The 56,271-nt window shown below is 68.7% G+C and carries 52 protein-coding genes, 3 tRNA genes, 2 rRNA genes and 1 pseudogene (2 of these 58 only partly in view); 35 read left to right on the forward strand and 23 right to left on the reverse strand.

Annotated elements, in window-relative coordinates; all coding sequences use genetic code 11:
- The 7 genes from ABE487_RS01830 to hemC form a co-directional block, all read left to right on the forward strand.
- Positions 1–2,823, forward strand: a 23S ribosomal RNA gene (locus ABE487_RS01830) (it extends 56 nt beyond the left edge of the window).
- A gap of 167 nt (positions 2,824–2,990) precedes the next feature.
- A 5S ribosomal RNA gene (gene rrf / locus ABE487_RS01835) occupies positions 2,991–3,104 on the forward strand.
- 382 nt (positions 3,105–3,486) lie between these two features.
- Positions 3,487–3,562: transfer RNA gene (locus ABE487_RS01840), tRNA-Ile, on the forward strand.
- 155 nt (positions 3,563–3,717) lie between these two features.
- On the forward strand, positions 3,718–5,616 hold the full coding sequence (mdoH, locus tag ABE487_RS01845; RefSeq protein ID WP_346447342.1) for a glucans biosynthesis glucosyltransferase MdoH: 1,899 nt from the start codon (positions 3,718–3,720) through the stop codon (positions 5,614–5,616).
- A 60-nt stretch (positions 5,617–5,676) separates the two neighbouring features.
- Complete coding sequence (locus tag ABE487_RS01850; RefSeq protein ID WP_346441784.1) at positions 5,677–6,357, forward strand: alpha/beta hydrolase; 681 nt, start codon at positions 5,677–5,679, stop codon at positions 6,355–6,357.
- Between the two features lie 190 nt (positions 6,358–6,547).
- Positions 6,548–7,273 (forward strand): LytTR family DNA-binding domain-containing protein, encoded by a 726-nt coding sequence (locus tag ABE487_RS01855; protein ID WP_346450728.1) that lies wholly within the window; start codon positions 6,548–6,550, stop codon positions 7,271–7,273.
- 51 nt (positions 7,274–7,324) lie between these two features.
- The gene (hemC, locus tag ABE487_RS01860) at positions 7,325–8,236 is read left to right on the forward strand and encodes a hydroxymethylbilane synthase (RefSeq protein ID WP_346441782.1); all 912 of its coding nucleotides are present in this window, start codon (positions 7,325–7,327) and stop codon (positions 8,234–8,236) included.
- 27 nt (positions 8,237–8,263) lie between these two features.
- Here hemC and ABE487_RS01865 read toward each other — a convergent pair whose 3' ends face one another.
- On the reverse strand, positions 8,264–8,956 hold the full coding sequence (locus ABE487_RS01865; RefSeq protein WP_346441781.1) for a DUF481 domain-containing protein: 693 nt from the start codon (positions 8,954–8,956) through the stop codon (positions 8,264–8,266).
- A gap of 164 nt (positions 8,957–9,120) precedes the next feature.
- Between ABE487_RS01865 and ABE487_RS01870 the strand changes: the two genes are divergently transcribed.
- On the forward strand, positions 9,121–10,518 hold the full coding sequence (locus ABE487_RS01870; RefSeq protein ID WP_346447343.1) for an FAD-dependent oxidoreductase: 1,398 nt from the start codon (positions 9,121–9,123) through the stop codon (positions 10,516–10,518).
- Between the two features lie 15 nt (positions 10,519–10,533).
- Here the strand turns inward: ABE487_RS01870 and ABE487_RS01875 are convergent, their stop codons facing one another.
- Positions 10,534–10,968: a hypothetical protein gene (locus tag ABE487_RS01875; protein ID WP_346447344.1), complete on the reverse strand. Its 435-nt coding sequence runs from the start codon at positions 10,966–10,968 to the stop codon at positions 10,534–10,536.
- Positions 10,969–11,244: 276 nt separating this feature from the next.
- On the opposite strand from ABE487_RS01875, the gene ABE487_RS01880 reads away from it, so the two are divergent.
- From ABE487_RS01880 to bfr, 8 genes and pseudogenes are all read left to right on the forward strand, one after another.
- Positions 11,245–12,213: a YafY family protein gene (locus tag ABE487_RS01880; RefSeq protein ID WP_346450729.1), complete on the forward strand. Its 969-nt coding sequence runs from the start codon at positions 11,245–11,247 to the stop codon at positions 12,211–12,213.
- Between the two features lie 214 nt (positions 12,214–12,427).
- Complete coding sequence (locus tag ABE487_RS01885; RefSeq protein ID WP_346441777.1) at positions 12,428–12,781, forward strand: hypothetical protein; 354 nt, start codon at positions 12,428–12,430, stop codon at positions 12,779–12,781.
- Between the two features lie 98 nt (positions 12,782–12,879).
- The gene (locus tag ABE487_RS01890; RefSeq protein WP_346447346.1) at positions 12,880–15,039 is read left to right on the forward strand and encodes a prolyl oligopeptidase family serine peptidase; all 2,160 of its coding nucleotides are present in this window, start codon (positions 12,880–12,882) and stop codon (positions 15,037–15,039) included.
- Positions 15,040–15,112: 73 nt separating this feature from the next.
- Complete coding sequence (locus ABE487_RS01895; protein ID WP_346450730.1) at positions 15,113–17,326, forward strand: S9 family peptidase; 2,214 nt, start codon at positions 15,113–15,115, stop codon at positions 17,324–17,326.
- 79 nt (positions 17,327–17,405) lie between these two features.
- Positions 17,406–17,482: transfer RNA gene (locus ABE487_RS01900), tRNA-Met, on the forward strand.
- Between the two features lie 357 nt (positions 17,483–17,839).
- A pseudogene (locus tag ABE487_RS01905) lies at positions 17,840–18,349 on the forward strand (RNA pyrophosphohydrolase); the annotation flags it as partial.
- A 151-nt stretch (positions 18,350–18,500) separates the two neighbouring features.
- Positions 18,501–18,710 carry a (2Fe-2S)-binding protein gene (locus ABE487_RS01910; protein WP_346441774.1) on the forward strand — a complete coding sequence of 70 codons (210 nt, stop codon included), beginning with the start codon at positions 18,501–18,503 and terminating at the stop codon, positions 18,708–18,710.
- 110 nt (positions 18,711–18,820) lie between these two features.
- Positions 18,821–19,294 carry a bacterioferritin gene (bfr, locus tag ABE487_RS01915; RefSeq protein ID WP_346441773.1) on the forward strand — a complete coding sequence of 158 codons (474 nt, stop codon included), beginning with the start codon at positions 18,821–18,823 and terminating at the stop codon, positions 19,292–19,294.
- A 35-nt stretch (positions 19,295–19,329) separates the two neighbouring features.
- On the opposite strand, the gene ABE487_RS01920 is transcribed toward bfr, so the two are convergent.
- From ABE487_RS01920 to ABE487_RS01930, 3 genes are read right to left on the reverse strand one after another with little or no spacing between them, the layout of a single operon-like run.
- On the reverse strand, positions 19,330–21,696 hold the full coding sequence (locus ABE487_RS01920) for an ATP-binding protein (protein WP_346450731.1): 2,367 nt from the start codon (positions 21,694–21,696) through the stop codon (positions 19,330–19,332).
- Positions 21,697–21,701: 5 nt separating this feature from the next.
- On the reverse strand, positions 21,702–23,510 hold the full coding sequence (locus ABE487_RS01925) for an EAL domain-containing protein (RefSeq protein ID WP_346450733.1): 1,809 nt from the start codon (positions 23,508–23,510) through the stop codon (positions 21,702–21,704).
- Positions 23,511–23,561: 51 nt separating this feature from the next.
- The gene (locus tag ABE487_RS01930; protein WP_346441770.1) at positions 23,562–24,155 is read right to left on the reverse strand and encodes a DUF4126 domain-containing protein; all 594 of its coding nucleotides are present in this window, start codon (positions 24,153–24,155) and stop codon (positions 23,562–23,564) included.
- A gap of 107 nt (positions 24,156–24,262) precedes the next feature.
- Between ABE487_RS01930 and ABE487_RS01935 the strand changes: the two genes are divergently transcribed.
- From ABE487_RS01935 to nudC, 3 genes are all read left to right on the forward strand, one after another.
- A complete protein-coding gene (locus ABE487_RS01935; RefSeq protein ID WP_346447350.1) occupies positions 24,263–25,003 on the forward strand; it encodes a DUF6776 family protein in 741 nt (246 codons plus the stop codon).
- A gap of 32 nt (positions 25,004–25,035) precedes the next feature.
- Positions 25,036–25,410, forward strand: a complete 375-nt coding sequence (gene erpA / locus ABE487_RS01940; RefSeq protein ID WP_047137413.1) for an iron-sulfur cluster insertion protein ErpA — start codon at positions 25,036–25,038, stop codon at positions 25,408–25,410.
- Between the two features lie 96 nt (positions 25,411–25,506).
- A complete protein-coding gene (gene nudC, locus ABE487_RS01945) occupies positions 25,507–26,394 on the forward strand; it encodes an NAD(+) diphosphatase (protein ID WP_346447351.1) in 888 nt (295 codons plus the stop codon).
- Positions 26,395–26,400: 6 nt separating this feature from the next.
- Here nudC and ABE487_RS01950 read toward each other — a convergent pair whose 3' ends face one another.
- From ABE487_RS01950 to purD, 8 genes are all read right to left on the reverse strand, one after another.
- Positions 26,401–26,850, reverse strand: a complete 450-nt coding sequence (locus tag ABE487_RS01950; protein ID WP_346447352.1) for a DUF2752 domain-containing protein — start codon at positions 26,848–26,850, stop codon at positions 26,401–26,403.
- Entirely contained in the window at positions 26,850–27,239 is a 390-nt protein-coding gene (locus ABE487_RS01955; RefSeq protein WP_346450735.1) for a CD225/dispanin family protein, read from the reverse strand. Before ABE487_RS01955 ends, ABE487_RS01950 begins: the two co-directional genes overlap by 1 nt.
- A 265-nt stretch (positions 27,240–27,504) precedes the next feature.
- Entirely contained in the window at positions 27,505–29,466 is a 1,962-nt protein-coding gene (locus ABE487_RS01960; RefSeq protein WP_346447353.1) for an MFS transporter, read from the reverse strand.
- A gap of 89 nt (positions 29,467–29,555) precedes the next feature.
- The gene (locus tag ABE487_RS01965; RefSeq protein ID WP_346447354.1) at positions 29,556–30,050 is read right to left on the reverse strand and encodes an acyl-CoA thioesterase; all 495 of its coding nucleotides are present in this window, start codon (positions 30,048–30,050) and stop codon (positions 29,556–29,558) included.
- 83 nt (positions 30,051–30,133) lie between these two features.
- Complete coding sequence (gene yccS / locus ABE487_RS01970; protein WP_346450737.1) at positions 30,134–32,338, reverse strand: YccS family putative transporter; 2,205 nt, start codon at positions 32,336–32,338, stop codon at positions 30,134–30,136.
- A 32-nt stretch (positions 32,339–32,370) separates the two neighbouring features.
- The gene (locus tag ABE487_RS01975) at positions 32,371–32,952 is read right to left on the reverse strand and encodes a DUF4276 family protein (protein WP_346450739.1); all 582 of its coding nucleotides are present in this window, start codon (positions 32,950–32,952) and stop codon (positions 32,371–32,373) included.
- Entirely contained in the window at positions 32,952–34,142 is a 1,191-nt protein-coding gene (locus ABE487_RS01980; RefSeq protein ID WP_346450740.1) for an AAA family ATPase, read from the reverse strand. Before ABE487_RS01980 ends, ABE487_RS01975 begins: the two co-directional genes overlap by 1 nt.
- Positions 34,143–34,189: 47 nt before the next feature.
- Positions 34,190–35,482 carry a phosphoribosylamine--glycine ligase gene (gene purD, locus ABE487_RS01985; protein ID WP_346450741.1) on the reverse strand — a complete coding sequence of 431 codons (1,293 nt, stop codon included), beginning with the start codon at positions 35,480–35,482 and terminating at the stop codon, positions 34,190–34,192.
- A gap of 152 nt (positions 35,483–35,634) precedes the next feature.
- Between purD and ABE487_RS01990 the strand changes: the two genes are divergently transcribed.
- Entirely contained in the window at positions 35,635–37,107 is a 1,473-nt protein-coding gene (locus ABE487_RS01990) for an alanine/glycine:cation symporter family protein (protein ID WP_346441762.1), read from the forward strand.
- 13 nt (positions 37,108–37,120) lie between these two features.
- Here the strand turns inward: ABE487_RS01990 and ABE487_RS01995 are convergent, their stop codons facing one another.
- The 5 genes from ABE487_RS01995 to prmA form a co-directional block, all read right to left on the reverse strand.
- A complete protein-coding gene (locus tag ABE487_RS01995; protein ID WP_346450743.1) occupies positions 37,121–37,999 on the reverse strand; it encodes a hypothetical protein in 879 nt (292 codons plus the stop codon).
- Between the two features lie 233 nt (positions 38,000–38,232).
- Complete coding sequence (gene purH / locus ABE487_RS02000; RefSeq protein WP_346450745.1) at positions 38,233–39,834, reverse strand: bifunctional phosphoribosylaminoimidazolecarboxamide formyltransferase/IMP cyclohydrolase; 1,602 nt, start codon at positions 39,832–39,834, stop codon at positions 38,233–38,235.
- 65 nt (positions 39,835–39,899) lie between these two features.
- Positions 39,900–40,172 carry a DNA-binding transcriptional regulator Fis gene (fis, locus tag ABE487_RS02005; RefSeq protein WP_183427738.1) on the reverse strand — a complete coding sequence of 91 codons (273 nt, stop codon included), beginning with the start codon at positions 40,170–40,172 and terminating at the stop codon, positions 39,900–39,902.
- A 121-nt stretch (positions 40,173–40,293) separates the two neighbouring features.
- Positions 40,294–41,067 (reverse strand): DUF3426 domain-containing protein, encoded by a 774-nt coding sequence (locus ABE487_RS02010; RefSeq protein WP_346450747.1) that lies wholly within the window; start codon positions 41,065–41,067, stop codon positions 40,294–40,296.
- A 36-nt stretch (positions 41,068–41,103) separates the two neighbouring features.
- Positions 41,104–42,018, reverse strand: a complete 915-nt coding sequence (gene prmA, locus ABE487_RS02015; protein ID WP_346450748.1) for a 50S ribosomal protein L11 methyltransferase — start codon at positions 42,016–42,018, stop codon at positions 41,104–41,106.
- Between the two features lie 439 nt (positions 42,019–42,457).
- Here prmA and ABE487_RS02020 point away from each other — a divergent pair, with 439 nt between their 5' ends.
- Together ABE487_RS02020 and ABE487_RS02025 are read left to right on the forward strand one after the other, a co-directional pair.
- Positions 42,458–43,423 (forward strand): hypothetical protein, encoded by a 966-nt coding sequence (locus tag ABE487_RS02020; RefSeq protein WP_346450749.1) that lies wholly within the window; start codon positions 42,458–42,460, stop codon positions 43,421–43,423.
- Entirely contained in the window at positions 43,420–43,869 is a 450-nt protein-coding gene (locus ABE487_RS02025) for a hypothetical protein (protein WP_346450751.1), read from the forward strand. The genes ABE487_RS02020 and ABE487_RS02025 overlap by 4 nt, the downstream gene beginning before the upstream one ends.
- A 173-nt stretch (positions 43,870–44,042) precedes the next feature.
- On the opposite strand, the gene ABE487_RS02030 is transcribed toward ABE487_RS02025, so the two are convergent.
- Positions 44,043–44,450, reverse strand: a complete 408-nt coding sequence (locus ABE487_RS02030) for a hypothetical protein (protein WP_346450753.1) — start codon at positions 44,448–44,450, stop codon at positions 44,043–44,045.
- 241 nt (positions 44,451–44,691) lie between these two features.
- Here ABE487_RS02030 and dusA point away from each other — a divergent pair, with 241 nt between their 5' ends.
- The 4 genes from dusA to ABE487_RS02050 all read left to right on the forward strand — a co-directional run bounded on the left by dusA (position 44,692) and on the right by ABE487_RS02050 (position 48,488).
- A complete protein-coding gene (dusA, locus tag ABE487_RS02035) occupies positions 44,692–45,672 on the forward strand; it encodes a tRNA dihydrouridine(20/20a) synthase DusA (RefSeq protein ID WP_346450755.1) in 981 nt (326 codons plus the stop codon).
- A 176-nt stretch (positions 45,673–45,848) separates the two neighbouring features.
- Positions 45,849–46,220, forward strand: a complete 372-nt coding sequence (locus ABE487_RS02040) for a hypothetical protein (protein WP_346441753.1) — start codon at positions 45,849–45,851, stop codon at positions 46,218–46,220.
- A gap of 58 nt (positions 46,221–46,278) precedes the next feature.
- A complete protein-coding gene (locus ABE487_RS02045; protein ID WP_232115533.1) occupies positions 46,279–46,965 on the forward strand; it encodes a response regulator transcription factor in 687 nt (228 codons plus the stop codon).
- A gap of 77 nt (positions 46,966–47,042) precedes the next feature.
- Positions 47,043–48,488: a sensor histidine kinase gene (locus tag ABE487_RS02050; protein WP_346441752.1), complete on the forward strand. Its 1,446-nt coding sequence runs from the start codon at positions 47,043–47,045 to the stop codon at positions 48,486–48,488.
- 41 nt (positions 48,489–48,529) lie between these two features.
- Here ABE487_RS02050 and ABE487_RS02055 read toward each other — a convergent pair whose 3' ends face one another.
- Positions 48,530–49,282 carry a M90 family metallopeptidase gene (locus ABE487_RS02055; RefSeq protein ID WP_346441751.1) on the reverse strand — a complete coding sequence of 251 codons (753 nt, stop codon included), beginning with the start codon at positions 49,280–49,282 and terminating at the stop codon, positions 48,530–48,532.
- Between the two features lie 16 nt (positions 49,283–49,298).
- Entirely contained in the window at positions 49,299–49,568 is a 270-nt protein-coding gene (locus ABE487_RS02060; protein WP_183427774.1) for a hypothetical protein, read from the reverse strand.
- Between the two features lie 160 nt (positions 49,569–49,728).
- Here ABE487_RS02060 and birA point away from each other — a divergent pair, with 160 nt between their 5' ends.
- The 5 genes from birA to ABE487_RS02085 all read left to right on the forward strand — a co-directional run bounded on the left by birA (position 49,729) and on the right by ABE487_RS02085 (position 52,775).
- A complete protein-coding gene (gene birA, locus ABE487_RS02065; protein WP_346450757.1) occupies positions 49,729–50,727 on the forward strand; it encodes a bifunctional biotin--[acetyl-CoA-carboxylase] ligase/biotin operon repressor BirA in 999 nt (332 codons plus the stop codon).
- Complete coding sequence (locus ABE487_RS02070) at positions 50,724–51,470, forward strand: type III pantothenate kinase (RefSeq protein WP_346450759.1); 747 nt, start codon at positions 50,724–50,726, stop codon at positions 51,468–51,470. The genes birA and ABE487_RS02070 overlap by 4 nt, the downstream gene beginning before the upstream one ends.
- Positions 51,471–51,479: 9 nt before the next feature.
- On the forward strand, positions 51,480–52,178 hold the full coding sequence (locus ABE487_RS02075; RefSeq protein WP_346441748.1) for an SPOR domain-containing protein: 699 nt from the start codon (positions 51,480–51,482) through the stop codon (positions 52,176–52,178).
- A gap of 27 nt (positions 52,179–52,205) precedes the next feature.
- A tRNA-Thr gene (locus ABE487_RS02080) sits at positions 52,206–52,281 on the forward strand.
- 95 nt (positions 52,282–52,376) lie between these two features.
- Complete coding sequence (locus ABE487_RS02085; RefSeq protein WP_346441747.1) at positions 52,377–52,775, forward strand: Rap1a/Tai family immunity protein; 399 nt, start codon at positions 52,377–52,379, stop codon at positions 52,773–52,775.
- 296 nt (positions 52,776–53,071) lie between these two features.
- Here the strand turns inward: ABE487_RS02085 and ABE487_RS02090 are convergent, their stop codons facing one another.
- Complete coding sequence (locus ABE487_RS02090; RefSeq protein ID WP_346441745.1) at positions 53,072–53,497, reverse strand: hypothetical protein; 426 nt, start codon at positions 53,495–53,497, stop codon at positions 53,072–53,074.
- A 72-nt stretch (positions 53,498–53,569) separates the two neighbouring features.
- Positions 53,570–53,917, reverse strand: coding sequence for an excalibur calcium-binding domain-containing protein (locus tag ABE487_RS02095; protein ID WP_346450761.1), 348 nt, complete (start codon positions 53,915–53,917; stop codon positions 53,570–53,572).
- 258 nt (positions 53,918–54,175) lie between these two features.
- On the opposite strand from ABE487_RS02095, the gene rocF reads away from it, so the two are divergent.
- From rocF to ABE487_RS02115, 4 genes are all read left to right on the forward strand, one after another.
- Positions 54,176–55,099, forward strand: a complete 924-nt coding sequence (gene rocF, locus ABE487_RS02100) for an arginase (RefSeq protein WP_346450762.1) — start codon at positions 54,176–54,178, stop codon at positions 55,097–55,099.
- A gap of 151 nt (positions 55,100–55,250) precedes the next feature.
- A complete protein-coding gene (locus tag ABE487_RS02105) occupies positions 55,251–55,409 on the forward strand; it encodes an entericidin A/B family lipoprotein (protein ID WP_346441742.1) in 159 nt (52 codons plus the stop codon).
- Positions 55,410–55,662: 253 nt separating this feature from the next.
- Positions 55,663–55,863: a CsbD family protein gene (locus tag ABE487_RS02110; protein ID WP_183427715.1), complete on the forward strand. Its 201-nt coding sequence runs from the start codon at positions 55,663–55,665 to the stop codon at positions 55,861–55,863.
- Between the two features lie 179 nt (positions 55,864–56,042).
- Positions 56,043–56,271 carry the start of a tryptophan--tRNA ligase gene (locus ABE487_RS02115; protein ID WP_346441741.1) on the forward strand. The gene runs 1,091 nt beyond the window's last position, so the window shows 229 of its 1,320 coding nt (coding positions 1–229); the start codon lies at positions 56,043–56,045; the stop codon falls past the right edge of the window.

A 56,271-nucleotide genomic window follows, 5' to 3' on the forward strand; every position in this document is an offset into this window, starting at 1 on the left:
CGTGGTAGCCTGCGAAAAGTGTCGGGGAGCTGGCAACAAGCTTTGATCCGGCAATGTCCGAATGGGGAAACCCACTGCTTCGGCAGTATCCTGCAGTGAATACATAGCTGCTGGAGGCGAACGCGGTGAACTGAAATATCTAAGTAACCGTAGGAAAAGAAATCAACCGAGATTCCCTGAGTAGTGACGAGCGAACGGGGAACAGCCCAAAAGTCGATTTGGTTCTAGCAAAACGGTCCTGGAAAGACCGGCCATAGAAGGTGATAGCCCTGTATGCGAAAGGGCCATTTCGATGAAATTGAGTAGGGCGGGGCACGAGAAACCCTGTCTGAACATGGGGGGACCATCCTCCAAGGCTAAATACTCCTGACCGACCGATAGTGAACCAGTACCGTGAGGGAAAGGCGAAAAGAACCCCGGAGAGGGGAGTGAAATAGACCCTGAAACCGTGTGCGTACAAGCAGTCGGAGCCCGTAAGGGTGACGGCGTACCTTTTGTATAATGGGTCAGCGACTTATTGTTCGTGGCAAGCTTAACCGTATAGGGGAGGCGAAGGGAAACCGAGTCTGATAAGGGCGCATAGTCGCGGGTAATAGACCCGAAACCGGGTGATCTAGTCATGCCCAGGGTGAAGGTTGAGTAACATCAACTGGAGGCCCGAACCCACTCCCGTTGCAAAGGTAGGGGATGAGGTGTGATTAGGAGTGAAAAGCTAATCGAACCCGGAGATAGCTGGTTCTCCTCGAAAGCTATTTAGGTAGCGCCTCATGTGAATCTTCCTGGGGGTAGAGCACTGTTATGGCTAGGGGGTCATTGCGACTTACCAAACCATTGCAAACTCCGAATACCAGGACAGAATGCATGGGAGACACACGGCGGGTGCTAACGTCCGTCGTGAAAAGGGAAACAACCCAGACCCACAGCTAAGGTCCCAAATTATCACTAAGTGGGAAACGATGTGGAAAGGCACAGACAGCCAGGAGGTTGGCTTAGAAGCAGCCATCCTTTAAAGAAAGCGTAATAGCTCACTGGTCGAGTCGGTCTGCGCGGAAGATTTAACGGGGCTAAGTGATAAACCGAAGCTTGGGGTGCACAACTTGTTGTGCGCGGTAGAGGAGCGTTCCGTAAGCCGTCGAAGGCGGATTGAGAAGTCCGTTGGAGGTATCGGAAGTGCGAATGCTGACATGAGTAACGATAATGAGGGTGAAAAGCCCTCACGCCGAAAGCCCAAGGTTTCCTTGCGCAACGTTAATCGACGCAGGGTGAGTCGGCCCCTAAGGCGAGGCAGAAATGCGTAGTCGATGGGAAGCTGGTTAATATTCCAGCACCTCGCATAAGTGCGATGGGGGGACGGAGAAGGTTAGGTCTACCAGGCGTTGGTTGTCCTGGAGAAAGGCGGTAGGAGTGGGTCTTAGGCAAATCCGGGACCCTTTAACTCCGAGCACCGAGACGAGCTCATTAGAGCGAAGTGACTGATACCACGCTTCCAGGAAAAGCCCCTAAGCTTCAGCTTATGCAGACCGTACCGTAAACCGACACAGGTGGGTAGGAAGAGAATTCTCAGGCGCTTGAGAGAACTCGGGTGAAGGAACTAGGCAACATAGCACCGTAACTTCGGGAGAAGGTGCGCCCTTGATCGTGGCTCGTGCGAGCTAGAGCGATCGAGGGCCGCAGTGACCAGGCCGCTGCGACTGTTTATCAAAAACACAGGACTCTGCAAACACGAAAGTGGACGTATAGGGTCTGACGCCTGCCCGGTGCCGGAAGGTTAATTGATGGGGTCAGCCGCAAGGCGAAGCTCTTGATCGAAGCCCCGGTAAACGGCGGCCGTAACTATAACGGTCCTAAGGTAGCGAAATTCCTTGTCGGGTAAGTTCCGACCTGCACGAATGGCGTAACGATGGCGGCGCTGTCTCCACCCGAGACTCAGTGAAATTGAAATCGCTGTGAAGATGCAGCGTTCCCGTGGCAAGACGGAAAGACCCCGTGAACCTTTACTATAGCTTTACACTGAACGTTGAGTTCGTCTGTGTAGGATAGGTGGGAGGCTATGAAACTGTGGCGCTAGCTGCAGCGGAGCCAACCTTGAAATACCACCCTGTCGTGCTTGACGTTCTAACCTAGGTCCGTTATCCGGATCGGGGACCGTGTATGGTGGGTAGTTTGACTGGGGCGGTCTCCTCCCAAAGAGTAACGGAGGAGCTCGAAGGTACGCTCAGCGCGGTCGGACATCGCGCACTGTGTGCAAAGGCATAAGCGTGCTTGACTGCAAGATCGACGGATCAAGCAGGTAGGAAACTAGGACTTAGTGATCCGGTGGTTCTGTATGGAAGGGCCATCGCTCAACGGATAAAAGGTACTCCGGGGATAACAGGCTGATACCGCCCAAGAGTTCATATCGACGGCGGTGTTTGGCACCTCGATGTCGGCTCATCACATCCTGGGGCTGTAGTCGGTCCCAAGGGTATGGCTGTTCGCCATTTAAAGTGGTACGCGAGCTGGGTTCAGAACGTCGTGAGACAGTTCGGTCCCTATCTGCCATGGGCGTTGGAGATTTGAGAGGGGCTGCTCCTAGTACGAGAGGACCGGAGTGGACGAACCTCTGGTGTTCCGGTTGTCACGCCAGTGGCACTGCCGGGTAGCTATGTTCGGAAGCGATAACCGCTGAAAGCATCTAAGCGGGAAGCGCGCCTCAAGATGAGATCTCCCGGGAGCTTGACTCCCCTGAAGGAACCATCAAGACCAGGTGGTTGATAGGCTGGGTGTGTAAGTACAGCAATGTATTGAGCTAACCAGTACTAATGATCCGTGTGGCTTGACCATATAACCTCAAGTTGCTTCGCAATCCGAAGCATCCTTGGCCCTACGACACGTACAGTCGTCCCAATGTTCGCTACTTCCCAACCTCTGAGAGCGTGAGCGCTGTCGGTCCCAATTCGAGCGGAGCATTCCCTCGAAACATCGACCGACCGGCGACCCTCCACCCTCTCCCTGGTGACAATAGCTGTATGGAACCACCCGATCCCATTCCGAACTCGGAAGTGAAACGTACATGCGCCGATGGTAGTGTGCATCTAGCATGCGAGAGTAGGTCATCGCCAGGGTCTTTACCCAAAACCCCCGCCGGTTATCCGGCGGGGGTTTTTCTTTGCGCGGCTTCGTTGTCTGCCGCGGGCACCGGCCTGACTCACTTCGGAAGGTCCGGTCGCCTGCTTGCTTCGGGCGGGCAGCAGCCCGCCGCCCGGTAGCCGCTCTTCCCTCGGCAAGGCATCCTGCCTTGACTCGGGCGCGCGCTATCCATGGCGCGCTTGACGCAGCCACCGGCCGCCAGGCCGCCACCAGCTACTCGAGAAATCGGTTCAGCGCCGCAGACGGTGCAGTTGCGCCAAGTCCTCCGCCACAGATGCGTCGCGGGGCCAGGCGAGTGCTGCTGAGTTGATATCCGTGGTGTGCACAGAGCCCGGCTTGGTACGATGCGTCCGGCACGGGCCTATAGCTCAATGGTTAGAGCAGAGGACTCATAATCCTTTGGTTCCAGGTTCGAGTCCTGGTGGGCCCACCAGCCAGCGCACCGTTTCGCGAAACCCTTACATCCGCATCGTTACATTGCGGCACTACCTGAATGCGATGCGGCGGAACGATGATGCTCGACCCTGATCGATTGGCGGCAGCTGTGGCGCGCTCCGCCAGCTCCGAGCGCGCCTTGCGGTACAGCGCATGAGCGCGCCTGCACCGCCGGGGATCCGGCCGTCGCCGGCGCCTCTGCCGCCCGAACATCCGATTCCCATGCCGGTGCAGTCGCTGCGCACCGGGCGCTTGGTGTCGCCGAGCCTGCCCAGCGCGCCGCGCGGGATGGGCTGGCGGCGCGCTGCGATCGTGGGAGTGACCGGCGGCCTGACCGTCCTGGCCACCTACCAGATCTGGTGGCTGTTGCGGATCGGCGGCATCGATGTGCTCGAGGGCTTGCTGCTGGCGGTGTTCGTGCCGTTGTTTGCCTGGATCGCGCAGTCGTTCGCCAGTTCGCTGGCGGGTTTTGCGATCGTGCTGCTGCGCCGGCCGGCGCGGCTGGGTATCGATGCCCGGGATCCGTTGCCGGTTCTGGCCTCGCGCACCGCGTTGTTGATGCCGACCTACAACGAACACCCCGAGCGGCTGTTCGCCGGGGTCCAGGCGATCTGCGAATCCCTGGCCGAGACGGGGCAGGGCGATCGGTTCGATCTGTTCGTTCTCAGCGACACCCGCGATGCCGGCATCCACGCACGTGAATTGCAGGCCTTTGCGCGGCTGCGTGCGCTGGATCTGGGCGTCACGCTCTACTACCGGCGCCGGGAAGACAACCGCGAGCGCAAGGCCGGCAACATCGCCGATTGGGTGCGGCGCTGGGGCGGGGGCTATCCGCAGTTCCTGATCCTTGATGCCGACAGCCTGATGACTGGCGACACTCTGGTACGCCTGGTCGGTGCGATGGAGCGTCACGACGATGTCGCGTTGATCCAGACGCTGCCGGTGATCGTCAACGGCACGACGATGTTCGCGCGGATGCAGCAGTTCTCCGGCCGCATGTATGGCCCGGTGATCGCCCAGGGCGTGGCCTGGTGGCACGGCGCGGAAAGCAATTACTGGGGCCACAACGCGATGATCCGCAGCGCCGCGTTCGCCGCCCATGGCGGTCTGCCCGAGCTCCATGGCACCACCCCTTTCCGCGGCACCGTGCTCAGCCACGATTTCGTCGAGGCGGCGCTGTTGCGTCGCGGCGGTTGGGCCTTGCACATGGTGCCGACGCTCGAGGGCAGCTACGAGGAAGGGCCGCCGACGCTGACCGACATGCTGATCCGCGATCGCCGCTGGTGCCAGGGCAACCTGCAGCACGGCGGCGTGCTGCCGGCGCGCGGCCTGCACTGGGTCAACCGCTGGCACATGCTGATCGGCATCGGCCACTATTTGACCGCACCGCTGTGGGCAATGCTGATCCTGGTCGGGCTTGCAGTGCCGCTGCAGCACGGCATGCCCGGCGAAGGCGGCTTCTCGGCCGCAGGCTACTGGATGGCGATCGACGACGGCCGCTTCCTGGGCGTGTTCGTGCTGACGATGGTGTTGTTGTTCGCGCCGAAGATCTTCGGCTACGTCGCCACCTTGAGCGATGCGCGCATGCGCCGTGGCTGCGGCGGGGCCGTGCGCGGGTTCGTCAGCCTGCTGATCGAGAACGTGCTGGCAGCGCTGATGGCGCCGGTCACGATGTACGTGCAGTCGCGCGGCGTGGCCGAGGTGCTGGCAGGGCGCGATTCGGGCTGGGACGCCCAGCAGCGCGACGATGGGCGGCAAACTTACGGCGAGCTGTGGCGCAGCTACCGCGGGACCACGGTCCTCGGTGTCGGCATGGGGATCGTCGCCTGGTGGATATCGCCGGGGCTGGCGCTGTGGATGTCGCCGATGATCATCGGCCTGGCCGGCTCGATTCCGATCGTGCGGTTGACCTCGTCGCGGCGAATCGGTCTGGCGATGCGCCGGGCGCGCCTGTTCGCCACGCCCGAAGAGGCGGCGCCGCCGCGCGTGCTGCTGCGTGCCAGCGAACTGCGGGCGCAGGCCGAGGCGCCGGTGGCGTCGCGCGCGGATTGACGCGATGCCGCCTGCGGGACCAGCGCTTACACTGACAGGCGGTCCCACGACGACATTCCAATGAACGACGACACCGCATTGCTCGACTGCATCGAACGCGAGACCGGGCCTGCGCCTGCGTGGAGCGTGATCTGGTTGCACGGCCTGGGCGCCGACGGCAACGACTTCGCGCCCATCGTGCCCGAGCTCGTCCGCCCCGACTGGCCGGCCCTGCGTTTCGTGTTTCCCAACGCGCCGGTGCGCCCGGTGACGATCAACAACGGCGTGCGCATGCGGGCCTGGTACGACATCGTCGATATCGACCTGGACAATCGCGCCGACGAGGCCGGTGTGCAGGCGTCGGTGGCCCAGGTCGACGCGCTGATCGCTCGCGAGGCCGAGCGCGGTGTCCCGCCGGCGCGAGTGATCCTGGCCGGCTTTTCGCAGGGCGGCGCGATCACGCTCGCGGCGGGGCTGCGCCGCGGCGTTCCGCTCGGCGGGCTGGTCGGGCTGTCGACCTACCTGCCTGCCGCCGCCACTGCGCACGATGCCCTGGTCAAGGGCGCGGTCGCGCAGCCGGTGTTCATGGCGCACGGCACGCAGGACCCGGTGGTCCCGGCGATCGCCGGGCAGCAGAGCGCCGCGCTGCTGCGCCAGTTCGGCTTCGATGTGCAGTGGCAGACCTATCCGATGCCGCACTCGGTGTGCGCCGAAGAGATCGCCGATCTGGGCGACTGGCTGGGCGCGCGGTTCGCCGGCTGACAGCGGCATCGCCGCATGTGCGGCGGGCGTGGCGCGGGATGCAACGCGATCGGCCTTGCCGTGGCAGGGCGCCTGCAGCGCCGTCAGCGTCCCGCGCACCGGCCCGCTGGCATGCGGATGCCCGTCGGGGCACCATCGCAAGGGCGGGTCGGTGGACCCGGGCACGGTGCCTTGAGGAGAGCGGAAGACCATGAAGGTCGTGATCGCTGACGACGAGCCGCTTGCCCGCGAGCGGCTGCGGACATTGTTGATGCAGGTGCCGGGCGTCGAGGTCGTCGCCGAAGTCGGCGATGGCCGCGCGGCGCTGGACGCCTGCGCGGCACATGCGCCGGCGCTGGTGTTGCTCGACATCGCGATGCCGGGCATCGATGGACTGGAAGCGGCCCGGCATCTCAATACCTTCGAGCCGCGCCCGGCGATCGTGTTCTGCACCGCTTACGACGCCCATGCACTCAAGGCGTTCGAAGCGGCCGCGGTGGATTACCTGGTCAAGCCGGTGCGCGCCGAGCGTCTACAGGCGGCGGTCGAGCGCGCGCGCGCGTTCGTTGCGGGGCGGCAGGCCGCATCGGTCGTCGCCGACCGCCAGCGCAACCACCTGTGTGCCAGGCTGCGCGGCAGCCTCCGGCTGATTCCAGTCGAGGACATCCGCTATCTGCAGGCCGAGGAGAAGTACGTCGTGGTGCATCACGCGCGCGGCGAGGATCTGGTCGAGGAATCGCTCAAGTCGCTCGAAGAGGAGTTCGGCGACCGCTTCGTGCGCATCCACCGCAATTGCCTCGTCGCGCGGAACGAACTGCTGGAACTGCGCCGCGATGCCGAGGGCCACGTCCATGCCGTGCTGCGCCATGCCGAGCGCACGCTCGAGGTCAGCCGGCGCTGTGTGTCGCAGCTGCGCGACGCGGTGCGCCAGCTCTAGCCATCGCTGCGCGGTTCGCGTCCCGGTGCCGGGATCGTCGATAATGGCTGGATGGAACGACTGCGTATCGCCACCCGCAAGAGCCCGCTCGCGTTGTGGCAGAGCGAACACGTCGCCGCGGCCCTGCGCGCGCGCCATCCCGGCCTCGAGGTCGAACTGGTGCCGTTGAGCACGCGCGGTGACGAGGTGCTCGACCGGTCGCTCGCCGCGATCGGGGGCAAGGGCCTGTTCCTCAAGGAGCTGGAGATCGCGATGCAGGCCGGCGATGCCGACTGCGCCGTACATTCGCTCAAGGACGTGCCGATGGAACTCGAGCCGGGGTTCGCGCTGCCGGCAATCCTGGCGCGCGCCGACCATGCCGATGCCTTCGTCAGCAACACGTTTGCATCGATCGACGCCTTGCCCGAGGGCGCGCGCGTGGGCACCTCGTCGCTGCGGCGCCAGGCGCAGCTGCGGGCGCGTCGCCCAGACCTGGAGATCCTGGACCTGCGCGGCAACGTCAACACCCGGCTGGCCAAACTCGACAGCGGACAGTACGACGCGATCGTGCTGGCGTGCGCCGGGCTGCAGAGGCTCGGCCTGGACACCCGCATCCGTGCACGCCTGGATGCGCCCGACTGGCTACCCGCACCGGCCCAGGGCGCGATCGCGATCGAATGCCGCGACGACACGCCGCAACTGCAGGCCCTGGTGGCCGCGCTCGACCATGGCCCCACGCGCCGCTGCGTCGAGGCCGAGCGCGCGATGAACCGCGCTTTGCATGGCAGCTGCCACGTCCCGGTCGCCGCGTTCGCGCGGCTGGACGGCGGGCGGATCCTGCTCGACGGGCTGGTCGGGTCGGCCATCGACGGCCGCGCGGTCCGCGCCGGCGGCGAGGCGCCGGAAGGCGAGGGCGAGGCGCTGGGGTCGGCGGTGGCCGCCCGCCTGCTCGAAGGCGGCGCCGGCGCGTTCCTGCCCGGTTGAGGGCGGCATGACCGCGTAGGCCGTCGGTCAGAACTGGTACTGCACCTTCAGCGAGCTTTCTGTGTTGGTACTGCCGCGGCCGCCGTTGCCCAGGGTGTCGTGGCGCAGCTCGAAGTCCGAGCGCAGCGTCCACTGCGGAAATAGCTCGTAGTCGAACGCCAGCCGCTGCCGCACGAAGGTGTTCTCGCGCCCGGTCTCGACCTGCACCTGCTGGGTGAACGACGCGCGGCGGCCGAGTTCCTGCGACAACTGGACCTGGCCCCGGGCGACCGGCCCAGGTACCGCGGTACCGAAATCGGTGTATGGCTCGATGCGCACGCCGGTGCCGAACTCCAACCGCAGCGAGGTCTCGGGGCTGCGGATCGCCTCGATCCCGTAGCTGGTGTCCCACTTCACATGGTTGCCGCCGGAACGGAAGCTGTCGCGTTGCGCGAATGGCGAGTACAGCGCGATCGCCGGACGGTCGGGCAGGCGGATGACAGGGGGCGCGACGGACTTGGGGCGCACGCCGGGTGCACGCGGGGCCCAGATCCGGCGCCGCGCTGCACTTGCGGTCCATTCCGCATCGGTGCACTTGAGCCGGAAGCACGGCCGACGCAACGGCACCTGGCGCGTCGCCACGGCGAGCACGGCCGGTTGCTCCGGCGCGGCCGGGAGCGGTTGTGTGTAGATCGGCAGGCCTGCAAAAGCCAGCCACCAGCCAGCGAGCATGACAGCCATTCATGAAATCGATTACAGCCGATTATGCCGAGCGCATCCGATCCTTCCAACCCGAAGGGCCATCGATTGGCGTGCCGGGTTCAGCTATCGGTTCGCAGTCCGGGGCGGCCGAGCGGCGGATCGGGACGCGCGATAATGCCTGGTCCGCGTCCAAGGATTTCGCCGTGCCCCAGTCTGCTCCTCCCGATGTCGACGTCGCCGTGATCGGTGGCGGCGCGGCCGGCGCCCTGGTGGCGCTGCACCTGCTCGCGGCCCCGGGCCTGCGCGTGGCGCTGGTCGAGCCGCGTCCGCGCCTGGCCGAGGGGGTGGCGTACTCGACGCCGCGTTTCGAGCACCTGCTCAATGTGAATGCTGCGCGGATGAGCGCATTCGACGATCGGCCGGACGACTTCCTGGCGTTCTTGCGCGAGGCGCCAGCCGCGGCGGCACGCCCGGCCGAGACGTTGCCGGCAACGTTCGCACCGCGCCGCGTGTACGGCGATTACCTGCAGGCGCGGTTGGCAGGCTGCGCGCAGGCCGGCACGCTGCTGCACCTGGCCGAGACCGTCGACGCGGTGCGGCCGGCCGCGTCCGGCTTTGCACTGCGCACCGACGCAGACACCGCGCTGCGCGCGCGGGCGGTGGTGCTGGCGACGGGCGGGGTGCCGGCCGCGCTGCCGGTATCCGGCGCGAGTGCGGCCGCGCCCGGCACGATCGACGCCTGGCACTACGCGGCGGTCGCTGCGATCGCGCCGGAGGCCGACGTCGCGATCGTGGGTGCGGGCCTGAGCATGGTCGACGTGCTGTTGACGCTGCATGCCAACGGGCATCGCGGGCGGATCGTCGCGATCTCGCGCCATGGGCTGATGCCGCTGGCCCACGCGCCCGGAACGGTGCCGCAGGCCGGCGGCGTCGAGCCGCTGCTGCCGCTGGGCGCGCGCGCGCGCATGCGCCTGTTGCGGCAATGGGCTGCCCAGGCGCAGGCCGAGGGTCGGCCGTGGCAGGACGCGCTCGAGCGGCTGCGCCCGCAGGTGCAGGCGCTGTGGCAGGCTTGGCCGCCGGCCGAGCAGGCCCGCTTCTTGCGCCACGGCGTGCGTCACTGGGACATCCACCGGCATCGCATCGCGCCCGAGGCGGCTGCAGTAGTCGACACGATGCGCCGCGATGGCCGCTTCTCGCTGCATGCCGGCCGGGTGACGGCGGTTGCGGCGCGTGATGACGGGCGGTGGCAGCTCGACTGGCGTCGCCGTCGGCGTAGCGACGGCGAACGCCTCGTGGTCGATCGCGTCGTCAACGCCACTGGACTGGAGAAGCGACCGACGCAGGTGCCCGGCACCCTGCCCGCAGCGCTATACGCGCAGGGGATCGCACGGCCCGGGCCGCATGGCATGGGCATCGACACCGACGATGTCGGTGGTGTGCGCGACCGCTCGGGCGCGACGGTGCCGGGGCTGTGGACGTTGGGGATCCCGCGGATCGGCACGCTGTGGGAAAGCATCGCGATGCCCGAGTTGCGCGGCCAGGCCGCACGCGTCGCCGCCGCGGCGCTCGCCCACGTGCGCGAGGTCGGCGCGCGCGACTGAGTCGCGCGCGTCCCGCTACAGGCAGTCGCGCTGCAGCCGGTGCAGTTCCTCCTCCGCCAACGCCCGCCCGGCGCCGAGGTCGGCATTGGCGAGATTGCGGCGGATCTGCGGGCAAGGATCGGTCGGCCCGCCGCCGAACACCAGGGCGCCGATGCCCTCGACCACGTCCTGCGCCGAGATCGGCGCGCGCATCGCGAACGCGCCATCGGGACGCGGCGGCGCACGATGGCGCAGTGGGTCGGGGATGAAATCGACCGGTGCGGTCTGGGCGCGTGCCCACGCCCTGGCCTGGGCGTGTAGCGGTGTCGCCGGTGCGGGGGCGTCGGCGGGGGCGGCCGGCGCGATCTCGACCGCAGTCAGGCTGGACCGTGGTGTCGCTGTGGTCGATGGCCCGGAACGCACCAGCGGCGCCTGCGCCGCGCCGGACACAGGCGCTGGGACGACAGACACGGCAGGTGGCACGGGGTCGACCCAGATCACTTGGAGCCGGCGGTCGTCTGTGCGAGGTTTGCGTGGCTCGACAGACCCGGACAGCAGCCAGGCCAGGACCGCCAGGTGGCAGGCGAGCGTGAGTCCTGCGGCGATCCCGCCGGTGCGCTCGCGTCTTGGGGGCGTCATGTCGGGCCGTCTCCTGATCCGCGCGCGAGTCTAGGACCGACCCGTTAGCGAGTGGTTATCCGGCGCGCCATCGCGCCGCGGGCCTCGACGACGGGCCATAATCGGCCCATGGACCGATACGAACGCATCCTCTCGCTGCACCGCATCCTCAAGACCTCGCGCTACCCGGTCACGGTGGCCAGGCTGCAGGACGAACTGGAATGCTCGCGCGCCACCGTCTATCGCGACCTGGCGTTTCTGCGCGACGCATTGATGGCGCCTGTCGTGGGCGATGGCGACGCAGGCTTTCGCTACGACAGCGCTGAGGGCGATCGCTTCGAGTTGCCGGGGCTGTGGCTGAGCTCGGGCGAACTGCATGCGTTGCTCGCCGCCCAGCAACTGCTCTCGCGCAGCGGCGGCGGGGTGCTGTCGAGCGCGCTGGCGCCGCTGCAGTCGCGGATCGAGAAGCTGCTCGACGAACACTCGGCCGGCAAGCAGTGGCCTGTGCAGCGGGTGCGCGTGGTGCCACATCGCGGCCGACGCATGGACGAGCATGCCTTCCGCAACGTCTGCTCGGCGGTGCTCGAGCGTCGGCAGCTCGCGTTCGAGTACCGCGCCCGCTCGACCGACGAGCGCACCCGCCGCACAGTCTCCCCGCAGCGCATCACTCACTACCGCGATAACTGGTATCTCGATGCCTGGGACCACGACCGCGACGCGTTGCGCAGCTTCTCGGTCGATCGCATCACCAATGCGCGCATGCTGTCCGGGCAGGCGCGCGACATCGAGGATGCCGAGCTCGACACCCACCTGGCGGGCAGCTACGGCATCTTCTCCGGGCCGCCCAAGGGCGTGGCGACGATCCTGTTCGAGGCCCGTGCCGCGCGCTGGGTTGCCGACGAGCACTGGCATTCGCAGCAGCAGGGCCGGTTCCTGCCCGATGGCCGCTATGAGCTCAAGGTGCCCTACAGCAATGCGCGCGAGTTGTTGATGGATGTGCTGCATTACGGCGCCGATGCGCAGATCGCCGAGCCCGTCGCGCTGCGCGAGCAGGCCCGCTCGCTGCTGGAACTGGCGCTGTCGAAGTACGAGCGCTGATCGGCGCGGTTCGCACGATCAGCGCTGCGCCCCGGCGTGCGCCCGCCGCATGCTGGCGGCAGTCAGGCTGCCGTTCTACCGGAGGGCGGCACTGCACGGCGCAAGGGCAGGACGCGATGTCCCGTGGCCATCGGTTGCGATGTCGCAATCCATGAGATGGCCGCGACCCAGACTCTCCGCACGGCCCGATCCGGGCGCTGGGAGCTCTGCCGCCATGTCGAATGTCTTCGAACCGCCTGCCTCCGATCCCCGTGCCCTTCTCGGCGCCGGCCTGCTCGGCCTGCTGTTCCTGGGCAGTGTCGCGCTGCTGTCGTTTCCCGGGCTGCGCAGCGGCGTCGCCGTGGTCGGCTGGCCGCCGCTGTGGCTGGTCGGCATGCCCGCGGCCGCCTGGCTCACCTGGTGCGTGCTTCGCCTGCCGCGCCGCCGCAAGCTGGCCTCGTCAGCGGTCTTGCGGCGGCGTCGGCCAGGCCTTGCCCAGGCGGCACGCCGTCCCGCGCCGCGCCGCCGGCCGGCCACACCGCTGCGTGCCGCGCTCGCGGCGGCGGGCTGGTTGCCGTTGGGCCGCTGAGGCCGTGTGCCCGAAAGGGATGACTTTGGTCATGCGGCGGCTGCCGATGCCCGTGCTAGCGTTGGCGGTTACTTAGATCCCCGCCCGCCGGAGGCGCCATGTCCCCGTTGTCCAAGCTCTGCCTCGCCGCCGGGATCTCCGCCGGCCTCGCGATGGGCGCCGCATCCGCCCAGGAGCCTGCCGTGAACGATCCCTACCAGTGGCTCGAAGCCGTTACCGACGACAAGGCGCTCGACTGGGTCCGCACCCAGAACGCCAAGGCCGAAGCCGAACTGGCCGCCACACCCGAGTTCAAGCAGCTCGAGTCCGACCTGTTGGCGATCTACGATTCCGACGACAAGATCCCGGTCGCCTACAAGCAGGGCGAGTGGTACTACAACTTCTGGCGCGACCGGAACCACGAGCGCGGCATCTGGCGCCGCACCACGCTCGAGGAGTACCGCAAGCCGCAGCCGAAGTGGGAGACCGTGCTCGATCTGGACGCGCTCAACAAGGCCGAGGGCGAGAACTGGGTCTGGCACGGCGCCAGTTGCCTGCGTCCGGCCTACACCCGCTGCCTGATCGCACTCTCGCGCGGCGGCGCCGACGCGGACGTGACGCGCGAGTTCGACGTGTCCACCAAGTCGTGGGTCGACGGCGGCTTCTTCCGCGAGGAAGCCAAGGGCGGCCTGGGCTGGATCGACCAGGACAACGTCTACGTCTATACCGATTTCGGCGACGGCTCGCTGACGTCCTCGGGCTACCCGCGCATCGTCAAGCAGCTGGCGCGCGGCCAGTCGATGGACCAGGCCACGCTGGTCTACGAGGGCAAGCCGGACGACATGTACATCGCGGCGATGCGCGACGACACGCCTGGCTTCGAACGCGACTTCGTCAGCCGCACCCTGGCGTTCTACAACGATGAGCTCTACCTGCGCGGCGCCGACGATGCACATCGATGTGCGAGTGGTGCGGGCGCAGGATGCGCAGGCGCGTCCGGTCAGCTGACCAAGGTCGACGCGCCGAACTCGGCGAACAAGTCGGTCCATCGCGATTGGCTGATGCTGGAACTGCGCGAGGCCTGGAACGTCGGCGGTCATGCGTACCCGGCCGGTTCGCTGCTGGTGACGAAGTTCGACGACTTCATGGCCGGCAAGCGCGAGTTCGAAGCACTGTTCGAGCCGACCCAGACCACCTCGCTGGCCGGCGCGACCTGGACCAAGAATCACCTCGTGCTCAACGTGCTCGAGGACGTCAAGAACCGGCTCACCGTGCTGACCCCGGGCGCCGACGGCTGGGCGCGCAGCGCACTGGCCGGGGTGCCCGAACTGGGCACGGTCGCGGTCACCGCGGTCGACAGCGACGAATCGGATGCGGTGTGGATGACGGTGACCGACTACCTCACGCCGAGCACGCTGATGCTCGCCGAGGTCGGCAGCGGCCGGGCGCCGGACACGCTGAAGACGATGCCGGCGTTCTTCGACGCGTCCACGCACGAAGTCGAGCAGCATTTCGCCACGTCCAAGGACGGCACTCGCGTGCCGTACTTCCTGGTGCGCCCGAAGGACATGGCGCTCGACGGCAGCAACCCGACGCTGCTCTACGGCTATGGCGGCTTCGAGATCTCGCTCACCCCCGGCTACTCGGGCGGCGTGGGCAAGGGCTGGCTGGAGAAGGGCGGGGTGTACGCGGTCGCCAACATCCGCGGCGGCGGCGAATACGGCCCGCGCTGGCATCAGGCCGCGCTCAAGCAGAACCGCCACAAGGCCTACGAGGACTTCGCGGCCGTCGCGCAGGACATGATCGCCCGCAAGATCACCTCGCCGGCGCATCTGGGCATCCGCGGCGGCAGCAACGGCGGCCTGCTCACCGGCAACATGCTCACTCAGTATCCCGAGCTGTTCGGCGCGGTCGTGATCCAGGTGCCGCTGCTCGACATGCAGCGCTATCACCAGCTGCTCGCCGGTGCATCCTGGATGGCCGAGTACGGCAATCCGGACAAGCCCGAAGAGTGGGAATTCATCCGCACCTTCTCGCCGTATCACCTGTTCGATCCGGCCAAGGATTATCCGCCGACGCTGATCCTGACCTCCACGCGCGACGACCGCGTGCACCCCGGCCACGCCCGCAAGATGATGGCCAGGATGTCGGAGGCCGGGAAGGACGTGCGCTACTACGAGAACATCGAGGGCGGCCATGGCGGCGCGGCGAACAACCGCCAGCAGGCCCACATGGATGCGCTCTACCTGACGTTCCTGTGGCAGCAACTGGGCAAGTGATGCCATCGCGCACCGGCCGCCTTCGCGGCCGGTGTTCTTTCTGACGTTGCATCGGCAGCGAGTGGACCCACCTATGAAGACATCTTTCCCCCGCGCGGCCACGTTGCTGGCCGCGCCGATCCTGACGAGTCTGAGCCTGATGAGCGCTTCTCCCGCCACCCACGCCGCCGAGCCGGCCCCACCCGACGCCGAGCAGCGCCCGCATACCGTCAAGGCACCGCACGGCGCGACCCGCGAGGATGTCTACTACTGGCTGCGCGACGACAAGCGCGAGGACCCGGCGATGCTGGCGTATCTCAACGCCGAGAACGCCTATGCCGACACGGTGCTCGCGCCGCTCAAGCCGCTCGAGGACCGTCTCTATGACGAGATCGTCGGCCGGATCCAGCAGGACGACAGCTCGGTGCCGTACCGCGATCGCGGCTTCTGGTATTACGCGCGCTTCGAGACCGGCAAGGATTACCCGGTCCATGCCCGCCGCGCGGACGGTCCCGGAATCGATGCACTGTCGATCCAGGCCGCGAACGCCAAGGGCGACTTCGCCGGCGAGCAGGTGATGCTCGACGTCAACCAGCTCGCCGAGGGCAAGGATTACTACGCGGTCGGGGACTGGGACGTGACCCGTGACAACCGCATCCTGGCCTATGCCGACGATACCAACGGCCGGCGCCAGTACACGGTGCGCTTCAAGAACCTGGAGACCGGCGAGGTCTACCCCGAGACCATTCCCGGCGTGTCGGCGAACCTGGTCTGGGCCGACGACGGCAAGACCCTGTTCTACGTCGAGAACGATCCCGAGACCCTGCTCACTGTGCGCGTGAAGAAGCACGTGCTCGGCACGCCGGTCGCCGACGACGTGCTGGTCTACGAGGAGAAGGATGACAGCTTCTACATGGGCATCGATCGCACGCGCGACGACCGCTTCATCGTCATCGGCCTGGGCAGCACCGTGTCGAGCGAACTGCGCTATGCCCCGGCCGACAATCCCGAGACGTTCACCGTGCTCGCTCCGCGCGCGCGCGACGTCGAGTACGACGCCGACCACCACGGTGACCGCTGGGTGATCCGCACCAATGCGGACAAGGCGACGAACTTCAAGCTCGTCACCGCGCCCAGCGATGCGACCTCGCGTCAGCAGTGGACCGATCTGGTACCGCACCGCGACGACGTCTATATCGAAGGCTACGAACTGTTCGACGGCTTCACCGCCATCGAAGAGCGCGCGCAGGCGCTGACCCGCGTGCGTGTGCTCAAGGCCGATGGCAGCGACACGTTCGTGCAGGCCGACGAGCCCGCCTACGCGATGGGCCTGTCGATCAATTCCGAGCCCGACACCGACTGGCTGCGCTACAGCTACACCTCGCTGACCACGCCGGCGACGACGTTCGAGGTCAATACGCGCACCGGCGAGCGCCGCCAGCTCAAGCAGCAGGCGGTGATCGGTTACGACCCGGCCAACTACGTCACCGAGCGGGTGTGGACGACCGCGCGCGACGGCCAGCGCGTGCCGGTGTCGCTGGTCTACCGCAAGGGGTTCGCGAAGGACGGCACGGCGGCGATGCTGCAGTATGGCTACGGCAGTTACGGCGCATCGATGGATCCGGGCTTCAGCGTGACCAACGTCAGCCTGCTCGACCGCGGCATGGTCTATGCGATCGCGCACATCCGCGGCGGCGAGGAAATGGGCCGCGCCTGGTACGACGACGGCAAGCTGCTCAACAAGGTCAACACCTTCACCGATTTCATCGACGTCACCGACGACCTGGTCAAGCGCGGCTACGCTGCGCCCGATCGCGTCGCCGCCTACGGCGGCAGCGCCGGCGGGCTGCTGATGGGCGCGATCTCGAACATGGCGCCCGAGAAGTACCGGGTGATCCTGTCGCAGGTGCCGTTCGTCGACGTGGTCACGACGATGCTCGACCCGAGCATCCCGCTGACCACCAACGAGTACGACGAATGGGGCAACCCGGAAGACAAGCGCTACTACGACTACATCCTCGGCTACTCGCCCTACGACAACCTGCAAGCCAAGGCCTACCCGGCGATGTTCGTCGGCACCGGGCTGTGGGACTCGCAGGTGCAGTACTGGGAGCCGGCGAAGTACGTGGCGCGGTTGCGCGACGTCAACACCAGCACGCATCCGGTGGTGTTCCGCACCAACATGGAAGCCGGCCACGGCGGCAAGTCGGGACGTTTCCGTCGCTACCGCGAATCGGCCGAGATGTACGCGTTCATGCTCGACCAGTTGGGCCTGCGCGAGACTCCGGCGGCAGCGACCGCCCGCTGAGCGAGGGCGGTGGCCCGTTGACGCGGGCCGCCGCGCGTTGCAGAATGCGCGGCTCGTCGCGAACGCGACGGCGCCCGATGGCTATGTAGCTCAGCCGGTTAGAGCACAGCACTCATAATGCTGGGGTCGGTGGTTCGAGTCCACCCATAGCCACCATCGGGGCTTCCTCGAGAACCCGCCGCCCGGCGGGTTTTTGCTGTCTGCGGTCTGCCTGCCATCGCGCCCGGCACCGGCGCACGGTCGCGTACCTGGGTCCTTCGTCTGTGGCGCCATGCGAGCCTGCGTTCGCGCCTGGGAGCAGCGCGCAGGGGCACGGGCCGCTGCCGCGGCGGCGCGACGCTTGCAGCCCCGCCAAGACCCGGCGCGCAGATCCTGCGCCCCGACCTGAACGCCGCCATGCAAGGCCGCCGCGGGCGTGGCGCGCGCCGAGGCTGCGACCGCTTGTCGCCCCGCCGGACCCGTGGCAGAGTCGAGCACAGTGACGCTCAGTCAATCGCATTAGGAGTCCGCATCGTGATCGATCCGGACGGGTTCAGGCCCAATGTCGGCATCGTGCTGATGCACCCGGACGGGCGCGTGTTCTGGGCGCGTCGGGTGCGTCGTGACGGCTGGCAGTTCCCGCAAGGCGGGATGAATACCGACGAGACGCCGCTCGAGGCCATGTACCGCGAGCTGCGCGAGGAGACCGGGTTGCTGCCCGAGCATGTGTCTGTGCTTGGCGCCACGCCCGGTTGGCTGCGCTATCGCCTGCCGCAGCGGGCGATCCGCCGCAACGACCGCATCGTCTGCATCGGGCAGAAACAGGTCTGGTTCCTGCTGCAATTCGTCGGCGAGGAGACCCACCTGCGGCTCGACCTGTCGGACAAGCCCGAGTTCGACCACTGGCGCTGGGTGGATTTCTGGTACCCGCTCGACCATGTGGTGGTGTTCAAGCGGGGCGTCTACGTCAGCGCGCTGCGGCATCTGGCGCCGTACGCGCGCAAGGTCGCCGGGACCCAGGCGATTCCGCAGGCTGCGGTCGAGCGGGCCCGTGGGCGGCGTCCGCAACGACGTGCGCGTCGAGCCGAAGCGCTGCGCAACCGGGATTCCGACGGGCATAACTGAACGCTTCTCATTTGACAGTGATTCTCGTTTGTGGCCGAATGGACACCCAGCCCCGGCCAGGACCGCAGCCTTGTTCGTCTGCATCTGCAACGGCGTCACCGACGCCCAGATTCGCCAAGCCGCCGCGCACGGTTGCCGCGAGGTGTCCGAACTGACGATGCGCACCGGTTGCGGCGCCACCTGCGGCAGCTGCACCGACATGGCCGCCAGCCTGCTCGACGAGTACCACGCGGCGCGCGCGCCGACGTTCGAACTGCCGCTGATCGCCTCGGCTGCCTGAGGCCGCCACGCCGTTCCATTCGACGCGAAGGAATGCGCACGATTCGCGTTCCTTCATCTGCGCGCGTGTCCGGCTAGAGTGGCGCCTTTCCCTCGACAGGACGCACCGCGATGAAGGGCGACGCGCAGGTCATCCGCTACCTCAACCAGGCGCTGTACAACGAACTCACGGCGATCAATCAGTACTTCCTGCACGCCAAGATGCTCAAGCACTGGGGGCTGGAAGCGCTGGGCAAGCATGAGTACAAGGAATCGATCGAGGAGATGAAGCACGCCGACGCGCTGTCGGAGCGCATCCTGTTCCTCGAAGGGCTGCCGAACTTCCAGGCGCTGGGCAAGCTGCGCATCGGCGAGACGCCGCGCGAGATGCTCGAGTGCGACCTCGCGCTGGAGATGGACGGCCTGCCGGTGTTGCGCGAGGCGATCGCGCATTGCGAGCAGGTCGGCGATTTCGTCAGCCGCAAACTGCTGGCCGACATCCTCGAAAACGAGGAGGAGCATGTCGACTGGCTGGAGACGCAGCTCGACCTGATCGGTCGCATCGGCGAAGAAAACTATCTGCAGAGCCAGATGGGCGACGACTGATCGCCCTCGGCGCGGGGGCGCGTCCGGCGCGCCGATCAGCCGGCGGACGGCACCCGCGCCCGCAATGCCTGGCGCGCGCGTGCGAACGCCACGTCCAGTTGCCGCGCCGCGTCTTCGGCATCACTGAGCGTTCCCGCCCGCGCGGCTGCCTCGATCCGCTTGGCCTCGGTCGACAGGGCCAGCGCGCCGAGATTTGCGCTCGAGGACTTGAGCGAATGCGCCGCTTCGCGCATCGTGGCCTGGTCGCCCGCCGTGGCCGCGGCATTGAAGCTGGCGAGCAGGCGCGGGGTGTCGTCGAGGAACACCGCCACCAGCCGGTCGACATCGTCGCCGAGCAGCTCGCGCAGATCGTCGAGCACCTCGCCATCGAGGACCTCAGGCCCCGGCGTATCGGTAGGTGTGGGCATGACGGGCGGGGCGGCGGCGGCCGTTGGCGCCTGCACATCGACCGCATCCGTTGATGGCATCGGCGGATCGGCAGCGCGCGTCCCTGCCTGCGCATCGGCCGACCCCCAGCGCGCCAGGCAACGCGCCAGCTCGCCGCGCGTGACCGGCTTGGCCAGGTAATCGTCCATGCCCGCGTCCAGGCATTTCTGCCGATCGCCGGCCATCGCATTGGCGGTCATCGCGATGATCGGCAGGCGGCGCCCGGTGCCGGAGGCCGCCTCGCGCTCGCGCCAGCGTCGGGTCGCCGCGTAGCCATCGAGCACCGGCATCTGGCAATCCATCAGCACGATGTCGTAGCTACCCTCGATGAGCTTGTCCAGCGCGATCTCGCCGTTGCCGGCGGTATCGCATTGCAGGCCCAGCACGCCCAGCAAGCGCTGCCCGACCATCTGGTTGACCGGGTTGTCCTCGACCAGCAGCACACGAGGCGTCGGCGCAGTGGCGGCCTGCGTCGCGGAGGGCGTGGGCGATTGTGTCCTGCGCGTCGTGGGGACGGCAGTGCGCGCAGGCAGCATCGGTTCGGGCTGCCCGGTATCCGTTGCCTCACCGGGCACCGTCTCGCCCAGCACCGCCTCGCGCAGACGCACGTCGGACGCCTGCCGATGGAGCATGATGGCGTCGTCGTCCGGGCCGTCGATCGGCTCGTCTCCCTGTAAGCAGATCAGCCGGGGTTGCCCGTAGTCGGCAGGCCGGGCGAGATTGCGGCGCAGCGCCATGCCGGCATCACGCAGCCCGGCCAGGTCGGCGACGACGATCGACCAGGCCGCGGCCGCGCTGCTTCCCGCTCCCTGGCGCAGCAGTTCGAGCGCTTCGTGCGTGGTTTCGACCGCCTGCACGCGCAGGCCCCAGTCCGCCAGCAGCATCGACAGGCGGGCGCGCAGGCGCGGATCGACGGTCAGCAGCAGCGCCGCGCCCGGCCCCGATGCGCCGGCACCCGTCTGCAGGTCGCCGCGGGCCTTGCGCAGCGGGATCTCGAACCAGAACGTCGATCCGGCGCCTGCCGCAGAGGTGACGCCGATGCTGCCGTCCATGAGTTCGACGATCCGCCGCGAAATCGCCAGGCCCAGCCCGGTGCCGCCGTAGAGCCGCGTTGTCGACGCATCGGCCTGGCTGAAGGCCTGGAACAGCCGCGATTGGCTTTGCGCCGGAATACCGATGCCGGTATCGCGGACCTCGAAACGCAGCCGGTGGTGCGTGGCCGTCTCGCCCAGACGCCGCACGTCCACGGTGATGCCGCCGCGTTCGGTGAACTTCACCGCGTTGCTGAGCAGGTTGCTCAGGATCTGGCGCAGCCGGACCGGATCACCGCACACCGCCAGCCGCACGGCTGGATCGATCTGCAACTGCATGCGCAGCCCCTTGGCCCGCGCCTGGCGATCCATCGGCTGGATCACACTCTGCAGCAACTCGCGCAGGTTGAAGCCGGTGACCTCCAGGTCCAGCCGGTCGGATTCGAGCTTGGAGTAATCGAGGATGTCATCGACGATGCGCTGCATCTGCTGCGCCGACTGGTAGGCGGTGCGGACCAGTTCGAGGTGGTCGACCGGCAACGGCGCGTGCAGCAGCAGGTCGAGCATCGGGGTGATGCCGTTGAGCGGCGTGCGGATCTCGTGGCTCATCGTGGCCAGGAACTCACCTTTGGCCAGCACTGCCGATTCGGCCGCGGTCTTGGCCTGTCGCAGCTGCTGCTCCAGGTGCGTGTGCGCATCGAGCTCGCGTTGCAACTGTTTGCAGGCCTGGGCATCGCGATGCGCCTGGGCCTGCGCGTCCTCGAGCGCGTGCTGCTGCGCGCGCAGCGGCGCGCCGGACGCGAACACTGCCGCTGCGGCTGCGGCCGCCAATGCGGCGGCCACGAGCGACCAAGGACCCGGGACGGCGAGCGCCTGCAATGACGCGGCCACTGCCGCTGCGATCGCGGCCAGCAGTGCGCCCCAGCGCAAGGCAGAAAGCGACATCGCCGCTACAGCACCGAGTGGTGGAAGTCGAAGTCGAGCGCGTCGGCGACGCGCTGCACCAGGTTGCCCTGGATGTAGTCGATGCCGCTCATCCACAGCGTCGCGGCGGCCTGCGGGTTCTCGACCTGTTGACCGATCACCTGCAGTCCGAGGCGGTGCGCGCGTTCGACCGCGCCGCGCATCTCGTCGCGGATGCGCGGTTCGTCGAGCTGGCGCGAGTATCGGCCCGACAGGCGCACGAAGCCCAAAGGCAGCTGCGCGAGCAGCGCATTGGCCTCTTCGCCATCGCTGTACTGGCCCAGGCACAGCTGGACGCCGGCCGGGACCATGCGCGCGCAGAATTCCTGCAGCGACAGCGCGTGGATCAGCGCATCGTCCTGGCGCACGTCGATGACCAATGCAGCGCCGGGTATCCCGGCCTCGTGCAGGCGCTGCAACAGCCAGTCGGCATAGCCCGGTTGCACCAGGCTGCGCGAGGATTGCGACACGAACAGGCGCATCGCGCCGCCGCGCTGGGTGCGCTCGGCCAGAGTGGCGATCGCCAGTTCGAGCACGCGCCGGTCGATGTCCAACAGCACGCCGGCCAGTTCCGCCGCCGGCAGGATGCGCGCGGCCGAATGGAGTTCGCCATCGCGTCCGCGCAGCCGCAGCAGGGTCTGGTACTGCGGTTCGTCGCCGCCGGCGACCGAGACGATCGGTTGGAATGCCAGTTCGATGCGGCCCTCATCGAGCGCGCCGCGCAGGTCTTCCGACAACGACGGCGGCGCGTCCTCGCCGCCTGCGGGCGGCGCCGGCATGTGTACGGCGATCCCGGCCGGCGTGCCACGCGCATCGCGCAATGCCTGTTCGGCGGCAGCCAGCGCGGTGCCCGGGTCCTCATAGGCGTGCGCGAGATCGGCGTAGCCGATCAGCGCACGCAGACGCAGGCTCTGGCCCGCGAGCGGGAACGGATGGCTACCGATGCCGTCGCGCAGCCCGCGTGCCCAGACGTCGAGCGCGGTCCGGTCGATCTGCGGCGCAAACACCAGGAAGGTGTTGTCGTTCAGGCGCGTGGCGGCCGCGCCTTCGACCAGATGATGCAGGTGGCGGCCGGCATCGGTGAGGATGGTCTCCAGTCCGGCGTAGCCGTAGCGGTCGCGTAGCGCGGTGATGCCCTCGATCTCGACAAACGCCAGCGCCCCGCGCGGCTGCGCCGGGATCGCCTCGGCGAGCTTCTGCAGCAACTGCAGCCGGCTGTTGAGGCCGGTGACCGGGCTGCGACCCGGATCGGGCATCTGCTGCAGGGTGCGGGCCCGGCGGATGCGGTTTTGCACCGCCGACACCAGGTGGCGCGGCCGGACCGGCTTGGTCAGGAAATCGTCGGCGCCCACTTCCAGCGCCTCGAACTGGCGCTCGGGGTCGACATCGCCGGTCAAGAACACGACCGGGATGTGCCGGTGCGCGGGCTGCTGGCGCAGCAGCGCGGTCAGCTCTGCGCCATCCATGCCCGGCATGTGCAGGTCCATGAGCACCAGGTCCGGGCCGAACTCGACCACGGTCGACAGGAATTCGTTGGCGATCGCCACCACGCGCGCTTGCAGGCCGGCGCCGTTGAGCACGCTTTCGGCGAACAGCGCCTGGCTCGGGTCGTCCTCGACGACCAGGACCCGGTACGGCCGACCGTCGTCGGTCAACGTCGCGGCCGCGTCCATGGGCTCCGCAGCAGACACATCGGCGGCATCGGGCAGCGACGGACGGCCGGCGTCGGCGGCCCACCGCCTCCAGTACGCAGTGGGGGGGAACTCCGCGCGTTGCGGCTTGTCGGGATCGGGCATGGCGGGGGAGGAACGGGAAGCGTGGGAAGCGCTCACTTTACCCGGCCGCGATCAGGAGCGCGGCAAGACGGCCGCGCGTGTGCGCCCACGGCCGAACAGCCGTCGCCACAGCCAGGCCAGCACGAGCAGGCCGCTCAGGCCGATCGCCACGACCAGCGCCAGGGCCAGCCAGGGCGAGGCGAGGACCAGCCCGAGCGCACCGACGGTCATCGCGTCCTCGGTGGAGGAGGCGGCGATGTTGCTGACCGGTTCGGGCGACAGATTGAGCAACAGCCGCGTGCCCGATTTGAGCGCATGGCTGGTCAGCGCCACGCCCGCGCCGGTGGCGAGCATCCCGGCGCCCAGGTCGCCGTCGGGCGAGAGCGCGGCCGCGGCGAGGAAAGCGCCGGCCGGCACGCGCGCGAGCGTCTGCAACAGGTCCCAGCCCGAATCGACGCCGGGGATCTTGTCGGCAAAGAATTCGGTCACCGCCAGCGCGCCCGACACGCCCAGCACCCAGGGCGAGGCGGTGGCCTCGAGCGCGGGGGGCAGGTCGAGCCAGCCGAGCGCGCCGGCGACCCCGACACCGAAGACGGTCAGATAGGCGCGCACGCCGGCCAGCCACGCCAGCACCACACCGATCGCGAACAGATGGGCTTCCGACATCGCGACCTCCCAGTTCGCCGCAGCGCGGGGCGCGGCGCACGATGGCGACGCGTATAGGGAGCACAGCCGCTTGACTGCGATTCGCCGCGCTCGCTATACCTTGTCCGATGATTCCACCCGAGCCCACCGGGCAGCCCCCGACGCCCGCCACGCCAGGCGCGTCCGCCCGTCCCTCGCAAGACCCGCGCTGGACGCGCGTGCTGCTCGGCCTGACGGCGGTGTCGCTGCTGTTCGGCCTGTGGGGGGCGTGGCAGGTGTTTGCGCCGGGGGCCGCGCATCCGCAACGCCAGCTCGCCGCACAGGCCGCCCAGATCGAGGACCTGCAGCAGCAGGTCGCCACGCTCACCCGCTCCGACCAGATCAGCCGCGACGCGAACCGCGAACTGCAGGGAACGCTGGCCGAACGCGACGAGGAAATCGCCGCGCTGCGCGCCGATGTGGGGTTCTACGAGCGCTTCGTCGGTTCGACCTCGCAAGGGCGGGAACTGAGCGTCCACGAACTGCGCATGCAGCCCCGGACCGATCAGGGCTGGCACTACACCGCCACGCTGACCCAGAGCCTGGCCCGCGACGCGGCCAGCGAGGGCGAGATGCGGCTGGCGATTGAAGGCACCCGCAACGGCCGGCTGCAGACGCTGGCCTGGTCGGACCTGCGCCAGCGCGCTGACGCCCCCGGCGTGCCGTACGCGTTCAAGTACTTCCAGCAGGTCGAGGGCGACATCGTGCTGCCGCCCGGTTTCCAGCCACTGCGGGTGACCGTGCGGCTTGCGCCCAAGGGCCGCGGCGCGGCCGTGGAGCGCGCGTTCAGCTGGGCCGACGTGACGCCGCGTTCTGCGCCCGAGCCTTGAACGCGGCCGCCGGCCCCCCCATCCTGTCGGGCATGAGCGAAGTGCTGACCATCGAGGGCCCCGGCTACCAGTCCCTGGAGCGGCCGCTGGAATTCACCCCTGCAGCGGCGGCCAAGGTGCGCGAGCTGATCGACGGCGAGGGCAACCCGGCGTTGAACCTGCGTGTCTACATCCAGGGCGGCGGCTGTTCTGGCTTTCAGTACGGCTTCGAGTTCGACGAGGAGCGCGCCGAGGACGACCTGGCGATCGTCACCGACGACGTCACACTGGTGGTCGATCCGCTGAGCCTGCAGTACCTGATGGGCGCGGCGGTGGACTATGTCGAGAGCCTGCACGGGGCGCAGTTCACGATCCGCAACCCGAACGCGAAGTCGACCTGCGGCTGCGGCAGCAGCTTCACGGTCTGATCGGTTGTCGGCCGGCTGGCCTCAGCGCCGCCGGCCGGTCCACTGCTGTGCGGCCGATGTCGCCATCGCGACACGGCAGCCGGCCATAATCCCGGCATGGACTTCCGTTTCGTCGAGGCGCCGCTCGATCGCGCCGAACATCTGCGAACCGACAGCGCGGCGCTGTCGCGGCTATGGCCCCAGGCGCGCGTGCTGGTGCTCGATGCGCACGGCGATGCGGCCGTCGATGCCGACGGCGCACCCCCGGCACTGACCGGGACCGCGCTGGGCGAGCGCCCGGATTCGGCGGTGTTCCTGGGCCTGCACGGCGAGCAAGGCTGGTTCGCGCTGCCTGCAGGCGACGCCCCCGAAGGCCTGTCTGTCCACGGGGTCGTGGATCTGCGCAGCGCCGCGGCGTCGTGGCCGTTACGCGACTCCACCGCCTTCGCACAGGCGCGCGCGGTGCTGCACTGGCGTGCGCGGCATCGCCACTGCGGCGCTTGCGGCGCAGCGCTGCAGTGGGCGCGGGCCGGCTGGCTCGGCCGTTGCCCGCAATGCGGCACTGAACACTACCCCCGCACCGATCCGGCGATCATCGTCGCGGTGACCGATGGCACGCGGTTGCTGCTCGGCCGCCAGGCGGCCTGGCCGCCGCGCCGCTATTCCACGCTTGCCGGCTTCGTCGAGCCGGGCGAAACGCTCGAGCAGACGGTCGCGCGCGAGGTGTTCGAAGAAAGCGCGGTGCGGGTGCGCGGTTGTCGGTATCTCGCCTCGCAGCCCTGGCCGTTCCCGTCGTCGCTGATGCTCGGTTTCCTCGCCGATGCCGAGCCTGACATCCCGCGTGTCAACGACGAACTCGAGGACGCGCGCTGGTTCGATGTCGATGCGGTCGGCGCGGCGTTGCGCGATGCCAACCCGGATCTGGTGCTGTCGCCCGCGTTGTCGATCTCACGCTGGCTGATCGCGCGGTGGCACGCGCTGCAGACCGGTGCCCAAGCCGGTTGAGTGTCCTTAGCCGAGCCCGCCGGGCGCCAGCCAGGTGAACGGCGGCCACGGCAGGTTGCGCGCGACCCAGTAGACCGACAGCAGCACCAGCCAGAACGTCGCCGTCGACAACCGCGCGGCGACCGGCTGCAGCCAGGCGGGTCGCCAGCCCATGCGCCAGGCGAGTGCGAGCGGCGAGAGCGCGAGCAAGACCAGCAGCAGCGGATTCATCGAGAACGCCTGCGGCAGGTCGCCATGGACCAGCGCATGCAGGCAGCGGGTCAGGCCGCAGCCAGGACAGACCCACCCGGTCGCGGCGTAGAACATGCACGGCGGGAAGGGGCTGCCCGGTGCATTGGGGTCGAAGGTGCGCAGCAGCCAGACGCCAGACGCCGCCACCGCCAGGCCGCCGCCCGCAAGGGCGACGGTGGCGGCGCGCACGCGCGCCAGGGGGCGCTGGCCGTGCACACGGGACATCAGATGTCGCTCTGGATCTGGTCGAAGATCATCTGGTACTGCTCCATGCCGCCGCCCAGCGTCAGCGAGTAGATCGTCCACAGCAGACCGATGATGCACAGGCCGGTGGTCACCCAGCACCAGGTCTTGGCGGTGTTGGACGCGCGCTGCGCGCCCGCCAGATCGCCCTGGCCCAACAGCGTATTGACCTTGGCCGAGAACACGATCGCGATGATGCCCGGGATCGTGCCGACGATGCAGCACAGGCACAGCGAGAGCACGGTGGCGATGATCGACCAGGCCAGGTGGTTGGGCACCGTGCCCGGGGCGATCGGCGTGCCGGGCAGCGGGGTGCCGGGTGCGTCGTACGGATTCGGCGGCGGCGAGGGCGGGGGCGGGATGGTGCTCATGGTGGTGCTCTCCTGGAGAAAGGCGGGATGGTGTGACGGACTGCTCGGATTCGGGACCGCGCGTGCAGCCTAGGTGGAAACGGCGTCGTGGAGATGTAGACGCCGGGGCGGAGTCGTGTCATCGGCAGCATGCTCGGTGCTGACGTCGAGGGCGTGGCTGGATTGGCGTGCGACTCCCGACAAAACGGCTGGCCTGCAGCGCAGGCGGACCTGAACGGACGCAAGCGTACCTGAGCTGGGCATCGGCAGGCAGAGGGCGACGCGCTCAGGCGGCATCGCCACGCAGGGCCCGGACCTCGGCCTCGAGCGCCGCGGCGGTGAGATCGGCCGATGCCTCGATCCGCGGCGCGGCAACGACTTCGATGCGGGCGCGCAGACGCCGCGGCACGCGCATGCGGGCAAAGCGGCCGCGGGCGTGCGCGTGGTGGCGGCTCCACATGCTGGTCCACATGCCGCGCAGCGCCAGCGCGACCACCGGCACCTGTTGGCCGCGCGCCTGGGCACGCGCCAGGATGCGCTCCACGCCTGTGCGGAATGCGGCGATCTCGCCATCGCTCGTCAGCCGGCCCTCGGGGAAGATGCCGACCAGCTCGCCTTCCGCCAGGGCGGCATCGATGGCGTCGAACGCGCGCTGCATCAGCGCCGGGTCGTCCTTGGCGCCGGCGATCGGGATTGCCTTGGCGTGCCGGAAGATCCAGCGCAGCCCGGGGATGGCGAAGATGCGGTGGTCCATCACGAACCGCACCGGCCGCGGGATCGCCGCCGACAGGATCAGCGCATCCATGTAGCTCACGTGGTTGCAGACGATCAGCGCCGGACCGTCGGCCGGAATCGCCGGATCGACGCCGCGCTCGCGCAGCCGGTAGAGCGTGCGGACCAGCACCATGCTGACCAGCCGCATCAGGAACTCGGGCACGATCGTGAAGATCCAGATCGCGACCAGCAGGTTGGCGATCGCCAGGCCCAGGAACATCTGCGGCACCGTCAGGCCCGGCAGCGGCAGCGTCAGGCCGCCCAGCGACAGCGATTCGCGTTGCACCAGCACGCCGATCACTGCCGCGGCGACGATGAACAGCGAGTTCTGGATGTTGAGCCCGGCGATCACCCGCGACAGTTCCGAACGCGGCGTGCGGCTCTGGATCAGGGCGAACAGCGGGACGACGAAGATGCCAGTGAACAGGCCCACGCCGACCAGGTCGGCGACGATGCGCCAGCCGCCGGGCCCTTCGAGGAAGGCCGCGATCGTCAGGCCGGTCTGCGGCGGCAGGCTGGGCCGGGCGCAGTACAGGTCGAGCAGCATCGCGCTGATGCCGAACGCGCCGACCGGCACCAGCCCGATCTCGACAGTGCGCCCGGACAGCTTTTCGCACAGCAGCGAGCCGGCGCCGACGCCGACCGAGAACAACGCAAGGGCGAAGATGTACAGCGCGGTGTCGTTGACCACGCCGCCCAGATAGATCTCGGCGTAGGTCGGCAACTGCGCGGTCAGCACCGTGCCGACGAACCAGAACCAGGACACGCCCAGGATCGCGTTGCGCACCGCCAACTGGCGCCTGGCCAGGCGCATCACCGCCCGCGATTCGGGGATCGGATTCCAATTGACCTTCAGCGTCGGCGCCCCCGCATCCACCTTCGGGATCAGACGCGCGACCAGGTTGCCGGCGACCGCCAGCGCGACCACCGACGCCGCTGCGGCTTCGGGCCCGTAGCTGCCGGCGAGCTTGAACACCAGCCCGCCGTAGATCATGCCGGCCAGGATCGAGATCGACGTGCCCATCTCGACCAGGCCGTTGCCGCCTGTGAGCTCTTCGGGCCGCAGCACCGAGGGCAGGATCGAGTACTTCACCGGGCCGAACAGGGTCGACTGGGTGCCGGTCAGAAACAGCGCGACCAGCAGGACCGGCATGCTCTGCAGCAGGAAGCCGACTGCGGCGAGCGACATGATCGCGATTTCCATCGCGGTCGTGATCACGATCAGCGTCTGCTTCTCGAGCTTCTCGGCGATCTGACCGGCGATCGCCGAGAACAGGAAGTAGGGCAGGATGAACAGCGCCGGGGCGAGGTTGGTGTAGAGCGTGCGTTCCGCGGTGCCCACGCCGAGGAAGAACAGCAGCGCGATCACCGACTGCCGGTAGACATTGTCATTGAACGCGCCGAGCGCCTGGACCGTGAAGTAGGGCAGGAAACGCCGCTGCCGCAGCAGGGCGAACTGGGACTGGCCTGACATGGCGGCTCCTGGACGGACTGCGCGGAGCCTAGCAGGTCGGCATTGCGGTCCGAGCAGGGCGCGTCATGGCGTGCAGCGCGCCGACGCGCTCAGGGGGGCGCATCGCTCGTACCACGCACCGCCCGGTAGCGTTGCTCGAGCTCCTGGCGGATCTGGCGTCGCTGCCGGCCCTGTTCGAAGCGCCGGCGTTCTTCGGCGCTGGCCGGCTCGCGCGCCGGGACCGGCACCGGGCGGCCCTCGGGATCGACCGCGACCATCGTGAAGAAGCAACTGTTGGTATGGCGGACCGAGCGGGCCTGGATGTTCTCGGCGATGATCTTGATGCCGACTTCCATCGACGTGCGGCCGGTGTAGTTGACCGAGGCGAGGAATGTCACCAGCTCGCCGACGTGGACCGGTTCGCGGAACGTCACCTGGTCGACCGACAGCGTCACCACGTAGCGTCCGGCATAGCGGCTGGCGCAGGCATAGGCCACCTCGTCGAGATACTTGAGCAGCGTGCCGCCGTGCACGTTGCCGGAGAAGTTCGCCATGTCCGGGGTCATCAGCACGGACATGGTCAGCGTGGCGTTGCCTGGGATCATGCGGTGGGCCTGGTGGGAGCGGCCTGGAGGATGGCATGCGCCGTGGCGGCCGTCATCGGGTCGGCGGCCGCCCCGCCGCCGCCTCAGCGGTCAGCCACGGCTTGGGGCGCAGTGGCCGGCGTGCTTGCGGCCTCCGCGGCCGCGCGCAGGTCGGGTAACAGGCGCAGCAGCAAGGCCAATTGGGTACCCAGCAGTCGCCGCCGCGGATCGGTCGTGGCATCGCCGGCGCGCTCGAGTGCCTCGGCCAACGCAGCCTCCGTGGCCGCGTCGTCGGCCGGAGGCGCACGGCGCGCTGACAGCGCGGCCGCGAGGTTGGCCAGTGCGCTCTGCAGGCGTGCGCCGGCCGTGAACATCGCATCGTCGGCCTCGCCGTCGAGCGCGCCGCGGTGCGCGCCCAGCCCCGACAGGTAGCCGAGCACGGTGTTGGACACCGCCAGGAACCGGAACGCCGCATCGAGGTCGCGCCGGTAGCGGCCCGGCTCGCGCAGGCGGTTGGACAAGGCCACCGACAACGCCGCTTCGGCGTTGTGCATGTCGCGCCGGGCGACCCGGTAGGGCAGGTCGTCGCGCATGCCGCTGCGATACTGCTCCAGCACTTGGCCCAGGTAGCGCGCATGGGCATCGACGACCCCGGCCATGACCAGGTGCAGTTGCCGTCCCCGCCAGTCGGGCAGGATCAGGAACGAGGCGGCCGCGGCGATCGCGCAGCCGATCAGGGTGTCGAGCAGGCGCGGCCAGATCAGCACGAACCCGTCGCCGATCAGATTGAAGCACAGCAAGGCCATCACCGTGATCGCCGCGGTCGCGAGCGCGTAGCGGTCTGTGCGGCTGACGAAGAACACCACCGCGGCCAGCAGCGCCAGCAGCAACTGGACCTCCACGCCGACGAACAACTGCATCAACGCCCAGGTCGCGGCCAGGCCAATCAAGGTGCCGGCGATGCGCTGCGCCAGGCGCCGGCGCGTCGCACCGAAGCTGGGCCTGCAGACGAAGGCGATGGTCAACAGGATCCAGAAGCCGTTGCGCGCGCCGATTGCGTGCATGACTGCGTAACCGGCGCACAACGCGATCGCGATGCGCAGGCCGTGGCGGAACAGCACCGAGGTCGGGCTCAGCTGCCGGGCCAGCCGCGTGGCCATCTCGCGCAAGGTGTGCGGCGAGGCATCGCGCAGGCGCGTATCCATGCCCTCCAGCGGCGCATCCGACAGGGTGTCCTCGGCCAGCCGGCGGTCGATCGCCTGCAGGTTGCGCACCAGCGATTCGAGCGAGGCGAGCAGCCGGGTCTGCCGGCCGTCGCCGCGTGCGTGCAGATGGTCGAGCGACTGGCGCAGGTCGATCATCGCCTGGCGCGTGCCGGCGCCATACTGGAACGGGCGACGCAGGCGGATCGCCTCGCCGAGTGCGCGGCAGGCGCGGCCCTGGAGCTCGAGCAGCCGTTGGCCGCGATAGAGCACGTCGCTATGGAAGAACGCCTCGGCCAGCGCCTCGTAGGGGTAGTGGGACGAACTGGCGCGTTCATGGAATTCCTGCGCCATGTAGTACAGACGAAAGTACAGCCCCGATTGCACGCCCGGGCGACCGGAACGGCCGAAGCGGCTGATGATCGCGTTCTTGGTGGCCTCCAGCGCGGCGACCACGCGCGCATTCTGCTCCGACAGCGCGAGCCGGCGAGCATGCAGGTCGCGGTCGCGGATCGGTTCGAACAGCGCCGCCTTCAGCTGCAGGTAGCGGCCCAGTTCGGCGAACAGCCGGGCCAGGCGCTCGCGGACCGGGCGGTTGGCGACCAGGATCGTCCACAGGATCGACAGCGCGCCGTACCAGGCGGCGCCGGCGAGCAGGGGCCCCGCGTCGCGCCAGGCCGCATCGGCATGACCGCCGCCATGCTGGTCGATGCCGATCGCCGCATACAGCATCAGCGCCACCGTGCCCTGGGCGATCGATGCGTAGCGTTCGCCCAGTGCGCCGAGCAGGGTCAGCGCGAACGTGGTGGCGGCCAGGCAGGCGATGAAGGCCAGCGGGTACGGAAACAGCAGCGTGACCGCGCCGGCCGCTGCGCCAAAGCACAGCAGCGACAGCACCACCGCCTTGAGCCGGCCGAGCCAGTTGTCGTCGGTCTCGGCCATCGCGCTGGCGATGATGCCCAGGAACACCGCCGGCAACGCGGCCAGCTGTTGGTCATGCCAGCACAGCGCCATCGCGCCGCCGAACGCGATCGACACGCGCAGCGCGGTGCTGGCCTTCTCATGGGCCCACAGCCGGGTCAGTGCTCCATCAATGGAGGACCGCACACGCACACTGCTGGCAGACGGACTTGTCAATTTCAAGGCGGCAATGCGAGGAGTTCGGCTTCTAGCCGTTTGATGCCGCCGATCAGATTGCGAAAGCTGGGCGAACGGCCATTATCAACCGCTAGGTACTTGCCGATCTCCCGAGAGCCGGCAATCTTCTGGTAACGAAAGTTAGTGAGTTGTCTAAGCTCCTGGCTAGGGCTGCCCAGTGTGTCTGGAGATCGAAACTTGCGCTGGGTTTGATACTTCGATAACGAGGCCTTGCCCAACGCGATGCCCGTTGCCTCGAGATCGGCCAGATAGAATGCTTCCAGTTCCCGGCAGGCGATCCTGACAAGACTCGCATTTCCTTTGCCAGATGCCTGGCACAAATCGAGTAGTCTTTGCTTAACTACGACGCAGTCAGGATGGCTGTCTTGATCTCTAAGTACTAGAAAACGTGCATTTTGATTCTGGTAGCCGCGGATCCTGCGCAATAAGTGTTTCTCGAGATCCTGTTTTCCTTCGAACGGAATGAGTCGGTAGGCGATTCCCCCGTCGAGGATGCGAGGCAGCAGGCTCTCGAGCATTGCGCGTGCAGAAGGCTCCTCCAGTAAGAAAACCAACTCTCTCATCAGGGATCGACCCCGTCGAAGAAGCCCTGCTTCCACAAATACCCAAGCTGATCGCCGTCTGCCATATAGGCCGATATTTGCGCGTTGTCGCGCGCCCGATGGATGTCAGTTCTGCCGTTTCGCTTGACCAGCCAACACACTTCGTCTAGTTCTAGTGCATTCAGGAACTCAGGCGAATGAGTGGAAACGACGACCTGTCCGCCGCGTTGAGCGTACATGCGAAATTCTTCAGCGAGTTCGCCCATAAGCTGTGGGTATAGTTGATTCTCGGGCTCCTCAACGCAGAGCAGCGGGTGCGGACTTGGGTCGTAAAGAAGGACGAGATACGCGAACATTTTGATCGTGCCGTCGGACACATAACGATCTAGGAATGGCGTTTTGAACGAGCCGTCCTGAAAGCGGAGTGTGAGATAGCCATCGTCCATTAGCTTCGGTTCTACGGAGGCCACGCCCGGCACCCTTCGAATCATAGTGGACAAAATGTGCTGAAAAACTTTCGGATGGTGTTCGTGCAGAAACTGCGCTACCAGGGGTAGGTTGTCCCCGCTCTCTGATAGGTGCTCCGAATCACCCGTTGCATCCTTGCGGCCTCGTGCGGCGTTAATATGGAAATCGGACACATGCCAGTTCTCGATCAACTGGCGGAAGGCGTTCGCAGCCTTGAATCGTTCGAACTGTCCTAGTCCCTTGATTGCCAAGGTGTCCGCTGCAACCTTCTGGTTCTCGCGGTCGAGTTCCTCGTCTGGCTTGCTGAATTCCTCTTCGTTGGTGATTGCGTAACCTTCACCCATCGAGAAATTTAGAAAATGATAAGGGCTGCCATAGCGTCCGCGCTTGTAACGTAGAAGTTCTCGAAGCACGATCGGCATGCCTTTGCGCTCGCCGATCTCGATCGAATAGGTCACCAACCTCTCGACGCCGGTGATCTCCATTCGGTATTGCAGTTCGATGAGGATGGCATCCTTCTCCGGATCACAACCCCGGCTGAGCACTTCGCGAAAACGCCCTCGCTTGTCCAGAGCCTGCCGGACATTGCCCTTCAAACAGTCGTGCAGAAAACCGAAGACATCAAACAGAGTCGTTTTCCCGGAGCCATTCGCGCCGACTACCACCAAGAATGGCGGGAGATCCTTGAGGTGGACGTCACGCAGTGCTTTAAAGTTCCGTAGGCGGATGGATTCAATCTTCATGTTTTGAGCTCCTATGCAGGTGGGACTTTCCCCCTCATGGCGCAACGCTAGCCGCGCTCGCGTTCGATCGCCCGCCAGCCGATGTCCTTGCGGTGGAACTCGCCCGGCCAGGAGATGCCGGCGATCTCGCCGTAGGCGCGGTGCTGGGCATCGGCCACCGAATCACCGAGCGCCACGACGCACAGCACGCGCCCGCCTGCGGTCACCGCCTGGCCGTGTGCGTCGAGCCGGGTGCCGGCATGAAAAACCTTGGTGTCGGGCAGCGGCGGTGTATCCCAGGTGTTGATCGCATCGCCCGTGCGCGGCGTGTCGGGATAATGCTCGGCGGCCATCACCACGCCCAGTGCCGGGCGCGGGTCCCACTGCGCCTGCACGCCAGCGAGCGCGCCGTCGATCGCGGCCTCGATCAGCGCGGCGAAATCCGAGGTCAGCCGCATCATCACCGGCTGCGTTTCCGGGTCGCCGAACCGGACATTGAACTCGATGACCTTCGGCGCACCGGCGGCATCGATCATCAGCCCGGCGTACAGGAACCCGGTGAACGTCGCGCCGTCGGCGGCCATGCCGCGCACCGTCGGCTCGACGACCTCGCGCATGATCCGCGCGTGCACTTCGGGGGTGACCACCGGGGCCGGCGAATAGGCACCCATGCCACCGGTGTTGGGGCCGGTATCGCCGTCGCCCACGCGCTTGTGGTCCTGGCTGGTCGCCATCGGCAGCGCGGTGGTGCCGTCGACCATCGAAATGAAGCTCGCTTCCTCGCCGTCGAGGAACTCCTCGATCACCACGCGCGCCCCGGCGCTGCCGAACGCGTTGCCCGAGAGCATGTCGTGGATCGCCGCCTCCGCCTCGTCCAGCGTGGCGGCGACGATGACGCCCTTGCCGGCCGCCAGGCCATCGGCCTTGACCACGATCGGCGCGCCATGCTGCCGCACGTACTCGATCGCGGTGTCGGCGTCGGTGAACACCGCATAGGCGGCGGTCGGGATGCCGTGGCGGGCCAGGAAATCCTTGGCGAAGGCCTTGCTGCCCTCGAGCTGCGCGGCGGCGGCGGTCGGCCCGAAGATGCGCAGGCCCGCGGCGCGGAGGCGGTCGACGACCCCGGCGACCAGCGGCGCCTCGGGCCCGACGACGGTGAAGGCCACGCCCTCGTCGCGGGCCAGCGCCAGCAGGGCGTCGAGATCGGTCGCGGCGACATCGACGTTGCGGCAGCCGGCCTCGCGCGCGGTGCCTGCATTGCCCGGCGCGACCAGCACCTCGCCGACCTGCGGCGACTGCGCGAGCTTCCAGGCCAGCGCGTGCTCGCGGCCGCCCGAACCGATGACCAGAACCTTCTTCATGCGCAACTGACCGGATATCCCAAAGGAACACCAGTTTAAGGCCTGCGGCCTGAGCTGTCGGCGCGCCCGGGGCTGCGACACCCGTCGCCACGGGCGGCGTCAGGCGTCAATGCTAGGCTCGGTGGTTTCGCGCACAGGAGCCCAGACCGACGATGGATGTGGTCCAACTGGTCGAACGCGGTCTCTCGCCGATCGTCGCCGCCGTTAATGGCGTGCTGTGGAACTATCTGCTGGTCGGCGTGCTGCCGTTGGTCGGCATCTGGTTCAGCCTGCGCCTGGGCTTCGTGCAGCTGCGACGCTTCCCGCAGATGCTGCGCAACCTGCACCGTGGCACCGAGGACGACCCGGCCGGCATCTCGCCGCTGCAATCGTTGTGCACCTCGCTCGCGTCGCGCGTGGGAACCGGCAACCTGGTCGGCGTGGCGCTCGCGCTTGGCATCGGCGGGCCGGGCGCAATCTTCTGGATGTGGCTGGTCGCCTTCTTCGGCATGGCGACCGCCTACACCGAGAGCGCGCTGGCGCAGTTGTACAAGCGCCGCGATGCGGCCGGCCACTACCGCGGTGGGCCGGCCTTCTACATGGCGCAGGGCCTGCGTGCGCCATGGCTGGGCGCGATCTTCTCGGTCTGTCTGGTGTTGGCGTTCGGCTTGGTGTTCAGCGCCGTGCAGGCGAACTCGATCTCCGAGGCGGTGTCGGAAGCCTGGGGCGTGGATGCGGCGTGGGTCGCGGGCGTGCTGGTGGTGCTGGCCGCGCCCGTGATCTTCGGCGGCCTGCGGCGCGTGGCGCGCATGGCCGAGCTGGTGGTGCCGGCGATGGCGTGCGGCTATCTGCTGCTGGCCGGTTGGGTGGTGCTTACGCACCTGGGCGAGGTGCCCGCGATGCTGGCAACGATCGTGCGCAGCGCGTTCGGCCTCGATCAGGCGGCCGGCGGCATGCTCGGCGGCCTGTCGGTGGCGTTGCTCAACGGCGTCAAGCGCGGACTGTTCTCCAACGAGGCCGGCATGGGCAGCGCACCCAATGTCGCCGCGTCCGCCACGCCCGTGCCGCATCACCCCGCCAGCCAGGGCCTGATCCAGGCGTTCGGCGTCTTCATCGACACGCTGTTGATCTGCACCGCCACCGCGTTGATGATCCTGCTGTCGGGTGTCCTGCCGGTCGGCGGGGACGGTGCGGTGCTGACCCAGCAGGCGATGGCGGTGCATTTCGGCAGTTGGGGGCCGACGTTCATCGCGGTCGCATTGTCGCTGTTCGCCATTACTTCGATCTTGGGCAACTACGCTTATGCCGAAAGCGCGGTCCTGTTCCTGCGTGGGGGGCGCGCCGGCCTGTTCGCGCTGCGCATCGGTTGCCTGGCGATGGTGGCCTGGGGCGCCTTCGCGAAGCTCGACATCGTCTGGGACACCGCGGACGCGGCAATGGGGCTGATGGCGACGGTGAATCTGGTGGCGGTGGTGCTGCTGTCGGGCGTGGCGATCAAGCTCACGCGCGACTACGACCGCAAGCTCCGCGCCGGCGACGCCTCGCCGCGGCTGGACGCGGCGGATTTTCCCGAACTGGGCGACACCATCGACCGCAGCATCTGGACGGCCCGCAAGACCGTCGCACCGGTGCGCGACGACGGCTGACCGCGCGATCGCGTCAAGCGCAGCCGTCGCGTTGCAGCACCGGCGGGACGCGCCATGCGTTCGTCGCGGCATCGAAGGGCACGGTGTAAGTCCGGTCGATGCGGCGGCCGCAGGCCTCGCCGTATTCGCGCACGCGCAAGGGCCAGGCGACGACGCCGGCGTCGCGCGCGTCGACGTCGAGTTCGAAGGTGAGGTCGTAGCCGGTATCGGGTCGGCAGTCGTCGCGCTCCGCGCATCCGGCCATCGCGCCGAGGTTGTCGAGGCTGCTGCGCAGACTTGCGGCCACCGTGAAGCTGTCGCCGTCGGGCAGAACGAGGCTGGTGTTGCCGATGGTCAGCCCCTGGCCGGTGAACCCGTCTTCGATGACGAACCCATGCAGATGCGGGCCCAGGCGGCGTACATCGACATCGGCGACATCGCCGGTGCTGCCGAAGTCCACCAGGTGCGCGCGTGCATCGGCCACAGCGCGCGCGCCGTCGGCGCGCAGCGCGAAGAGGTCGATGCGCGCAGTGGTGGCGTGGCCGGCATCGTCGGGCACGCCGCAGACGGCGACGAACTCGGCCGGCGCATCGTGGGTGCCGATCGCTGCGCGCGCACAGACCTCGCGTGTGGCCGCGTCGTCGCCCAGTTCGTCAGCCAACGGCAACCCCGGCCAAGTGCCCACGAGTTGTGCGAGGTCGCCGTACTGGGTCACCAGGTAGTCGCGGACCCAGCCGCCGGGCAGGCCGACCGGCGCGCCTGGCTCGACAGCCGTGTCGTCCGCGTTTGCCGCCCTGGGTGCAGGTGTGGCCACCGCCTCGGCCGTTGTCGCCGGCAACGCAGCGGCGGCCGGTGGCTGCGCCTGCCCGCAGGCCGACAACGCCAGCGCCGCCATCACGCTCGGCCAAGCCATCTTCGTGGCAACGCGACACCAGGACGCACGGACCATCGCAACCTCCATGAGCGGGCTGGCGCCGACGATAGCGCGCCTGCCGGCAGGCTGGAGTGATTGCGGCGCGAAGACACGCCAGCCCCCTGAGTCAGGGGGCGATCCGCGGCATCGGCGCGGATGGGGGTGTGGACGCCGCTGGCCGGGGCCCGAGGTTTGCGCAGCAAACCTTGGGATGGATGCCAGCTTCGCTGGCATCAATGCCTGAAGTGACGCACCCCGGTAAACACCATCGCGATGTCGTGCTCGTCGGCCGCGGCGATCACCTCGTTGTCGCGCATCGAGCCGCCGGGCTGGATCACCGCCTGGATCCCGGCCTCGGCCGCGGCGTCGATGCCGTCGCGGAACGGGAAGAACGCATCGGAGGCCATCACCGATCCGGGCACCACCAGACCGGCGTCGCCGGCCTTGATGCCGGCGATGCGCGCCGAGTACACGCGGCTCATCTGGCCGGCGCCGACGCCGATCGTGCGGTGGTCCTTGGCATAGACGATCGCGTTGGACTTGACGAACTTCGCCACCCGCCAGGCGAACAGCAGGTCGCCGAGCTGCGCCTGCGTCGGCGCGCGCTTGGTCACGATCTTCAGCTCATCGGCGCTCACCTCGCGCACGTCGGCCGTCTGCATCAGCAGGCCCGAGCCCACGCGCTTGACGTCGACGTTGTTGCGGCCGTCGCCGTGCGGGATGCGCAGGACGCGCACGTTGGCCTTCTTGGTCGCGTAGTCGAGCGCGGCAGGATCAAAGTCGGGCGCGATCAGCACCTCGACGAACTGGCGGTCGAGAATGACCTTTGCGGTCGCGGCATCGAGCGTGCGGTTGAACGCGATGATGCCGCCGAAGGCCGAGGTCGGATCGGTCGCATAGGCCAGTTCGTAGGCATCGCCGCAGGCTGCGCCGACGGCGACGCCGCAGGGATTGGCGTGCTTGACGATCACGCAGGCCGGCGCCTCGAACTGGCGCACGCATTCCCACGCCGCGTCGGCGTCGGCGATGTTGTTGTACGACAGCTCCTTGCCCTGCAACTGTGTGAAGGTCGCCAGCGTGCCGGGCACCGGGTACAGGTCACGGTAGAACGCCGCCTGCTGGTGCGGATTCTCGCCGTAACGCAGGTCCATGACCTTGACGAAGTTGCCGTTGCTCTGGCCGCCGAACGGCGCGCGCCGCGCCGCGCCGGCGTCGGAAGGCTCGGCGATCGCCGACAGCACGTCGCTGATGCGCGCATCGTACTGGGCGACGCGGTTGAACGCGGCGACCGACAGCGCGAACCGGGTTGCGGCCGACAGCGCGCCGTCGTGGGCGTCGAACTCCTGGATCAGCGCAGCGTACTGCGCCGGGTCGGTCGCGACCGCGACGTGCGCGAAGTTCTTCGCGGCCGCGCGCAGCATCGCCGGGCCCCCGATGTCGATGTTCTCGATGATGTCGTCGAACTTCGCGTCTGCAGCATAGGCCACGCGCTCGAACGGATAGAGGTTGAGCACCAGCAGGTCGATCGCCTCGATGCCGTGCTCGGCCATCACCGCATCGTCGGTGCCGCGGCGCCCCAGCAGGCCGCCATGGACCTTGGGGTGCAGCGTCTTGACGCGCCCGTCCATGATCTCGGGAAAGCCGGTGACGTCGCTGACGTCGCGCACCGCCAGTCCTGCCTCGCGCAACGCCTTCGCGGTGCCGCCGGTCGACAGCAGTTCGACACCGCGCGCGGCCAGCGCGCGGGCCAGGTCGAGCAGGCCGGTCTTGTCGGAAACGGACAGCAGGGCGCGGCGGATCTGCACGGGCGCGCCGGACGAAGCGGAGACGGTCATGGGGAGGCTGCGAGCGGAAAGAGCCCGCGATTATAGCGGCCGTGGCCGGGCACCCCGGCAGCGCGTTACTGCGTCAGCCCGTACTCGCGCAGCTTCTTGCGCAGCGTCGCGCGGTGGATGCCCAGCATCGCGGCCGCGCGGCTCTGGTTGCCATCGCAGAAGTTGAGCACTTCGGCGAACAGCGGAATCTCCAGCTCGCGCAGCGCGACCTCGTAGAGGTTGTCGGTGTCGTTGCCGTTGAGATCGCCCAGGTAGCGCTGGATCGACGTGGCGACATGCTCGCGCAGCGGGGTGCGTGGCGCCTCGCGCATGCTGCTGTCGGATCGGTCTGCGTTCAAGGCGGCTCTCGAAAGAGTAAAGCGTCGACGGCGCGGCGTCGGCGGTCGGTCATGGCGGCCGGGTCAGTCTATCGCGCGGCGCGGCGGCCGGACAACGCGCCGACAAGCGGTACAGGTCCGTCTACAGCAGTTCGAACGCGAACGACACCGCGCCGGGCCCAGGCTCTTTGAGCGTCAGGCGAACGTGGGCGCTGGCACCGGGGGCAAGCGTCGGCGCAGGCGGCGCGCCGCCCAGGTACTCCCGGGCCGTGAATACGCGGCTGCCGATCGCCTGTCCGTCGACGTCCGACAGCACCAGCCGCAGACGCGGCCAGGCCTGCGGCCAGCGTGCGTCGTTGCGGAAGCGCGCGGTGACCTGTAGCCGGCTCGGGTCCTCGGGCGCGGCGCGGACATCGCGTGCGAGCAGGACCAGCGCCGCGGGCTCGCGCCAGGGCGGCAGCGTGCAGCGCAGCGCGCCGCACACCGTTTCCAGCGTGGGGCGCCAGGCCGGATGGGCGGCCAGCCGCGCGCGCTCGGCGAGCAGGCCCTGCAGGACCAGCAGCGCGGTCAGCCCGGCAGCCGCGCCCCATAGCCACCGGGGCGCGCGCGGCGGCGCAGCGGCGGTACGCGACCGGGCGAAACTCGGGACGGTTCGGGCGACGGCGTCCGGGGGCGGCGCGGGCGTCTTGCGTATCGGCTCGGCGGGGGGCGCCGATGGAGGCGCGGTGGATGTGAGCGACGGTGGCGGCGCCGCGGGTTCGGGGCGCGGTCTGAGCAGATTGGCCACCGAGACCGGTGGCTCGGGCGGTGCGGGCGTTTGCAAGGCGCCGCCGCAACGTGGGCAGCGCGCCGGTGGCAGGCCGGTCGCCCGGTCGGTGGCGACCAGGTCGCCGCAGTGCCGGCAATGGATGAACATCCGGCTATTGAAGCATGGGCTCGCGCGGATGCGGGCTCAGCGCCGCACGCCGTCGATGCGCACCCAATCGCCCTCGCGCGCGACGGCCAACTGCTCGAACCACGGGCGGTAGCGGCGCAGCAGCGCTTCCTCCTGGCCGTCGAGGATGCCCGACAGCGCAATCCGTCCGCCCGGCGCGACCCGCTCGGCCAGCGTTTCGGCCAGGGCATCGAGCGCAGTGGCGAGGATGTTGGCGACCACCACCGGATAGTTCGTCTGCGGCGCGTCGCTGGGCAGGAACACGGTCAGTGCCGTGTCCACGCCATTGCGCTCGGCGTTGTCGCCCGAGGCCTGGAGGGCCTGCGGATCGTTGTCGACGCCGATCGCCTGCGCGGCGCCGAGCTTGAGCGCGGCCAGCGCGAGGATGCCGCTGCCGCAGCCGTAGTCGAGCACGGTGCATCCCTCGAGCGCGCCATCGGCGGCCAGCCCGTCGAGCCACTGCAGGCACAGCGAGGTCGTGGGATGGGTGCCCGAGCCGAAGGCCAGGCCCGGGTCGAGGCGGACGATCGCGGCGTCGTCGCCGGCCTCCTCGGGCACCTCGCTGTTCCACGGCACGATCCAGGTGCGCGCGCCAAAGCGCAGCGGCACATACTGGTCCATCCAGGCCCGTTCCCAGTCTTGGTCCTCGACCTTGGCAAAGCCCGCCCGGGTCCAGTCGAGGCCGCCATCGAAGGATTCGAGCGCGGCCAGCAGTGCCAACGCGTCGGTGTCGACCTCGAACAGCGCGGTCAGTACCACGGAGTTCCACAACGGCGTCTCGCCGACACCCGGCTCCAGGATCGCCTGCTCGTTGGAGGTGTCGGCGTCGGCGTCGAGCATCGTCACCGCCAGGGCCCCGACATCTTCGAGCGCGCGTGCATAGCGGGGCTGCTCGGCTTCACTGCAGCGCAGGCTCAGTTCGAGGTGAGGCATGGTGAATTTCCGCGACGTGGGGCCGGCATCTTCGGTCCCATGTCCCGGCGCGTAAAGGCCGCGGTGCCGGTCGGAGGCCGGCGGCGGGTCGGGCGGCGGGGGGCGGGCTCGCCGACCGGTGCCGACAGCGGCCCCTGCTCGATGCTGTCGGACGGCGTCGCGGCGGTGCGATTGCCGTCCACGTCCTGCGCGGTGACGCCCGCGCCCGCGTCCGCATTGCGGGTGGCGGTGAGGTCGGCCGGGCGCGACGGGGCAGGGAAGCGCGTGATGGCGTGATAACGGTCACAACTTGCGCGCGCCGGCCCGGCCGGGAGGGCCGGCGCGATGGGCTACAATCGCCTTCCCGTCCGGTTCTTGCCCGCCGGCGGCTTCGCCGCCCAGGCCGAATGGTTCGGCGTGGGCGATCCCGCTCCTGCCCGGACCTGCCGGAAAGCCCGCCTTGCATCTGAGAGTCGCCGCTGTCCTCGCGCTCGTCGCCGCCGTGGTCCTGGGGCTGGCGTTCTCGCGTGCCGACGCGCCGGCCGCCGCGAACCGGGGCCGCGATGCGGCGCCCGTGGGCGATGCATCTGTGACGTCGCCGCCCCCCGGGGCCGCGATGAAGGCGACTGCGCGGTTGGGCAGAACGACCCGCCATGCCACCTCCCACGGCCCAGCCTCGACGGTCCCGGTCTCACCCCGGCAGGCCTTCGAGCGGTCGCAGGACCTGTTCGCGCTCGCCCAGCGGTTGCAGCCGATGGCCGAGAGCGGGGACGCCGAAGCACGCTGGCTGGTCAGCCGGATCCATGAGTATTGCGCCGGCTATGCGCGGGCGCCGGTCGACTACGCGCGCGATACCTTGCTGCTCGCCAGCCTGCCCTTGCCGGCTGCGCGCCCGCTGCGCGAAGCACGGGCCCGGATCGAGCGCCGCTGCGGCCGTTTCGTCGCCGACGACGCGCCGAGCTTCGTGCAACTGGTCGAGCAACGGAGAGAGGCGGCGCTGGCCGGCAGCCTGCCGGCCGAGGCCGCGTTGCTGTCGATGGGCGCGCCGCTTGCCGACGACGAGGACTATCGCCGCGGGCTGGTGGAGCGCGTGCTCGAATCGGCCGACCCGGACGCCTACGCGGCGCTGGCCCCGGCGATGGGCGAGGCGGCGGCTGGGGACCCGGCGCTGGCTGGGCGCGTGGCCGGCTCCCAGAACGCGGAGACCGCCTGGCAGAACGCGGCCTGCGGCCTGGGGCTGGATTGCAGCGGCAACGGGGCGTTGATGACCCGGTACTGCGCCGAGGGCGGCATCTGCGCTCAGGATGAAACACAGGATTTCTCGACGTTCGTCCGGCAGGCGTCGCCACCGGAAGACGCGGAACAGATCGATCAGATGACAGCTGAACTACGACGCGACCGGCAGGTCGGGATGGTGATGAGATGAAGCAGCGGGCAATTTCGCGCAGGGTGCGGTTCTGGTTCTGGGCCGTGGTGTTCCTCGGTTACTCGGTCGCGGTGGCCGGCGTGGTCGTCGATGCGATCGGCGACCACTACACCGGCCTGGCCGATGTCGCGGAGACGACCATCGAAGCGCCGCCCGAGCAACGCCGCCTCGGCGCCGCGCAGGTCGCCGCGCTGTATCGCGCGCAGAGTGCGACGCCGTTCCGGACCTTGCCGGCCGGCGAGACGTTCCGCGTGGTCTGGCCCGACGGGTCGAGCGAGCTGGTGCGCATCGTCAGCCAGTCGAGCGTACACGGCACGCAGTTGGTGGAGGGCTCGCAGATCGGCGCGAACGATCTTCGGTCCGCGCAGGCCGAAGTGCAGGTGGTGCCGGTGTCGACGGCGTTCCCGGCGCGTCGCCCGCCAGCGGATGCGCCGATCGTCGACTGAACGCGATCGCGATCGCTGCCGCCCACCCCACCATCGGCGTCAGGAGCGGGTTCGCGACGCAACGCGGCTGCCGCCGCGGAGAGGGCGGACAGCGATAGAGCGCCGATCCGCGCTGCCGATGAATCCACAGGCGCTGCGCGCCGAATCCAACTGTCCGCGGAGAATCGCACTGGCTATCTGGACCGAGTCGCCCGACGTGCGGCACGCTGTTGCTGCGCCCGCGTCGACCAAAAGCCGATCGACGCGAATTGCGCCGCGCACAGCATCAGCAGCGTCCAGCCCAGGTCCAGCCCGAGATAGACGCCTGACAGCCGGTTGAGCCAGCCCCATTCCGAGCGGCGTAACGCCAGGCTGCCCTCGCCGAACACCGCATGCAGTGCCTGCGCAGTCGTCAACGCCTGCCAGTCGCCGTAGCGCACAAGTCCGACCAGCCCAGCCCCGAATGCCGCTGCAGTTGCCAGCGCCAACAGGCCGGCGACCCAGGCCAGCGCGTCACTGGTGCGACGCGTGTCGCGCCACGACAGCACCGCACCCAGGCTCCAGACGAGCAACAGCGCGGTGAACAGGAAGACGAAGACCATCGAACGGACCCTCGGTGCGCATTGCGGCGCGATCCCTGCAGCATCGCAACGTCACTGCATCCGCCGTGTCGCAGGCCCCGGCGCGCACAGACCTGCCCGGTCATCCGGGCGGCCGCGTTTGAGGCATCAGGCGCGGGGGCGCACAATGGCCGGCCCTGCACGGCCTGCGCAACGCGACGGGCCTCGCGCGACGCCCGCGCCGGCGACATGGCCAGCACGTCGCAGCCCGACGGAAATCCGTATGTACGCTTTCGAACCCGACGCCCTGCGGCTCTCGGTCGCCCCGATGATGGACTGGACCGACGTCCACTGCCGGCAGTTCCACCGCATCCTCGCGCCCGGTGCACGCCTGTACACCGAGATGGTGCATGCCAACGCGGTGATCCACGGCGATCGCGCGCGGCTGCTCGCAGCCACGCCCGAGCAGGCGCCGCTGGCGCTGCAACTGGGCGGCAGCGACCCGGCCTTGCTGGCGCAGGCGTCAGCGATCGCGGCCGAGCATGGCTTCGATGAGATCAACCTCAATTGCGGCTGCCCCTCGGACCGGGTGCAGGCCGGGCGGTTCGGCGCCTGCCTGATGCGCGAGCCGGCGCTGGTCGCCGACTGCGTCTCGGCCATGGTCGCGGCCAGCCCGGTGCCGGTCACCGTGAAATGCCGGCTCGGGGTCGATGGCGATGACGACTACGCCGCCTTCGCCGCGTTCGTCGATGGCGTGGTCGCCGCCGGCGCGTCGATGGTGGTGGTGCACGCGCGCAACGCCTGGCTGCAAGGGCTGTCGCCGAAGGAGAACCGGGACATCCCGCCGCTGCGCTACGACTGGGCCTGGCGGCTCAAGCGCGAGCGGCCGGCGCTGCCGGTGGTGGTCAACGGCGGCATCGCGACCCTGGAGGCGGCGCACGACCAGCTGGCGCATGTCGACGGGGTGATGCTGGGCCGCGCCGCGTACCACGACCCCTATCTGCTGCACCGGCTCGATGCCGCGTTGTGGGGGCGTAGCGAACGGCCGCGCAAGGCCCTGCTGCGGGCGTTGCGTCCCTGGATCGAGGCGCGGCTGGCCGAGGGTGTGGCCCTCAAGCACGTGGTGCGTCACGTGCTGGGGCTGTTCCACGGGCAGCCCGGCGGGCGGCGCTTCCGGCAGATCCTCAGCGAAGGCGCGCACCGGCCGGGCGCCGACTGGGCGCTGGTCGAAAAGGCGCTGGAGGCAACTGCGGTGCCGGCGTGACGACGCCGACCGTGGCAGCCAACGCCGTTGCATGGAGTGGCGAATCCGGACATGATCGGGACCCCCTTCGAAACTGAACGCAGACAGCCTTGTCAACGAAAAGTTAAGGACGGATTCACCGCCTTCGCCCGACCATGCCATGCATTCGTCAGCCGACCCACGCTCAAGGAGCGGCCGTGCCTGCCCTGTCGTCCAGCCCCACTTCCCTGATCCTGCTCGCCGTGGCGTTCTGCGCCTCGGGCGCGGCGGTGACGGTGCGGGCGCAAGAGGGCCCGCAGATGGGGGACGTCCGCAGCGGGCCCGATATGCGGGCCTCGTGGGGACGACAGAACGTGGGCCCGCGGGGCGCCCAGGATTCCATGTCCGATTCGGTCCGCCGGATCGAACGCACGACGCGGGGCCGGGTGCTCAGCGTGGAGCGGATGCATGCCGACGGCCGCGACGTCAATCGCGTCAAGGTGATGGACGATAGCGGCCGGGTCCGGGTGTACGTCGACGATCCGCAGCAGCGCGGACGGGCCGCCCGTGCACGCGGCGACGACGATTGATCCTGCATTCTCGCCCCCAATTCACGGCCGGTCCGGCCGTTCGACCGGAGTTGACCCCATGCGAATCCTGCTCGTCGAAGACGAAGCTCCCCTGCGTGAGACCCTTGCCGCCCGGCTGAAGCGCGAAGGCTTCGCCGTCGATGCCGCCCAGGATGGCGAAGAGGGCCTGTACATGGGCCGCGAAGTGCCGTTCGACGTGGGCATCATCGACCTGGGGCTGCCGAAGATGTCGGGCATGGAGCTCATCAAGGCGCTGCGCGAGGAGGGCAAGCAGTTTCCGGTGCTGATCCTCACTGCGCGCTCGAGCTGGCAGGACAAGGTCGATGGCCTCAAGCAGGGCGCCGACGACTACCTGGTCAAGCCGTTCCACGTCGAGGAACTGCTCGCCCGCATCAATGCGCTGGTCCGCCGCGCGGCGGGCTGGAGCAAGCCCACGCTTGAGTGCGGCACGGTGACGCTGGACCTGGCCGCGCAGACGGTCAGTGTCGACGGCAAGAACGTCGATCTGACCAGCTACGAGTACAAGGTGCTCGAGTATCTGATGATGCATGCCGGCGAACTGGTGTCGAAGGCCGATCTGACCGAGCACATCTACCAGCAGGATTTCGATCGCGATTCCAACGTGCTCGAGGTGTTCATCGGCCGTCTGCGCAAGAAGCTCGACCCCGACGGCGCGCTCAAGCCGATCGAGACCGTGCGCGGCCGTGGCTACCGGTTCGCGATCCCGCGCAACGGCGAGGGGTGAAACGCTCGGCCGGCGATCGCGCCCTCCGGCCCGTTGCCGCCACGCGTCCGGGCTGCCGTCCACGCCTGTGATCCGTCATGCCTGCTGAGTCCCGACGCCCCAAGAGCAAGGCGCGGCGCCCTTCGCGCTGGCGCCCGCGCTCGTTGCAGGCCCGCCAGCTGCTGGCGGCGAGTATTGGTCTGCTCGCGTTCCTGGCGCTGGCCGGGTATGCGCTCGACCGGGCGTTCATCGACGTCGCCAGCGAAGGCCAGCGCGAGCGCCTGCGCAACTACGTCTACGCCTACGCGGGCGACATCGAGTTCCTGCGCGGCGGCGAGATCTACCTGCCGTCCGAATCGCCACCCGACGACCGCTTCCTGCGCCCGGGCAGTGGCCTGTACGCCGAGGTGGTGCTGCCCAGCGGCACCTGGGCCTCGCGTTCGGCATCAGGCCCGCAGTTGCCCGAGGCGACGATGCTCGGTGCACGCGAGGAGAAGTTCGAAGGCCCGCTGCCGATCGTGCGCAGTGACGGCTCGCCGGGCGAGGTCTACCGCTACGGCCTGGGCCTGCTGTGGTCACCGGAAGAGACGCGTACCGATGACGAGTTCGCCTACACCATCTATGTGATGGAGGATGCCGGCATCGTGCCGCGCCAGGTGCGGGTGTTCCGCGCCGCGCTGTGGGTCAACCTCGGCATCGCGGGCATGATCCTGCTGTTGCTGCAGGCGCTGATCGTGCGCTGGAGCCTGTGGCCGTTGCGGCGGGTCGAGCACGAACTGGTACGCGTGCAACGCGGACAGGCCGACCGCATGGGCATGCAGCATCCACGCGAGCTGCTGCCGTTGACCGAGAGCATCAACGCGCTGATCGAAAGCGAGCGCGAGCACCTCGCGCGTCAGCGCAACACGATGTCCGACCTGGCGCACAGCCTCAAGACGCCGCTGGCAGTGCTGCGCTCGCGGCTCGACGCCGGCACCGGCGAGGCCGAGTTGCGCGAGGAGGTCGAGACCCAGCTGCAGCGCATGACCGACCTGGTGACCTACCAGCTCGCACGCGCGGCCTCCAGCGGCCACCAACTGTTCTCGGCCGCGATCGAAATCGAACCGCACGCCGAGCAGATCGTCCGCGGGCTGGAGAAGATCTACGCCGCCAAGGGCGCGGTCTGCGAGTTCGAGATCGATGCGGCGGCGCGCTTCCATGGCGAGCCGGGCGACCTGCAGGAGCTGCTCGGCAATCTGCTCGAAAACGCCTTCAAGTGGGCGCGCTCCCGGGTGCTGCTGACGGTGCGCTCGGGCGACACCGCGCCCAACCGTCGGCCGGGACTGGTGCTGGTGGTCGAGGACGACGGTCCCGGCATTCCGCCCGATCGCGTGGCGACGGTGCTCCAGCGCGGCGTGCGCGGCGACGAGCGTGTGCAGGGACACGGCATCGGTCTGTCGATCGTGCAGGACATCGTGCACAGCTACCGCGGCGAACTGCACGTCGGGCGCTCGGAGGAACTGGGCGGAGCCTGCTTCTCGGTGCGCCTGCCGCCGGGCTTCTGACCGGCATCGGCGGCCGCCTGTCGCGACGGCGCCGCGCTGGCCTACGCCAACGGCGACGGGCCGTAGAAGCGCGCGAGGTGCGCGGCAACCTGGGGCAGCGCGTCGCGCAGCAACGCCGGCGCGCTGAAGTGGTATTCGCTGCAGACCGCGAAGAATTCCTCGGGCGCTTCGGCCGCGTACGGGTCGAGCGCGGTGTCGTGCCCGGCGTCGACGCGCGCGACGAAGCCATCGAACGCGCGCTGGAAGTCCTGCGCCCAGGCGCGCTGCCACGGACGCGGCAGCGGCGGAGTGCCGTCGAGCACGCCATCGAGCGCATCGAGCTTGTGCGCCATCTCGTGCACGGCCACGCAGAAGCCGCCATCGGGCTCGGCGATGTCGCTCTGGATGTCGGCCCACGACAGCACCAGCGGCCCGCTCTCCCAGGCTTCGCCGATCAATTCGTCGTCCCACTCGTGCATCACGCCGGCGGCGTCGACGTGGCTGCGGTTCACCCTGAATGCGTCCGGATACACGATCAACTGCGACCAACCATGCAGGCCCTCGTCACCGAACTCGAGCAGCGGCAGGCAGCACAGCGCCGCGAGCAGCAGCCGCTCGCGCGCGTCCAGCGCCAGGCCGGCGACCGGGGTGATGGTCTTGCGGTGCACAAAGCGCGCTGCGAGCGTGCGCAGCCGCGCCGCGCGCGCGTCGTCGAGTGCGTGGACCCAAGGCAATTGGCGGCGGATGGCCGCCCAGTCCGCATCGGGGACGGGGGGCGGGGCGCCATCGAACAGGCGCCGGATCAGCGAACGCACGACCGGGGCCGTCGCCTCAGCGGAACATGCCGGGCAGGAAGCTGTGCCAGCGCGGGCCGCGCAGCGGGCCGTCGCTCTCGATGCCGCCGGAGGTCGCCGGCCGGGCCTTCGAGGCGCTGGCCGGCGGGCGCCGGACGGCATCGCTGCCGGCCGTTTCGGGGGCCGACGCGGGCGCTGCCGCGGCGCAGGGCGGGGTGTCCGAGGGCCCGGGGACGCGCGCTTCGCGAGCCGCCGCCGGCAGGCAGGCAGCGAACAGCAGCGCGCAGAACATCGCTCGTATCGACATCGAAGACCCCGGACAGTCAGGCGGACGCGGACATCCCGCGACTATAGCGCAGGTTGCGCGCCCGCGACGTTGCGTCGCAGCAGCGCACGACAGCGGCCACGCGCTCGCCGATAATCGCCCGCATGGCCGCCTCCGTCCCCCATCTCCCTGCGACCGCCGCATGCCCACGCTGAATGCCGAGCGTGCCTTGTTGGAACGGCTGATCGCCGGCCCCGTGTCGGGCGATGTGCTGGCGTGCGAGTCCGGGCAGACACGCGCGGCGGTCTGGAAGCGGATCGGCCTGCTGCGCGAGGCCGGTGTGCCGATCGAGGCCCGGCGCGGGCAGGGCTACGCGCTTGCCCAGCCGGTGTCGCTGCTCGACCGCGACGCGATCGTTGCGGCATTGCCGGCCGAGGCGCGCGCGGGCCTGGATCGGCTCGATGTGGCCTGGACCCTGGATTCGACCAACGCCGAACTGCTGCGCCGGCCCATGCCGGGCGCGGCCGCCGAGGCGTTGCTGGCCGAACGCCAGACCGGCGGGCGCGGGCGCCGGGGCCGGAGCTGGTGCTCGCCGCTGGCCGCGCACATCTACCTGTCGCTCCAGCGGGGCTTCGAGGGCGGGCTCGCGCGCTTGGGGGGGCTGAGCCTGGTGGCCGGCATCGCCGCGGTGGAGGCCCTGCACGGGCTCGGCTTCGGCGACGTGCGGCTCAAGTGGCCCAATGATCTTGTGGTGTCTGACAGCGCCGGACTGCGCAAACTCGGCGGCGTGCTGGTCGAAGGCGGCGGCGAGCATGCCGGGCCGGTGCGCGCGGTGCTGGGCATCGGCATCAATGTGCGGATGCCTGCCGCCGACGCTGCTCGCATCGACCAGCCCTGGATCGACCTGGCGACACTGGCGCCCGCACTGCCGTCCCGCGATGCGGTGGCCGCCGCGGTGATCGGCGCCTGGATCCCGGCGCTGGCGCGCTTCGATCGCGACGGCCTGGCGGCGTTCCTGCCCGCATTCGCAGCGGTCGACGCGCTGGCCGGTCGCGCGGTGCGGGTGCAGACCGGGACCGGCGTGCTCGAGGGCGCGGCCGACGGCATCGCCGACGACGGCGCGCTGCGCGTCCGCTTCGACGACGGCGTCAGGACCTTCCACGCAGGCGAAGTCAGCGTGCGCAACGGGAACGCGACATGACGGTCTGGCTGTTCGACCTGGGCAATACCCGACTCAAGTACGCCCCGCTCGACGGCGTGGGCATCGGGCCCGTGGCTGGGACGGCACATGCGGTCGGCGGGCTGGATCCGGCATGGATCGAACGCCTGCCGCCGAGGATCGAGACCGCGGTGGTGGCCAGCGTCGCCTCACCAGCGCTGCGGGCGGTGCTGCTCGACGCGCTGGCCGCACGCGGCGCCCAGGTCGAGCTGGCGCGCACGTTGCCGGCGCTCGATGGCGTCACGATCGCCTATGCCGACCCGACGCGGCTGGGCGTGGACCGCTTCCTCGCTCTGCTGGCGGCGCGCGCGCAGGCCGCATCGCCCGTCGTCGTGGTCGGGGTCGGCACCGCACTGACGATCGATCTGCTCGACGCCGACGGCCGGCACCTGGGGGGGCGCATCGCGCCGTCGCCGACGCTGATGCGCGAAGCCCTGCAGCGTCGGGTCGCGCAACTGCCCGCGACGGGCGGACGCTATCTCGAGTTCGCGAGCGATACCGATGATGCGCTGGCCTCGGGCTGCGAAGGCGCCGCCGTGGCGCTGGTCGAGCGCAGCCTCGTGCAGGCCGAGATGCGTATCGGCGTCACGCCCGACCTGCTGCTGCACGGCGGCGGCGCGGCGGACCTGCAGCCGCACCTGCCGCGGGCGCAGATGCGGCCCGATCTGGTCCTGGCCGGTCTGGCGCGCTGGTACCGCGCGCGGCCGAGCAGGACCGATGCCTAGGAGACCCTCATGCTGCTGCGCGCGATCGTCCTGCTGCTGGTGATCCTCAATCTCGGTGTCGCCGCTTGGTGGGCATTGCGCGACACGCCGGCCGAATCGGCGCCTCTCCCTACGGAGACCGCGCCCACCCTGACCTTGCTCGCGCCGCAGGCGGCGTCGCCAGGGCCGGTGCCGCTGGCCGAGGCATTCGAGGGTGAGGAGGTCGCGGTGCTCGATGGCGACAGCGATGGCGACGCGGCGGCAGCGCTGCGCTGCGTCGCACTTGGCCCGTTTGCCGACGCCGCCGCACGCGAGGCCGCGCGCCGACGTCTGGCCGGCGATGGCGTGCGCGTCTTCGCGCGCGAGGTTGCCGTCGCGCCGCGCGGTTGGCGCGTCTGGCTGCCGCCGCAGCGTGATCGCGCCGCGGCCGACGCGGTCGCAGCACGGCTGCGCGCGGCCGGCATCGAGGACCAGTACGTGATCGCCGACGGCGACGACGCGCACGGCATCGCGCTGGGGCGTTTCGACAGCGAAGCGCCCGCGCGGGCACGCGTCGAGGCCCTGCGTGCCGCCGGTTTCGCCGCGCAGGCCGAGCCGATCGGCGGCCAGGTGCAGCCCTGGCTCGACGCGCTGGTCGATGCGGTGACGGCCGATGCCGCGCTGCGCACGCGCACCGGCGCGCCCCGGGCCGAACCCGGCCACTGCGCCACCACCCAGGATGCAGGTTAGAATCCCCGCGCGGCCTCGCCGCCCCATGCCGGCATAGCTCAGTTGGTAGAGCAACCGCCTTGTAAGCGGTAGGTCCCCAGTTCGAACCCGGGTGCCGGCACCATCTTCCGATTCCAGGTCATCCCAAGCGGCGGGGGAGCACGAACGCCCAGGCCTCGGCCTGGATAGAATCGGACCGACGCCGTCCAGGGGATGACGATGAAGCAGGGAGGCATCGCGGCCGGCGTGGCCGCGGTTGTGATCGCGCTACTGGCGCCGGCGGTGTCGGCCTCCGGCGTCGATCAGCCGCCGCGCACAGTCGGCGAACTCGCGACCTGGTGCCGGGATGCCCTGCAGCCATGGATCCCTGGCGACGAGCCACCTGCCGCCGAGGCAGCGCGCGGCGCCTACTGCTTTGCCTACGTGCAGGCGGTGATCGACAACACGTTCGTCGCGCCAGGCAACCCGTACTGCTTCCCGGTCGGTGCATCGCACCGCGAGGTGATCGAGGGCTTCGTGGTGTACGCAGCACACGCGCCGCGCAAGCTGCAGGAGGCAGAAGTCGGTACCGGTGTCGACGTGGCGCTTCGGGCCGCGTATCGCTGCGCCGCGCGCTGATTGGGGAAAAGTCACACCGAACGCGCACAGTCAGGAAAGACCGAATGCGGAGGGAAGCGCAATGGCTAGACGCAAGAAAAGTGTCGTCTCGTGGAACAAGGTCTTGGGTGTGACGAAGGCCAAGCGCGACTTCGCGCGAATGACTGGCATCCCCACCACCAGGTCCGGCCGGCAAGCGAAGCTCGGTCGTGCCATGGGCTGCAGCGTGGTTCTGGCAGCTGGCGCCGGCGTCGTATTGGTGCTGGTCGCAGGCGCTTGGGTGGCATTTCCGAGCGCTCTTGCGTAGCGCGTCCGCGTCAATCTGGCAGCTTTGCGATCGCCCAGCCTGCGGCCAACTCGAATGCGGCTTGCGGATCCGAGACGCGGGCGAACCCCTCGCCGCTGGTGACCTCGAACATGCCGTCCTCCAGCAGTCGCACGCTCGATAGCACGCGCGACGACTCCGGCCCGATCCTGTAGGCCTCCCACCGAGACCGATCGACGTGCTCGCCGCGCAGCGGATTCCGCCAGCCGCGGTCGTTGAGGAATGAATCGCCGAGCGACGGCATGTTGGCCAGGCCAGCAGGTGGGATCACGTGCGGCTCGCGAGAGCGCAGGAGGGCGGCTTTGGCGGCTGATCTGTAAGGCATGCCGGGCATCATCCCGGCCGTGGTCGCATGGGCTGCGACCCGCGCGACGCTGGCGCGGTGCTCCCCGTCAGTTCTCAACTGCTCTTCGCGCACTCGGCGTTGCTGAAAGGCGCGCACAGCGTAGGTCGGTGGCGCGGCAGAACAGGGTGTGGACGGCCGTATTGGCTACTCGCAACCGACGCCGTCCCCATCCCGGTCCAAGTGCGGGCCATAGCCTGGCTCTCCGCGCCTGACCGGTGCTGCGCGTGCTTGCCGGGCCTCGGTGCAGTTGCGATACGACCATCCGGTGGCAGGCTCGACGGTTGACGGAGCGAGCCGCTGTGGTGCCGGTGCCGGCGCCGATGGCGACCTGTGGCAGTGATAGTCGCCGGTCTTCCGGTTGTTGTGGCAGCCCTCTGCGTTGAGGCCACCCGGATGCGCTTGTACCGTTGCCGCTGCGGCAAACAGGAGGGCCAGTCCCGCGCGTTTGTGCATGATCTGTCCTTCTGATCGGGTGGGGCAGGTTCGGAGCATGGCAGGCCCGGCTGCTAGACTGCACGTGTTGCTGGTCGCGTGCCTGTGGAACGTTCGGGAACGCTTCCTGTTTTGCTCGAAGCTTTAAACCAGTTCAGTCGGTTGCCCGGGTTTCGGACCTGGCGACCGGCACCATCCAGACGCCGTTTCCGCGACCCGCGCCGCCCAGGCGCCTCCCCATGGCCGCACGGTGTCGATCCGTCGTCCGCGCGGCCTCGCCCGCCGCGGCCTGCGTCCGTCAGTTGCCCAGGAGAAGCCATGCAGCACGCGTACCCGCCGGTCTCGATCTTCGGTGTGCCCACGGATGTGGGCGCAGGACGTCGCGGCGCCTCGATGGGGCCAGAAGGCCTGCGCGTGGCCGGTCTGGCCGAGGCCTTGCTCGCACGGGGGATCGATGTCGTCGACCTGGGCGACCTCAAGGGGCCCCGGAATCCGTGGCAGGGCCCGCAGGGCGGCTACCGGCATCTGGATGAGGTGGTCGCCTGGAACCGGGCGGTGCTCGAGGCCTCGTCGGCGGAACTCGCGCGCGGGCGCATGCCGATCATGCTCGGCGGCGACCACTGTCTGGCGATCGGTTCGATCGCGGCGGTCGCGCGCCATTGTCAGGCTGTCGGCAAGACGCTGCGCGTGCTGTGGCTCGATGCGCACACCGATTTCAACACCTCGCAGATCACCCCGTCGGGCAATGTGCACGGGATGCCGGTGGCCTGCCTGTGCGGCATCGGGCCCGATGTATTGACTGGGCTGGGCGGCGAGACGCCGGCCACACGCGTCGACCAGTTCCGCCAGATCGGTATCCGCTCGGTCGATCCGGATGAGAAGCGCCTGGTCAAGGCGCATGGCCTGGACATCTACGACATGCGCTACATCGACGAGGTCGGCATGCGGCGCGTGGTCGAGCAGGCGCTCGAGGGCGTCGACGCCGACACCCATCTGCATGTGAGCTTCGACGTCGACGTGCTCGACCCGACCATCGCGCCTGGCACCGGCACCCCGGTCCCGGGCGGCATCAACTATCGCGAGGCGCAGTTGGTGATGGAGATGATCGCCGATACCGGGCGGCTGGGATCGCTGGATGTGGTGGAGGTCAACACCGCGCTCGATCATGGCAATGCGACCGCCGAACTGGCAGTGGACCTGGTCGAAAGCCTGTTCGGCAAGTCGACCCTGATGCGGGACTGAGGGCGCAGGTCCCCCCGACGCATCGAGACGATGAATGGGGAGATGCGGCTCGCGGCCAGGTGCACGCGGCATTCACACCGCGGGCTCCTATAGTCCGCCCAACGGTTGCGGCGTCACGCAATCGCCCGCCAAGAATCCCTGGAGAATCCCGATGAAGCGTTTGACTGCCCTTCTGCTGCTCGCTCTGTTCACCGCCGGCACGTTGAGTGCCTGCAACACTGTCCGCGGCGCCGGCCAGGATGTCCAGAAGGTGGGCGAGAAGATGGAAGACGGTGCGAACGACACGGGCGCCACCACGCGCCGTCCCTGATCGCGCTGCTTCGCGTTGACCCCGAAAAAGCCGGCGAAAGCCGGCTTTTTCTTGTGCGGCTGGGACCGTCGCGCGGTGGTGCCACGCCTGATCGTCAGTGCAGCCCGAGTGCGCAGCAGCGATGTGAAGGCCGGCATCATGGTCTCTTGACCGGCAGTTGATGCGCGCTACGAGAGGATCACGACAGCCCGCTGCGATGGCGCATCGCACCGCACCGGCGGCAGGCCTCCGATTCCCAGAAGGAAGAAAGACCATGAACAAAGACATCATTTCCGGCAAGTGGACGCAGCTCAAGGGCAAGGCCCAGGCCAAGTGGGGTGACCTGACCGACGACGTGTTCGACGTGGCGGCCGGAGACAGCAAGTACCTGGCCGGCAAGCTGCAGGAGAAGTACGGCTGGGAACGCGACCGCGCCGAAAAGGAAGTGCGCGAGTTCGAGAAGACCCTCGACTGACGCGCTTGGCCGGCATCCGATGCCGTACGAGGCGGGCCGGGCGACCGGCCCGTCTTCGTATGACCCTCGGAGCTCGATGACTGGTGCAGTCTCCGCAACCACGCTCGCCGCCCGGCGCACGCCGCGATCGACCGTAGTCGAACAGGTAGACTGGGACTCCCTGGTCTGTCGCTGCTGTCATGTCACAACGTCCCCTGCGCGTCCTCACTGGCATCAAGCCCTCTGGCACGCCGCATGTCGGCAACTACGTCGGCGCCGTGCGCCCCGCGGTCGCCGCCAGCAAGGCGCCGGGCACCGAGAGTTTCTATTTCCTCGCCGACCTCCACAGCCTGGTCAACACGCAGGACCCGGCCCGGGTACAGCGCTCGACGCTGGAAGTCTCGGCGACGTGGCTGGCCGCCGGTCTGG

This window comes from Luteimonas sp. TWI596 (assembly GCF_039674105.1).
GTDB lineage: Bacteria > Pseudomonadota > Gammaproteobacteria > Xanthomonadales > Xanthomonadaceae > Luteimonas.

Bases quoted from the DNA above. Each gene is read 5' to 3' on its own strand.
- mdoH (WP_346447342.1), top strand. From the start codon at position 3,718: ATGAGCGCGCCTGCACCGCCGGGGATCCGGCCGTCGCCGGCGCCTCTG.
- ABE487_RS01850 (WP_346441784.1), top strand. From the start codon at position 5,677: ATGAACGACGACACCGCATTGCTCGACTGCATCGAACGCGAGACCGGG.
- ABE487_RS01855 (WP_346450728.1), top strand. From the start codon at position 6,548: ATGAAGGTCGTGATCGCTGACGACGAGCCGCTTGCCCGCGAGCGGCTG.
- hemC (WP_346441782.1), top strand. From the start codon at position 7,325: ATGGAACGACTGCGTATCGCCACCCGCAAGAGCCCGCTCGCGTTGTGG.
- ABE487_RS01865 (WP_346441781.1), bottom strand. From the start codon at position 8,956: ATGGCTGTCATGCTCGCTGGCTGGTGGCTGGCTTTTGCAGGCCTGCCG.
- ABE487_RS01880 (WP_346450729.1), top strand. From the start codon at position 11,245: ATGGACCGATACGAACGCATCCTCTCGCTGCACCGCATCCTCAAGACC.
- ABE487_RS01885 (WP_346441777.1), top strand. From the start codon at position 12,428: ATGTCGAATGTCTTCGAACCGCCTGCCTCCGATCCCCGTGCCCTTCTC.
- ABE487_RS01890 (WP_346447346.1), top strand. From the start codon at position 12,880: ATGTCCCCGTTGTCCAAGCTCTGCCTCGCCGCCGGGATCTCCGCCGGC.
- ABE487_RS01895 (WP_346450730.1), top strand. From the start codon at position 15,113: ATGAAGACATCTTTCCCCCGCGCGGCCACGTTGCTGGCCGCGCCGATC.
- bfr (WP_346441773.1), top strand. From the start codon at position 18,821: ATGAAGGGCGACGCGCAGGTCATCCGCTACCTCAACCAGGCGCTGTAC.
- ABE487_RS01920 (WP_346450731.1), bottom strand. From the start codon at position 21,696: ATGTCGCTTTCTGCCTTGCGCTGGGGCGCACTGCTGGCCGCGATCGCA.
- ABE487_RS01925 (WP_346450733.1), bottom strand. From the start codon at position 23,510: ATGCCCGATCCCGACAAGCCGCAACGCGCGGAGTTCCCCCCCACTGCG.
- ABE487_RS01930 (WP_346441770.1), bottom strand. From the start codon at position 24,155: ATGTCGGAAGCCCATCTGTTCGCGATCGGTGTGGTGCTGGCGTGGCTG.
- ABE487_RS01935 (WP_346447350.1), top strand. From the start codon at position 24,263: ATGATTCCACCCGAGCCCACCGGGCAGCCCCCGACGCCCGCCACGCCA.
- erpA (WP_047137413.1), top strand. From the start codon at position 25,036: ATGAGCGAAGTGCTGACCATCGAGGGCCCCGGCTACCAGTCCCTGGAG.
- nudC (WP_346447351.1), top strand. From the start codon at position 25,507: ATGGACTTCCGTTTCGTCGAGGCGCCGCTCGATCGCGCCGAACATCTG.
- ABE487_RS01950 (WP_346447352.1), bottom strand. From the start codon at position 26,850: ATGTCCCGTGTGCACGGCCAGCGCCCCCTGGCGCGCGTGCGCGCCGCC.
- ABE487_RS01955 (WP_346450735.1), bottom strand. From the start codon at position 27,239: ATGAGCACCATCCCGCCCCCGCCCTCGCCGCCGCCGAATCCGTACGAC.
- ABE487_RS01960 (WP_346447353.1), bottom strand. From the start codon at position 29,466: ATGTCAGGCCAGTCCCAGTTCGCCCTGCTGCGGCAGCGGCGTTTCCTG.
- ABE487_RS01965 (WP_346447354.1), bottom strand. From the start codon at position 30,050: ATGATCCCAGGCAACGCCACGCTGACCATGTCCGTGCTGATGACCCCG.
- ABE487_RS01975 (WP_346450739.1), bottom strand. From the start codon at position 32,952: ATGAGAGAGTTGGTTTTCTTACTGGAGGAGCCTTCTGCACGCGCAATG.
- ABE487_RS01980 (WP_346450740.1), bottom strand. From the start codon at position 34,142: ATGAAGATTGAATCCATCCGCCTACGGAACTTTAAAGCACTGCGTGAC.
- purD (WP_346450741.1), bottom strand. From the start codon at position 35,482: ATGAAGAAGGTTCTGGTCATCGGTTCGGGCGGCCGCGAGCACGCGCTG.
- ABE487_RS01990 (WP_346441762.1), top strand. From the start codon at position 35,635: ATGGATGTGGTCCAACTGGTCGAACGCGGTCTCTCGCCGATCGTCGCC.
- ABE487_RS01995 (WP_346450743.1), bottom strand. From the start codon at position 37,999: ATGGCTTGGCCGAGCGTGATGGCGGCGCTGGCGTTGTCGGCCTGCGGG.
- purH (WP_346450745.1), bottom strand. From the start codon at position 39,834: ATGACCGTCTCCGCTTCGTCCGGCGCGCCCGTGCAGATCCGCCGCGCC.
- ABE487_RS02010 (WP_346450747.1), bottom strand. From the start codon at position 41,067: ATGTTCATCCATTGCCGGCACTGCGGCGACCTGGTCGCCACCGACCGG.
- prmA (WP_346450748.1), bottom strand. From the start codon at position 42,018: ATGCCTCACCTCGAACTGAGCCTGCGCTGCAGTGAAGCCGAGCAGCCC.
- ABE487_RS02025 (WP_346450751.1), top strand. From the start codon at position 43,420: ATGAAGCAGCGGGCAATTTCGCGCAGGGTGCGGTTCTGGTTCTGGGCC.
- ABE487_RS02030 (WP_346450753.1), bottom strand. From the start codon at position 44,450: ATGGTCTTCGTCTTCCTGTTCACCGCGCTGTTGCTCGTCTGGAGCCTG.
- dusA (WP_346450755.1), top strand. From the start codon at position 44,692: ATGTACGCTTTCGAACCCGACGCCCTGCGGCTCTCGGTCGCCCCGATG.
- ABE487_RS02045 (WP_232115533.1), top strand. From the start codon at position 46,279: ATGCGAATCCTGCTCGTCGAAGACGAAGCTCCCCTGCGTGAGACCCTT.
- ABE487_RS02050 (WP_346441752.1), top strand. From the start codon at position 47,043: ATGCCTGCTGAGTCCCGACGCCCCAAGAGCAAGGCGCGGCGCCCTTCG.
- ABE487_RS02060 (WP_183427774.1), bottom strand. From the start codon at position 49,568: ATGTCGATACGAGCGATGTTCTGCGCGCTGCTGTTCGCTGCCTGCCTG.
- birA (WP_346450757.1), top strand. From the start codon at position 49,729: ATGCCCACGCTGAATGCCGAGCGTGCCTTGTTGGAACGGCTGATCGCC.
- ABE487_RS02070 (WP_346450759.1), top strand. From the start codon at position 50,724: ATGACGGTCTGGCTGTTCGACCTGGGCAATACCCGACTCAAGTACGCC.
- ABE487_RS02075 (WP_346441748.1), top strand. From the start codon at position 51,480: ATGCTGCTGCGCGCGATCGTCCTGCTGCTGGTGATCCTCAATCTCGGT.
- ABE487_RS02085 (WP_346441747.1), top strand. From the start codon at position 52,377: ATGAAGCAGGGAGGCATCGCGGCCGGCGTGGCCGCGGTTGTGATCGCG.
- ABE487_RS02095 (WP_346450761.1), bottom strand. From the start codon at position 53,917: ATGCTCCGAACCTGCCCCACCCGATCAGAAGGACAGATCATGCACAAA.
- rocF (WP_346450762.1), top strand. From the start codon at position 54,176: ATGCAGCACGCGTACCCGCCGGTCTCGATCTTCGGTGTGCCCACGGAT.
- ABE487_RS02105 (WP_346441742.1), top strand. From the start codon at position 55,251: ATGAAGCGTTTGACTGCCCTTCTGCTGCTCGCTCTGTTCACCGCCGGC.
- ABE487_RS02110 (WP_183427715.1), top strand. From the start codon at position 55,663: ATGAACAAAGACATCATTTCCGGCAAGTGGACGCAGCTCAAGGGCAAG.